56 protein-coding genes and 1 riboswitch (2 of these 57 only partly in view) are annotated in these 55,358 nt (G+C 69.5%); of the genes, 33 read left to right on the plus strand and 23 right to left on the minus strand.

The genetic code is table 11. From position 1 onward, the window contains the following. Both glpK and NCG93_RS11475 read right to left on the minus strand, forming a co-directional pair. Positions 1 to 256, minus strand: partial view of a glycerol kinase GlpK gene (gene glpK, locus NCG93_RS11470; protein WP_194414178.1) — the start only. It extends 1,283 nt beyond the left edge of the window; 256 of the gene's 1,539 nt are visible here — the first part of the coding sequence; its start codon is at positions 254 to 256; the stop codon falls past the left edge of the window. Between the two features lie 68 nt (positions 257 to 324). After that, positions 325 to 2,064, minus strand: coding sequence for a glycerol-3-phosphate dehydrogenase/oxidase (locus tag NCG93_RS11475; protein WP_241741849.1), 1,740 nt, complete (start codon positions 2,062 to 2,064; stop codon positions 325 to 327). 156 nt (positions 2,065 to 2,220) lie between these two features. Further along, positions 2,221 to 2,393, plus strand: a riboswitch (FMN riboswitch). Positions 2,394 to 2,475: 82 nt separating this feature from the next. On the opposite strand from NCG93_RS11475, the gene ribD reads away from it, so the two are divergent. The 6 genes from ribD to NCG93_RS11505 all read left to right on the plus strand — a co-directional run bounded on the left by ribD (position 2,476) and on the right by NCG93_RS11505 (position 8,181). Next, a complete protein-coding gene (gene ribD / locus NCG93_RS11480; protein ID WP_194414180.1) occupies positions 2,476 to 3,573 on the plus strand; it encodes a bifunctional diaminohydroxyphosphoribosylaminopyrimidine deaminase/5-amino-6-(5-phosphoribosylamino)uracil reductase RibD in 1,098 nt (365 codons plus the stop codon). Further along, positions 3,573 to 4,274, plus strand: coding sequence for a riboflavin synthase (locus NCG93_RS11485; RefSeq protein WP_194414181.1), 702 nt, complete (start codon positions 3,573 to 3,575; stop codon positions 4,272 to 4,274). Before ribD ends, NCG93_RS11485 begins: the two co-directional genes overlap by 1 nt. After that, positions 4,271 to 5,545, plus strand: a complete 1,275-nt coding sequence (gene ribA / locus NCG93_RS11490; RefSeq protein ID WP_194414182.1) for a GTP cyclohydrolase II — start codon at positions 4,271 to 4,273, stop codon at positions 5,543 to 5,545. Before NCG93_RS11485 ends, ribA begins: the two co-directional genes overlap by 4 nt. Then, complete coding sequence (ribH, locus tag NCG93_RS11495; protein ID WP_194414183.1) at positions 5,542 to 6,018, plus strand: 6,7-dimethyl-8-ribityllumazine synthase; 477 nt, start codon at positions 5,542 to 5,544, stop codon at positions 6,016 to 6,018. Before ribA ends, ribH begins: the two co-directional genes overlap by 4 nt. Before the next feature lie 124 nt (positions 6,019 to 6,142). Further along, entirely contained in the window at positions 6,143 to 6,496 is a 354-nt protein-coding gene (locus NCG93_RS11500; RefSeq protein WP_194414184.1) for a Fe-S protein, read from the plus strand. Positions 6,497 to 6,729: 233 nt separating this feature from the next. Next, positions 6,730 to 8,181 (plus strand): MFS transporter, encoded by a 1,452-nt coding sequence (locus tag NCG93_RS11505; RefSeq protein WP_194414185.1) that lies wholly within the window; start codon positions 6,730 to 6,732, stop codon positions 8,179 to 8,181. Positions 8,182 to 8,251: 70 nt separating this feature from the next. On the opposite strand, the gene NCG93_RS11510 is transcribed toward NCG93_RS11505, so the two are convergent. From NCG93_RS11510 to NCG93_RS11520, 3 genes are read right to left on the minus strand one after another with little or no spacing between them, the layout of a single operon-like run. Next, positions 8,252 to 9,097, minus strand: coding sequence for an ABC transporter permease (locus NCG93_RS11510; protein WP_194414186.1), 846 nt, complete (start codon positions 9,095 to 9,097; stop codon positions 8,252 to 8,254). Then, a complete protein-coding gene (locus NCG93_RS11515; protein ID WP_372495979.1) occupies positions 9,094 to 10,050 on the minus strand; it encodes an ABC transporter permease in 957 nt (318 codons plus the stop codon). Before NCG93_RS11515 ends, NCG93_RS11510 begins: the two co-directional genes overlap by 4 nt. Further along, positions 10,047 to 10,988 carry an ABC transporter ATP-binding protein gene (locus NCG93_RS11520; RefSeq protein WP_194414187.1) on the minus strand — a complete coding sequence of 314 codons (942 nt, stop codon included), beginning with the start codon at positions 10,986 to 10,988 and terminating at the stop codon, positions 10,047 to 10,049. Before NCG93_RS11520 ends, NCG93_RS11515 begins: the two co-directional genes overlap by 4 nt. Before the next feature lie 177 nt (positions 10,989 to 11,165). Here NCG93_RS11520 and NCG93_RS11525 point away from each other — a divergent pair, with 177 nt between their 5' ends. Beyond that, positions 11,166 to 11,381 (plus strand): AsnC family protein, encoded by a 216-nt coding sequence (locus tag NCG93_RS11525; protein ID WP_194414188.1) that lies wholly within the window; start codon positions 11,166 to 11,168, stop codon positions 11,379 to 11,381. Between the two features lie 27 nt (positions 11,382 to 11,408). Continuing rightward, complete coding sequence (locus tag NCG93_RS11530; RefSeq protein ID WP_194414189.1) at positions 11,409 to 13,487, plus strand: ABC transporter ATP-binding protein; 2,079 nt, start codon at positions 11,409 to 11,411, stop codon at positions 13,485 to 13,487. 27 nt (positions 13,488 to 13,514) lie between these two features. On the opposite strand, the gene NCG93_RS11535 is transcribed toward NCG93_RS11530, so the two are convergent. After that, a complete protein-coding gene (locus tag NCG93_RS11535; protein WP_252787525.1) occupies positions 13,515 to 13,787 on the minus strand; it encodes a hypothetical protein in 273 nt (90 codons plus the stop codon). A 316-nt stretch (positions 13,788 to 14,103) separates the two neighbouring features. After that, positions 14,104 to 15,996 (minus strand): phosphoenolpyruvate carboxykinase (GTP), encoded by a 1,893-nt coding sequence (locus NCG93_RS11540; protein WP_194414190.1) that lies wholly within the window; start codon positions 15,994 to 15,996, stop codon positions 14,104 to 14,106. Positions 15,997 to 16,137: 141 nt separating this feature from the next. On the opposite strand from NCG93_RS11540, the gene NCG93_RS11545 reads away from it, so the two are divergent. The 7 genes from NCG93_RS11545 to NCG93_RS11575 all read left to right on the plus strand — a co-directional run bounded on the left by NCG93_RS11545 (position 16,138) and on the right by NCG93_RS11575 (position 24,160). Further along, positions 16,138 to 17,574 carry an XRE family transcriptional regulator gene (locus NCG93_RS11545; RefSeq protein ID WP_194414191.1) on the plus strand — a complete coding sequence of 479 codons (1,437 nt, stop codon included), beginning with the start codon at positions 16,138 to 16,140 and terminating at the stop codon, positions 17,572 to 17,574. Between the two features lie 135 nt (positions 17,575 to 17,709). Beyond that, positions 17,710 to 18,801: a substrate-binding domain-containing protein gene (locus NCG93_RS11550; RefSeq protein ID WP_194414192.1), complete on the plus strand. Its 1,092-nt coding sequence runs from the start codon at positions 17,710 to 17,712 to the stop codon at positions 18,799 to 18,801. A gap of 106 nt (positions 18,802 to 18,907) precedes the next feature. Continuing rightward, positions 18,908 to 20,206: an ABC transporter substrate-binding protein gene (locus NCG93_RS11555; protein WP_194414193.1), complete on the plus strand. Its 1,299-nt coding sequence runs from the start codon at positions 18,908 to 18,910 to the stop codon at positions 20,204 to 20,206. A 67-nt stretch (positions 20,207 to 20,273) separates the two neighbouring features. Next, positions 20,274 to 21,206, plus strand: a complete 933-nt coding sequence (locus NCG93_RS11560) for a carbohydrate ABC transporter permease (RefSeq protein WP_194414194.1) — start codon at positions 20,274 to 20,276, stop codon at positions 21,204 to 21,206. After that, a complete protein-coding gene (locus tag NCG93_RS20120) occupies positions 21,203 to 22,132 on the plus strand; it encodes a carbohydrate ABC transporter permease (protein ID WP_194414195.1) in 930 nt (309 codons plus the stop codon). Before NCG93_RS11560 ends, NCG93_RS20120 begins: the two co-directional genes overlap by 4 nt. Next, positions 22,129 to 23,133: a hydroxyacid dehydrogenase gene (locus tag NCG93_RS11570; RefSeq protein ID WP_252787526.1), complete on the plus strand. Its 1,005-nt coding sequence runs from the start codon at positions 22,129 to 22,131 to the stop codon at positions 23,131 to 23,133. Before NCG93_RS20120 ends, NCG93_RS11570 begins: the two co-directional genes overlap by 4 nt. 55 nt (positions 23,134 to 23,188) lie before the next feature. After that, positions 23,189 to 24,160: an ROK family protein gene (locus NCG93_RS11575; RefSeq protein WP_194414196.1), complete on the plus strand. Its 972-nt coding sequence runs from the start codon at positions 23,189 to 23,191 to the stop codon at positions 24,158 to 24,160. 2 nt (positions 24,161 to 24,162) lie between these two features. Here NCG93_RS11575 and NCG93_RS11580 read toward each other — a convergent pair whose 3' ends face one another. The 4 genes from NCG93_RS11580 to NCG93_RS11595 all read right to left on the minus strand — a co-directional run bounded on the left by NCG93_RS11580 (position 24,163) and on the right by NCG93_RS11595 (position 30,321). After that, a complete protein-coding gene (locus NCG93_RS11580; protein ID WP_194414197.1) occupies positions 24,163 to 26,178 on the minus strand; it encodes an outer membrane protein assembly factor BamB family protein in 2,016 nt (671 codons plus the stop codon). An 81-nt stretch (positions 26,179 to 26,259) separates the two neighbouring features. Continuing rightward, entirely contained in the window at positions 26,260 to 28,566 is a 2,307-nt protein-coding gene (locus NCG93_RS11585) for an outer membrane protein assembly factor BamB family protein (protein WP_194414198.1), read from the minus strand. A 136-nt stretch (positions 28,567 to 28,702) separates the two neighbouring features. Next, a complete protein-coding gene (locus NCG93_RS11590; RefSeq protein WP_252787527.1) occupies positions 28,703 to 29,812 on the minus strand; it encodes a winged helix DNA-binding domain-containing protein in 1,110 nt (369 codons plus the stop codon). A gap of 74 nt (positions 29,813 to 29,886) precedes the next feature. After that, positions 29,887 to 30,321 (minus strand): winged helix-turn-helix transcriptional regulator, encoded by a 435-nt coding sequence (locus tag NCG93_RS11595; protein ID WP_194414200.1) that lies wholly within the window; start codon positions 30,319 to 30,321, stop codon positions 29,887 to 29,889. 113 nt (positions 30,322 to 30,434) lie between these two features. Between NCG93_RS11595 and NCG93_RS11600 the strand changes: the two genes are divergently transcribed. Then, a complete protein-coding gene (locus tag NCG93_RS11600) occupies positions 30,435 to 30,800 on the plus strand; it encodes a DoxX family protein (protein ID WP_194414201.1) in 366 nt (121 codons plus the stop codon). Positions 30,801 to 30,918: 118 nt separating this feature from the next. Here NCG93_RS11600 and NCG93_RS11605 read toward each other — a convergent pair whose 3' ends face one another. Then, complete coding sequence (locus tag NCG93_RS11605) at positions 30,919 to 31,467, minus strand: dihydrofolate reductase family protein (protein WP_194414202.1); 549 nt, start codon at positions 31,465 to 31,467, stop codon at positions 30,919 to 30,921. A 118-nt stretch (positions 31,468 to 31,585) separates the two neighbouring features. On the opposite strand from NCG93_RS11605, the gene NCG93_RS11610 reads away from it, so the two are divergent. Together NCG93_RS11610 and NCG93_RS11615 are read left to right on the plus strand one after the other, a co-directional pair. Next, complete coding sequence (locus tag NCG93_RS11610; RefSeq protein WP_241741853.1) at positions 31,586 to 31,918, plus strand: YciI family protein; 333 nt, start codon at positions 31,586 to 31,588, stop codon at positions 31,916 to 31,918. Next, positions 31,915 to 33,243, plus strand: a complete 1,329-nt coding sequence (locus tag NCG93_RS11615) for an RNA polymerase sigma factor (RefSeq protein WP_194414203.1) — start codon at positions 31,915 to 31,917, stop codon at positions 33,241 to 33,243. The genes NCG93_RS11610 and NCG93_RS11615 overlap by 4 nt, the downstream gene beginning before the upstream one ends. A gap of 42 nt (positions 33,244 to 33,285) precedes the next feature. On the opposite strand, the gene NCG93_RS11620 is transcribed toward NCG93_RS11615, so the two are convergent. After that, a complete protein-coding gene (locus NCG93_RS11620; protein ID WP_194414204.1) occupies positions 33,286 to 33,903 on the minus strand; it encodes an N-acetyltransferase in 618 nt (205 codons plus the stop codon). Between the two features lie 98 nt (positions 33,904 to 34,001). On the opposite strand from NCG93_RS11620, the gene NCG93_RS11625 reads away from it, so the two are divergent. From NCG93_RS11625 to NCG93_RS11660, 8 genes are all read left to right on the plus strand, one after another. Next, on the plus strand, positions 34,002 to 34,346 hold the full coding sequence (locus NCG93_RS11625) for an ArsR/SmtB family transcription factor (RefSeq protein ID WP_194414205.1): 345 nt from the start codon (positions 34,002 to 34,004) through the stop codon (positions 34,344 to 34,346). Beyond that, complete coding sequence (locus NCG93_RS11630) at positions 34,343 to 35,002, plus strand: dihydrofolate reductase family protein (protein ID WP_194414206.1); 660 nt, start codon at positions 34,343 to 34,345, stop codon at positions 35,000 to 35,002. The genes NCG93_RS11625 and NCG93_RS11630 overlap by 4 nt, the downstream gene beginning before the upstream one ends. Further along, complete coding sequence (locus NCG93_RS11635) at positions 34,999 to 35,475, plus strand: SRPBCC domain-containing protein (protein ID WP_194414207.1); 477 nt, start codon at positions 34,999 to 35,001, stop codon at positions 35,473 to 35,475. The genes NCG93_RS11630 and NCG93_RS11635 overlap by 4 nt, the downstream gene beginning before the upstream one ends. A gap of 166 nt (positions 35,476 to 35,641) precedes the next feature. Then, entirely contained in the window at positions 35,642 to 37,345 is a 1,704-nt protein-coding gene (locus NCG93_RS20350; protein WP_194414208.1) for a vWA domain-containing protein, read from the plus strand. 365 nt (positions 37,346 to 37,710) lie between these two features. After that, entirely contained in the window at positions 37,711 to 38,196 is a 486-nt protein-coding gene (locus NCG93_RS11645) for a MarR family winged helix-turn-helix transcriptional regulator (RefSeq protein ID WP_194414209.1), read from the plus strand. After that, entirely contained in the window at positions 38,189 to 39,067 is an 879-nt protein-coding gene (locus tag NCG93_RS11650) for a haloalkane dehalogenase (RefSeq protein WP_194414210.1), read from the plus strand. The genes NCG93_RS11645 and NCG93_RS11650 overlap by 8 nt, the downstream gene beginning before the upstream one ends. A gap of 118 nt (positions 39,068 to 39,185) precedes the next feature. Next, positions 39,186 to 39,647 carry a pyridoxamine 5'-phosphate oxidase family protein gene (locus tag NCG93_RS11655; RefSeq protein WP_194414211.1) on the plus strand — a complete coding sequence of 154 codons (462 nt, stop codon included), beginning with the start codon at positions 39,186 to 39,188 and terminating at the stop codon, positions 39,645 to 39,647. 81 nt (positions 39,648 to 39,728) lie between these two features. Continuing rightward, the gene (locus NCG93_RS11660; RefSeq protein WP_194414212.1) at positions 39,729 to 40,268 is read left to right on the plus strand and encodes a putative immunity protein; all 540 of its coding nucleotides are present in this window, start codon (positions 39,729 to 39,731) and stop codon (positions 40,266 to 40,268) included. Between the two features lie 86 nt (positions 40,269 to 40,354). On the opposite strand, the gene NCG93_RS11665 is transcribed toward NCG93_RS11660, so the two are convergent. After that, the gene (locus tag NCG93_RS11665) at positions 40,355 to 41,065 is read right to left on the minus strand and encodes a lysophospholipid acyltransferase family protein (protein ID WP_252787528.1); all 711 of its coding nucleotides are present in this window, start codon (positions 41,063 to 41,065) and stop codon (positions 40,355 to 40,357) included. 66 nt (positions 41,066 to 41,131) lie between these two features. Then, positions 41,132 to 41,734 carry a DUF998 domain-containing protein gene (locus NCG93_RS11670; RefSeq protein WP_194414213.1) on the minus strand — a complete coding sequence of 201 codons (603 nt, stop codon included), beginning with the start codon at positions 41,732 to 41,734 and terminating at the stop codon, positions 41,132 to 41,134. A 384-nt stretch (positions 41,735 to 42,118) separates the two neighbouring features. Here NCG93_RS11670 and NCG93_RS11675 point away from each other — a divergent pair, with 384 nt between their 5' ends. Both NCG93_RS11675 and NCG93_RS11680 read left to right on the plus strand, forming a co-directional pair. After that, positions 42,119 to 42,946: an NADP-dependent oxidoreductase gene (locus NCG93_RS11675; protein WP_252787529.1), complete on the plus strand. Its 828-nt coding sequence runs from the start codon at positions 42,119 to 42,121 to the stop codon at positions 42,944 to 42,946. A gap of 174 nt (positions 42,947 to 43,120) precedes the next feature. Then, entirely contained in the window at positions 43,121 to 43,828 is a 708-nt protein-coding gene (locus NCG93_RS11680) for a DUF4166 domain-containing protein (RefSeq protein ID WP_194414215.1), read from the plus strand. Between the two features lie 181 nt (positions 43,829 to 44,009). Here NCG93_RS11680 and NCG93_RS11685 read toward each other — a convergent pair whose 3' ends face one another. Beyond that, complete coding sequence (locus tag NCG93_RS11685; protein ID WP_194414216.1) at positions 44,010 to 44,378, minus strand: VOC family protein; 369 nt, start codon at positions 44,376 to 44,378, stop codon at positions 44,010 to 44,012. 226 nt (positions 44,379 to 44,604) lie between these two features. Between NCG93_RS11685 and NCG93_RS11690 the strand changes: the two genes are divergently transcribed. After that, positions 44,605 to 45,621 carry an NAD(P)-dependent alcohol dehydrogenase gene (locus tag NCG93_RS11690; RefSeq protein WP_194414217.1) on the plus strand — a complete coding sequence of 339 codons (1,017 nt, stop codon included), beginning with the start codon at positions 44,605 to 44,607 and terminating at the stop codon, positions 45,619 to 45,621. A gap of 98 nt (positions 45,622 to 45,719) precedes the next feature. Here NCG93_RS11690 and NCG93_RS11695 read toward each other — a convergent pair whose 3' ends face one another. Beyond that, positions 45,720 to 46,208 carry a hypothetical protein gene (locus NCG93_RS11695; protein WP_194414218.1) on the minus strand — a complete coding sequence of 163 codons (489 nt, stop codon included), beginning with the start codon at positions 46,206 to 46,208 and terminating at the stop codon, positions 45,720 to 45,722. A 228-nt stretch (positions 46,209 to 46,436) separates the two neighbouring features. On the opposite strand from NCG93_RS11695, the gene NCG93_RS11700 reads away from it, so the two are divergent. Further along, entirely contained in the window at positions 46,437 to 46,907 is a 471-nt protein-coding gene (locus NCG93_RS11700) for a hemerythrin domain-containing protein (protein WP_194414219.1), read from the plus strand. A gap of 81 nt (positions 46,908 to 46,988) precedes the next feature. Here NCG93_RS11700 and NCG93_RS11705 read toward each other — a convergent pair whose 3' ends face one another. From NCG93_RS11705 to NCG93_RS11715, 3 genes are all read right to left on the minus strand, one after another. Further along, positions 46,989 to 47,540: a dihydrofolate reductase family protein gene (locus NCG93_RS11705; protein ID WP_194414220.1), complete on the minus strand. Its 552-nt coding sequence runs from the start codon at positions 47,538 to 47,540 to the stop codon at positions 46,989 to 46,991. 152 nt (positions 47,541 to 47,692) lie between these two features. Next, a complete protein-coding gene (locus NCG93_RS11710; RefSeq protein ID WP_194414221.1) occupies positions 47,693 to 49,699 on the minus strand; it encodes an ATP-dependent helicase in 2,007 nt (668 codons plus the stop codon). A 109-nt stretch (positions 49,700 to 49,808) separates the two neighbouring features. After that, positions 49,809 to 50,249 carry a DUF3237 domain-containing protein gene (locus tag NCG93_RS11715; RefSeq protein ID WP_194414222.1) on the minus strand — a complete coding sequence of 147 codons (441 nt, stop codon included), beginning with the start codon at positions 50,247 to 50,249 and terminating at the stop codon, positions 49,809 to 49,811. Between the two features lie 287 nt (positions 50,250 to 50,536). Between NCG93_RS11715 and NCG93_RS11720 the strand changes: the two genes are divergently transcribed. Both NCG93_RS11720 and NCG93_RS11725 read left to right on the plus strand, forming a co-directional pair. Beyond that, positions 50,537 to 50,683 carry a hypothetical protein gene (locus NCG93_RS11720; RefSeq protein WP_194414223.1) on the plus strand — a complete coding sequence of 49 codons (147 nt, stop codon included), beginning with the start codon at positions 50,537 to 50,539 and terminating at the stop codon, positions 50,681 to 50,683. An 83-nt stretch (positions 50,684 to 50,766) separates the two neighbouring features. Then, the gene (locus tag NCG93_RS11725; protein WP_194414224.1) at positions 50,767 to 50,997 is read left to right on the plus strand and encodes a hypothetical protein; all 231 of its coding nucleotides are present in this window, start codon (positions 50,767 to 50,769) and stop codon (positions 50,995 to 50,997) included. A 48-nt stretch (positions 50,998 to 51,045) separates the two neighbouring features. Here the strand turns inward: NCG93_RS11725 and NCG93_RS11730 are convergent, their stop codons facing one another. The 3 genes from NCG93_RS11730 to NCG93_RS11740 all read right to left on the minus strand — a co-directional run bounded on the left by NCG93_RS11730 (position 51,046) and on the right by NCG93_RS11740 (position 54,967). After that, positions 51,046 to 51,219, minus strand: a complete 174-nt coding sequence (locus NCG93_RS11730) for a hypothetical protein (protein ID WP_194414225.1) — start codon at positions 51,217 to 51,219, stop codon at positions 51,046 to 51,048. Between the two features lie 155 nt (positions 51,220 to 51,374). After that, a complete protein-coding gene (locus NCG93_RS11735) occupies positions 51,375 to 52,844 on the minus strand; it encodes an NAD-dependent succinate-semialdehyde dehydrogenase (protein WP_194414942.1) in 1,470 nt (489 codons plus the stop codon). 158 nt (positions 52,845 to 53,002) lie between these two features. Continuing rightward, entirely contained in the window at positions 53,003 to 54,967 is a 1,965-nt protein-coding gene (locus NCG93_RS11740; RefSeq protein ID WP_194414226.1) for an FAD-dependent monooxygenase, read from the minus strand. A gap of 174 nt (positions 54,968 to 55,141) precedes the next feature. On the opposite strand from NCG93_RS11740, the gene NCG93_RS11745 reads away from it, so the two are divergent. After that, positions 55,142 to 55,358, plus strand: partial view of an IclR family transcriptional regulator gene (locus tag NCG93_RS11745; RefSeq protein WP_194414227.1) — the 5' portion only. It continues 494 nt past the right edge of the window; 217 of the gene's 711 nt are visible here — the first part of the coding sequence; the start codon lies at positions 55,142 to 55,144; the stop codon falls past the right edge of the window.

The following is a 55,358-nucleotide window of genomic DNA, read 5'->3' on the forward strand; positions in this document are numbered from 1 at the left end:
TCGCCGTCTCGCGCTGGTTGGTGACGCCGATGCCGGCCACGTCCGCGGCACTGATCCCCGCGCGCGACAGGCACGAGGCGATCACCCATTCGGTGTTCGTCCAGATCTCCACCGGGTCGTGCTCGACCCGTCCCGCCCGCGGGAAGATCTGTTCGTGCTCGCGCTGCGACACGGCCACGACAGCCCCTGCGGCGTCGAAGACGATCGCACGCGTCGACGTCGTGCCCTGATCGATGGACAGCACGTGGTCCGCCACGTCGTCTCCTTCCTCGGCGGGCGGCGTCGCCCGCAGTGGTCGCGCCCGGGGCGCGGCGTGCGGTCAGGCTATCGCGCCGAGGCCGGAGACCACGTCGGATCGGCGGCGTGGACCCGGTCGAGCCCGCGGATGGCCTCCGCCGCCGAACGCTCGGCATCCCAGCCGAGCACCGGCGCGATCGCGTCGGCCACCTCGGCTGCCGCCTCCGCGGTCGCCGCACCGGTGAACGCGATGCTGGTGCGCCGCAGCAGGATGTCGTCCAGATGCACCACATCCTCCGTCGCCGCGAGGTGCCGCAGCTCGCCCGAGCTGTAGCCGGCGAGCGAGCGCAGCGGCGCGTCCTCGGCATCGACGGCGATGGCGTCGACCACGGACTCCGCCACCGTGCCGTAGCGGTCCAGCAGCGTCGCGACGCGAACGGCCGGCAGATCGACGGCGTGCGTCGCGATCCACTGCTGGCGGGCGCGCTCGGTGGTGGGGTACCCGCGGCCGCCGCCGATCGGCACGCCCCTGGTAGAGCTGCGGCGAGGCAGCGCCAGCAGCGCCAGCGCGCGGTCCGCCAGGTGCTCGGCGGAGGCTCGGAACGTCGTCCACTTGCCGCCGACGAGGCTGAGCACCGTGGCACTCGCGCGGTGCGAGGAACCGGTCGCCGCGTCTGCCCCGCCGAGCGGCGCCGTCTCCGCGCGGTAGTCGCGGGAGACGAATCCCGGCGAGACATCCCCGTGTCCCGGGAGCGGCCGCACTCCGGCGAAGCGATAGACGATCTGCGAGCGGTCGACGGGGATCTCGGGGAGCACCTGATCGATGAGCTCGATGAAGTAGTCGACCTCGGCCTCGGTGCACACGATGGGGTCGGCCATGTGGTGCTCGAGATCGGTGGTGCCGACGAGGACCCGGCCCTTGAGGGGGTAGATGAGCACGATCCGGCCGTCCTCGTTCTCGAAGAACAGCTCGCGTCCGCCCGTCGCCGCGAGCAGTGCCGGGTGGTCGAGCACGACGTGCGAGCCCTTGGTGCCGCCCATGTACCGGGTCGGATCCCCCAGCGCCGAATTGGTCTGGTCGGTCCATGGGCCGCTGGCGTTGATGATGACGGATGCCGCGAATCGCGTCTTCTCGCCTGTCACGGCGTCGCGCAGCACCACGCGGCCGTCCTCGACGCCGACCGCGGCGGTGTAGTTCGCCGCGCGGGCGCGGTCGCCGCCGGCTGCGCGACCGTCGCGCAGCACGTCGATGGCGAGGCGCTCCGGGTCGTGGAGCGAGGCATCCCAGTAGGTGGCGGTGTACTTCACGTCCGGGTTCAGCGCCGGCAGCTGCGCGAGCGATCGCCGTCGTCCGTGGAAGGTGTGACGCGGCACGGTCGCGGTTCCGAAGAGACCGCCGCCGCGCGAGAACGAGTCGTAGATCACGAGCCCGATCTTGATGAGGGCCGCGCCCCGCTCCCGGTGCTTCCCGCCACCGTGACGCAGGAAGCGCAGCGGAGCGGAGAGCACTCCCGAGAACGTCGAGAAGATGGGGATCGTCGTCTGGAGCGGCCGCACGTAGTGCGGGGCGGTCTTCAGCAGCCCGTTGCGCTCGGTGACCGCCTCCTGCACGAGACGGAACTCGCCGTTCTCGAGGTAGCGGATACCGCCGTGGATCATGTGCGACGACGCGGCGGACGCGCCGCTGATGAAGTCGTCGCGCTCCACCAGGGCGACGTCGACGCCCTGCAGCGCGAGATCGCGGAAGGTCGCGAGACCGTTGATGCCACCGCCGATGATCAGCACGTCCGCGTACGGACGCGCCCTCAGCTCTTCGTATCTGCGCATCGACCCCACCGTGCTCATCCCCTCGCTGTCCCTCCCAGGCTACGTCGGCGCGAGGACATCGGACGCGCGACGCCCGGGCTCAACCCCCTCCGCGAGCTTCATGCACCGACATGGAATGTCTGGGCGGATGCCGCGTTGACTACACTCAGAGCATCAACGTGCTCCGGGGTCGGTGAGAATCCGAACCGGCGGTGACAGTCCGCGAGCCAAGGCTTCAGCATCCGACTCGGATGACGCCCTGGCCGATCCGGTGGAAATCCGGAACCGACGGTGATGCGACGAGGTTCCTTCGGGAACGTGGTCGCTAGTCCGGATGGGAGGCAGCACACAGCGACGCCGCGCGCGTCGCCGCTTCCCCTGCCCGGAGCGTCGAGACCGACGACACTCTGCGGCACAGGATCAGGGAGCGGAATGGCGAGCACAGCCGAACACGACGCGATGCGTCGGGCGCTGGCGAACGCGCTGCGCGGTCCGCGCGGAGTGAACCCGCAGGTGGGCGCCGTGCTCCTCAGCCCGGGCGGCGAGATCATCGCGGAGGGCTGGCACCGCGGAGCCGGCACGCCGCACGCCGAGGTCGACGCCCTGTCGCAGCTCGCCCCGGGCGCCGCGCGCGGTGCGACGGCGGTCGTGACTCTCGAGCCCTGCAATCACACCGGCCGCACGGGTCCCTGCTCCGAGGCGCTCATCGCCGCGGGGGTGAGCCGTGTCGTCTACGCGATCGCCGATCCCGGCGACCACTCCTCCGGCGGCGCCACGCGGCTGCGTGCGGCCGGGGTCGAGGTCGAGGCCGGCCTCCTCGCCGACGAGGCGACCGCGCTCCTCGATTCCTGGCTCACCGTCCAGCGACTGGGTCGCCCGCACGTCACCGTCAAGTGGGCACAGAGCCTCGATGGCCGCGCCGCGGCATCCGACGGCACGAGCCAGTGGATCACCGGCTCCGCTGCCCGCGCCGACGTCCACCGCCGCCGCGCGGAGGCCGACGCGATCGTCGCCGGCACGGGCACCGTCCTGGCCGACGACCCGGCGCTCACGGCGCGCGCGGACGACGGATCGCTCCTGCCGCACCAGCCGCTGCCGGTCGTCCTCGGCACGCGGCCGGTGCCCGACGAGGCGGCGCTGCGACGGCACCCGCGGGAGTTCCTCCAGTATCCAGGCAACCGCTCGGCGGGCGGCCTCGCCGCGGCATTGGACGACCTGCGTCGACGCGGCGTGCAGCGGGTGTTCGTCGAGGGCGGGCCCGCCGTCGCGGCCTCGTTCGTGCGGGAGCAGCTCGCCGACGAGCTGCTCGTGTACGTCGCACCCGTCCTGCTGGGCGGCGACCGTCTGGCGTTGGACGACATCGGCGTCACGACCATCGGCGACGCGAAGCGCCTGGCCGTGGCATCCGTCACCCCACTCGGCGACGATCTGCTGCTCGTCGCCCATCCCACGACCCCTCCCGCCGCCGTTCACGCGGCGCACCGGGCAGGCGGGCACGTGGGCCGCTCATCGTCGGAAGGAGACGAGTGATGTTCACCGGAATCATCGAAGAGGTCGGCGAGGTCACGGCTGTGGAGCCGTCGGGCGACGGCGTGCGCCTGACCGTGCGCGGACCGAAGGCCGTGTCGGATGCCGGCCACGGCGACTCCATCTCGGTCAGCGGCGTGTGCCTCACCGTCGTCGGGCAGGGGCCCGACTGGTTCACGGCCGACGTCATGAAGCAGACCCTCGACATGTCGACCCTCGAAGGCGTGGCAGCTGGCCGCGCCGTGAACCTCGAGCGCGCGACCGCCGCCCACGGTCGCCTGGGCGGACACATCGTGCAGGGCCACATCGACGGCACCGGCACGGTGCTCGAAGTGCGCCCCGGCGCCGAGTGGCAGGTGCTGCGGATCTCGCTTCCGCCGGAGCTGGCACCCCTCGTCGTCGACAAGGGCTCGATCGCGGTCGACGGCGTCTCGCTCACCGTCAGCGCGGCGAGCCCGGCCCCCGCATCCACGGTCGCTGCGGCTGCCGAAGCGTGGTTCGAGGTGTCCCTGATCCCCGAGACGCTCGCCGCCACCACGCTGGGCGCCCGGGTGCCGGGCGAGCGCGTCAACCTCGAGACCGACATCCTTGCGCGCCACGTGCAGCGCTTGCTCTCCTTCGCGGCTCCGGCCGCACCAGCGGCTCCGGTCGCACCCGAACTCCCCGCGGACGCGTCCGCATCCACGGAAGGAGGCTCGAAGTGAGCCTTGCCACCATCCCCGAGGCCCTCGCGGCGCTGCGCGCCGGCCGGCCGGTCATCGTCGCCGACGATGAGAATCGCGAGAACGAGGGCGACGTCATCCTGTCGGCTCAGCTCGCCACCCCCGAGTGGGTCGCCTGGACCGTCCGCTGGACCAGCGGGTTCCTGTGCGCGCCGATGCCCACGGACTGGGCGGACCGGCTGGATCTGCCGCCGATGGTCGAGATCAACGAAGACGCGCGGGGCACCGCCTACACGGTCAGCGTCGATGCGGCGGACAAGGTCTCCACCGGCATCAGCGCCACCGACCGCGCGCACACGCTGAACGTGCTCGCCGACCCCGAGTCGAAGCCGACGAGCGTGATCCGTCCCGGCCACATCCTGCCGCTGCGCGCCGTCGACGGTGGCGTCCGCGAGCGCGCCGGCCACACCGAGGCCGCCGTCGAGCTGATGAAGCTCGCCGAGCTGGCGCCGGTCGGAGTTATCGGCGAGGTCGTCGCCGACGACGGCAGCATGATGCGACTGCCGGCGCTCCAGGAGCTCGGTGCGGAGTATGACATCCCGGTCATCACGATCGAGCTGCTCACGGCGTACCTCGACGAGCACGACCCCTGCGACCCCGCGACCCGCAACGCCCACAAGCGCCGCGTCAGCCTGCGTGCCGAAGCCAACGTGCCGACCTCGCACGGTGCGTTCCGGTTCCTGGCGTACAAGGACCGGGTCACCGGCACCGACCACCTCGCGGTCGTGTCGGGCGAGCTCGGCGACGCGCCGCTGGTGCGCGTGCACTCGGAGTGCCTGACCGGCGAGGCCTTCGGGTCGCTGAAGTGCGAGTGCGGCCCGCAGCTGGAGGCCGCGCTGGATGCCATCGAGCAGGACGGCGGCGTGGTCATCTACATGCGCGGTCACGAGGGCCGCGGCATCGGGCTCATCAACAAGCTGCGCGCCTATTCGCTGCAGGAACGGGGCCTCGACACGGTGGACGCCAACCTGGCGCTCGGCCTGCCGGCCGATGCACGGGACTACGCGGCAGCCGCCGGCATCCTCTCGGATCTGGGCATCGAGCGGGTGCGCCTGCTCACCAACAACACCGACAAGGTCAATCAGCTGCGGGAACTCGGGCTCGACATCGTCGAGCAGGTGCCGCTGCTGGTCGGCGTCGGGCCGAACAACCACCAGTACCTGGCGACGAAGCGCGACCGCATGGGCCACCTGATCGCGGAGGCCGACCTCGCCGACGCGATCGCGAACATGCACGAAGGAGCAGAACGATGAGCGTCAAGGGCGCACCCGAGGCCACGGGCACGGTCGACGGCACGGGACTCGACGTCGTCGTGGTCGCGGGCACCTGGCACGAGACGATCACCGACGGCCTCATCGCCGGCGCCGAGCGCGCCGTCAAGGCCGCCGGGGCCTCGCACCGCATCGTGCGGGTGCCCGGGTCGTTCGAGCTGCCCGTGGTGGCAAAGGCGGCGCTGGATGCCGGGGCCGACGCGGTCGTGGCGCTGGGCGTCATCATCCGCGGCGGCACGCCGCACTTCGAGTTCGTCTCCAATGCGGCGACGGACGGGCTCACGCGCGTCGCGCTCGACACCGGGAAGCCGGTCGGGTTCGGAGTGCTGACGCTCGACGACGAAGCGCAGGGCATCGCGCGTGCGGGACTTCCGGGGTCGGTCGAAGACAAGGGCCACGAAGCCGCCGACGCCGCGATCCGCACGGCCCTCGTGCTGCGCGAACTGCGCGCCTGACGCGGGTCGGTCGTTGAGCGAGCGAAGCGAGACGAAACGCCTCGGACGTTTCGTCTCGCTCGCGCCTTGCTCGCTCAACGACGGGGGCCCTGGTGATCGGCGAACCTTCAGCTAGACTGATGGCATGGAAATCCTTCGCCACGTCGTCGTGCTCGTCCATCTCGTCGGCTTCGCCGTGCTGTTCGGCGCCTGGGTGGTGGAGGCGGTCAACGGCAAGCGACGCTTCACCCGGGTCATGGACTGGGGTCTCGCGATCGCCGCGGTCGCCGGGCTCATCCTCGCTGCGCCGTGGGGCATCGAGTACGAGTTGAACTACGTCAAGCTCGGCGTGAAGCTCGTGATCCTTCTCGCGATCGGCGCCCTGCTCGGCATCGGCCGCGGTCGCCAGCGTAAGACCGGGTCGCTCCCGCCGGCGATGTTCTGGGCTGTCGGAGTGCTGACCCTGACGAACGCGGCGATCGCCGTGATCTGGCGCTGACACACCCCGAAGAAGTGCGAACGGATGCCGCGGCCCCGGGCCGCGGCATCCGCTTTCCGCATCCGGGCCTCCGTCCGCGACCGCGGGAGTAGGCTGGTTCTTCGTGCCGGGCGACACCGTCCGCACTCACGGTGATCCAGTGCAGTGCCGCCTGACGCGTCACCCTGCGTCTCGCGGACGCCCACCGCCGCATCCCACCAGGATGCCCCGCTCCGCGCATGCCCAGGTGAAAATTGACCTCCCCCACCACCGCCGCTGATACCGCGGCCCCCGCGAATCCCCGTTCCCGCGTCATCCTCGCCAGCCTCGTCGGCACGACGATCGAGTTCTACGACTTCTACGTCTACGCGACCGCCGCCGTCCTGGTCTTCCCCCTCCTCTTCTTCCCCACCGGCAACGACACCACGTCGCTGCTGCTGTCGTTCAGCGTGTTCGGCGCCGCGATGGTCGCCCGCCCGCTGGGCGCCGTCGTGTTCGGCCACTTCGGCGACCGCTTCGGCCGCAAGGCCACCCTCGTCGCCTCGCTGCTCACGATGGGTGTCGCGACCTTCCTCATCGGCTGCCTGCCGACGTACAACGAGATCGGCGTATGGGCGGCCGTGCTGCTGCTGGTGCTGCGCCTCGCGCAGGGCTTCGCCCTCGGCGGCGAGTGGTCGGGTGCCGCGCTCGTCGCCACCGAGAACGCCCCGGCGGGCAAGCGCGCCTGGTACGGCACGTTCCCTCAGCTCGGTGCGCCGCTCGGCTTCATCATCGCCAACTCGGTGTTCCTCGCCATCAACTTCCTGCTCCCCCACCCCGACGGGGCCGCCCAGCGCTCGGAGGAGTTCTTGGCGTGGGGCTGGCGCGTGCCGTTCCTCTTCTCGGCGGTCATGGTCATCATCGGCCTGTGGGTGCGACTGCGCCTCGTCGAGTCGGAGACGTTCGTGAAGGCGGAGGAGAAGGGCGCGATCCGCAAGTTCCCGCTCGGCACCGTCATCCGTCACCACTGGTGGCACCTGATCCTCGGCACGTTCATCATGCTGGCGACCTACGTGCTGTTCTACCTGATGACGAACTTCACGCTCGCGTACGGCACCAAGGCCACCCTCGCCGGCGCAGAGGCCGCGGCCGACGCCTCCGGCACCGCGTTCGACGCCGCCACGTATGTGCCAGGGCTCGGCTTCGGGTACACCGACTTCGTGGTCATGCAGATCGTCGGCGTCGTGTTCTTCGGCATCTTCACGCTGCTGTCGGGGCCGATCGCCGACGCGATCGGGCGCCGTCGGCTGCTGCTGTGGGTGACCGGTCTCATCATCGTGTTCGGTCTCACGTTCAACGTCTTCCTGCTGCCGCAGGTCGACCCGAAGTTCACCGGCGCACTCGTGCAGGCGTTCCTCGTGTTCGGCTTCATGCTGATGGGGTCCACCTTCGGCCCGATGGGTGCCGTGCTGCCGGAGCTCTTCCCGACGAACGTGCGGTACTCCGGCTCGGCGATCTCGTACAACGTCTCGTCGATCCTGGGCGCGGCGCTCGCGCCGATCGTCGCGGTGTGGCTGTGGGCCTCCGCCGGCGGCAGCCCCGTGCTGGTCGGGCTCTACCTCTCGGCGATGAGCGTGCTCACGTTCATCGCACTGCTCCTCGCGCCCGAGACGAAGGACATCGACTACGACGCCGACCTCGGCGTCGGGGCGACCGGCTCGCTCTGACCCCGGTCCTCACGACGACGGATGCCGCAGCCCACCCGGGTTGCGGCATCCGTCGTTTCGTGCCCGTGCCTCAGTCGAGGAACAGCGCGCGCAGGCGCTTCGTCGTGAACACGAGGCCGATCGCGATCATGACGACGTAGTACAGCACGTGCCACCACATCTCCGGGGTGAGGATGCCGGTCGTCAGACCGCGCACCAGCTCGACGCCGTGCCACAGCGGGAACGCCATGATGATGTGCTGCACCCACTCGGGGTAGATCGTGATCGGGTAGAGCGTCGCCGAGAACAGGAACATCGGCAGCAGCACGAAGTTGATCCAGTCCATCTGCTGGAAGGTCTTCATGTAGCTGGTGACGGCCATGCCGAGGCTCGCGAACCCGAAGGCGATGAGGAGCACCGCCGGCAGGGCGAGGATCGCGGTCCACGCGAGATTCAGGCCGAGGATCTGCATGATGATCATGAAGCCGGTGGCGTAGAGGAGGCCCCGCAGCAGCGCGTAGAGGATCTCGCCCAGCGCCACGTCGAGGGGCCCGAGCGACGTCGCCAGCATGCCCTCGTAGAGCTTGCCGTAGTTGAGCTTGAAGAAGACGTTCCAGGTGGAGTCGTAGATCGCGCCGTTCATCGCCGAGACGGCGAGCAGGGCCGGAGCGATGAACGCCGCGTACGGCACCTCGATGCCGCTGGAGGTCTGCACGTCGCCGATCAGCGAGCCGAGGCCGATCCCCATCGAGGCGAGGTAGAACACCGGCTCGAAGAAGCCCGACAGCACCACTGCCCAGCTCGAGGAGCGCGCGGCGACCAGCCCGCGCTGCACCACGGACTGCGGGTTGCCCGCCCACAGCGCCCGCACGCCGCCGGTGCGCGTGACCGCGGTCTCGGTTCCTCCCGGTCCCTGAGCCTGTCGAAGGGAGCTCATGCGCCGAGCCTCCTCTGGAAGACGCGTCGGCCGATCATGTACCCGCCGACCGACAGCACGAGCAGGTACCCGACGTGGATCACGATCGCGAACGGATCGGCGGGCATGCCGTAGGTGGCGATGCGGCCGAGCTCGGTGGCGTGCCAGAGCGGCGAGACCCATCCGATCCACTGCAGCCACAGCGGCAGGGTGGCCAGCGGGTAGAACGTGCCCGAGAACAGGAACATCGGCATGAAGATGAAGCGCTGCACGAGCGCGACCTGCCCCTTGTCGTCGGTGATCGACGCGGAATACGCCATGTACGGGATGCCGAACGCGAGGCCCGCGAGCAGTCCGATCGGAATCGTGAGCCAGCCTGTCGCCGGGTCGGGCACCGCCTGGAAGAGCCAGAGGAACAGGTAGTACGCCAGCACGACGACCACGATGCGCGCGGACGCGCCGGTCACGACGCCGCCCGCGATCTGCCCCGGCGAGAGTCCTGTCGCGCTGAAGCCGTAGAAGTAGCGGCGCCACTTGAAGCCCGCGATGACGGGGTACGAGAACTCCTCGGATGCCACCGAGATCGCCGCGGTCATGAGCAGCGCCGGCGCGACGAAGACGAGGTACGACACCTCGACGCCGTTCTGGCTGATCGGCGCGTCGATGAGCGCGGCGAGGCCGACCGCAAGGCCCAGCAGGTAGAGGATCGGCTGCCCGAGAGCGCCGACGACGATGGTCCAGCCGTACGCGCGCATGGCTCGCACCATGTGCTCGGTCACGTACCAGGTGCCGAACGCGCGCGGCTTGCGTCCCCACTGCATCGCCTCGGCGCGCAGCTCGTCGAGCGAGAGCTGCGTGACGGTCGCCGACACGGGCCGGCCGGACGCGCCGGCATCGCCGGACGCGCCGGGTGGCGGCATCCGCGACTCTGCCGGCTCGCCCGACGCGTGGGCGTCTTCGGGAGCCGCGTTCATTCGATCAGCGACCTTCCGGTGAGACGGAGGAAGACGTCTTCGAGGCTGGAGCGGCGTACGAGCGAAGTGATCGGAGTGAGTCCGCGCTGGGTCACGGCCTCGAGCGCCGCCTCGCCGTCCTGGGTGTAGACCAGGATCCGGTCGGGCAGCACCTCGACGCGCTCGCCGATGCCCTCGAGCTGCGGCGCGACCTGCTGGTTGCGATCCGACCCGAAGCGCACCTCGAGCACCTCGCGGCTGGAGTGCTCGCGGATCAGCGAGGCCGGCGTGCCCTCGGCCATGATGCGGCCCTTGTCGACGACGATGAGCCGGTCGCAGAGCTGCTCGGCCTCGTCCATGTAGTGGGTGGTCAGCACGAGCGTCGTGCCGCGCTCCTTGAGGCGGAACAGGCGGTCCCACAGCACGTGGCGCGCCTGCGGGTCGAGGCCCGTGGTCGGCTCGTCGAGGAGCAGGATGCGCGGATCGTTGATCAGGCCCCGCGCGATCGTCAGGCGGCGCTTCATGCCGCCCGAGAGCTGCTCGACCTTGCTCTTCGCCTTGTCTTCGAGCTGCGCGAACGCCAGCAGCTCGTCGGCCTTCTGATGACACACCTTGCCCGGCAGACCGAAGTAGCGACCGTAGATGTAGAGGTTCTCGCGGGCGTTGAGCTCGCCGTCGAGGTTGTCCTGCTGCGGCACCACGCCGAGCCGCGAGCGGATCTCGGGTCCGTACCTGTCGGGGTCGAGACCGAGGATCGACAGCTCACCGCTGCTGCGGGTCGAGACCGCGCCGACCATCTTCATCGTCGTGGACTTGCCGGCACCGTTGGGACCCAGCAGCCCGAACGATTCGCCGGGCGCGACCTCGAACGACAGCCCGTCGACGGCGAGGAAGTCGGGCTTGCCCTTGACCTTGTAGGCCTTGACGAGGTTCTCAGCGGTGATCACGGGGGCAGGCACCGCACCACCCTAACTCCCCGCTCCGACACCGCACAGCGCCCCGGCAGCGCACGGATGTCAATGCGAGTTGACACTGCATCGGGTGTCAACTACGGTTGACGAACGGATGCCGCGGCCCGCGGCATCCGTGATCGTCAGCTCATCTCGGATGGGCGGTCCCGCACGAAAGGCGACGCGATGAGCGGAGACGACCTGCGCACCCTGATCGGCGCATCGGACGCACGCGAGCCGCTGGCCGAGCTGCACCGCCTCGCCGAGGTGCGCGTGGAACTCGCGCGCGCCGAAGAGGTGCAGGTGCGCCGGGCGCGCAACCTCGGATTCTCGTGGCAGGCGATCGCGAGCGCCCTGGGCGTGAGCAGACAGGCCGTCCACAAGAAGTACGGTCGAAGGTAAGCCCCCTTTCACGAACGAGGTACACCCATGCCCTCCGCCGAACTCGACGAAGCCCCCGCCACAGCCGCAGCCGCGGCCGCAGCACCCCGCCCGCCGCGCGGACGCGCGCGCCGCGGCAAGCCCGAGGAGGGCCCGCGCGCGAGCTTCGGCCAGCTGCTCCCCTACCTCTTCGAGCACAAGCGCACGCTCGCCGTGGTGGTGGTGCTCAGCATCCTGAGCGCCGGCGCGTCGCTGGTCCAGCCGCTCCTCGTGGGCGAGGTCATCACGCGTGTTCAGGAGAACCTCGACCTCGGCGTCCTGATCTGGGCGCTCGTCGGCTTCGTGCTGCTCTCGTCGCTTATCTCCGGCTGGCAGCACTATCTGCTGCAGCGCACCGGCACCGCCGTCGTGTACTCCAGCCGGCGCCGGCTCATCGCCCGCATCCTGCACCTGCCGATCAGCGAGTTCGACGCGCGGCGCACCGGCGACATCGTCTCGCGCGTCGGCAGCGACACCACGCTCCTGTATGCGGCGCTCACCCAGGGCCTGGCCGACTCCATCGGCAACGCACTGCTGTTCGCCGGCGCGCTGATCGCGATGGCCGTCATCGACCCGGTGCTGCTCGCCATCATCGTCGTGGTGATCGGCGTCTCAGTGCTGGGCGTGGTGGCCCTGAGCGGCCGCATCCGCACCGCCTCGACCGAGCAGCAGGAGAAGGTGGGCGCGCTCGCGTCGGGCGTCGAACGCGCCGTGGGCTCGATCCGCACGGTGCGTGCATCCGGCGCGACGACGCGCGAGGTCGACGCGGTCACCGCTCAGGCGACGGATGCCTATACCGTCGGCATCCGCATCGCGAAGGTGTCGGCGCTGGTCGTGCCGATCGCGGGCATCGCTCTGCAGGTGTCGCTGCTCGTCGTCATCGGCCTCGGCGGCTTCCGCGTCGCCACCGGCGCGCTGTCGATCGCGAGCCTGGTGACCTTCATCATGTTCCTCTTCATGCTCATCGCGCCGCTCGGCTCGTTCTTCGGCGCGATCACCTCGGTGAACCAGGCGCTCGGCGCCCTGGGCCGCATCCAGGAGGTGCTGGACCTGCCGACCGAGTCGCAGGACGACGCCGCCATCGCCGCGGCCCTTCGACAGGCTCAGGGACCGGAGTCGGTCGCCGGGCAGAACCCGGTCGCCCGGCAGAACCCGGTCGCCGGGCAGAGCCCGGTCGCTGAGCAGAACCCGGTCGCTGAGCTTGTCGAAGCGCCGGCGATCGAGTTCCGCGACGTGCGGTTCCACTACCCCGAGAACGTCGTCGAGGCGCGTCGGAAGGCCGAATCCGAGGCGCGCGCCGTGCTCGAGAACGCCCACGTCGACACGTCCGCGATCGCACTCGGCGACGAGCCGGCCGCTGCGCAGACGGAGGCACGGACGGATGCCGCGGCATCCGTCTCCGCAGCCGCCGATGTGCTGCGCGGTGTGTCGTTCTCGGTGCCACGCGGCGCGCGCGTCGCGCTGGTCGGTCCGTCGGGTGCCGGCAAGAGCACGACCCTCGCCCTCATCGAGCGCTTCTACGACCCGACCGGCGGCGCGATCCTGCTGGACGGCACCGACGTGCGCGCGCTCGACCGCGACGCGCTGCGCGCACAGCTCGGCTACGTCGAGCAGGACGCCCCGACGCTGGCCGGGACGATCGGCGACAATCTGCGGCTGGCCTCGCCCGAGGCATCCGATGCGGAGTGCGAAGCCGTGCTGCGCGCGGTGAACCTCGGCGAGGTGCTGGACCGCAACCCCCTCGGCGTCGACGCCCCCGTCGGCGAGTCGGGTGTCATGCTCTCGGGCGGCGAGCGGCAGCGCCTCGCGATCGCCCGGGCGCTGCTGGCCGCTCCCCCGATCCTGCTGCTCGACGAGTCGACCTCGTCGCTCGACGGCCTGAACGAGCAGCGCATGCGCGAGGCGATCGACGCTGTCGCAGCCGGCCGCACGCTCATCGTGATCGCCCACCGCCTGTCGACCGTCGTCGACAGCGACCACATCGTCGTGATGGACCACGGCCAGGTCGTCGGCCAGGGCACGCACTCCGAGCTGGTGCAGACCACGCCGCTGTACCGCGATCTCGCGAAGCACCAGCTCCTCGTCTGAGCGCGTTCGGCCGGCCAGGCGCGGGCGTCAGCGCAAGGCGACGGGGAAGAGCTCCGTGCGGGCGATGACGCGGTCGCGCTCGGCGGCGTTCGCGGTGCGGCGAGGGTCGGCCAGGTACGCGTCGAGGGCCGCCTGGTTCGGGATGCGGTACACCTGCGTCTCGAGGGGCCGGCCCTGCGCGCCGTCCCCGATGGCGCGCAGCTCGAGCTCGATGCCCTGGTCGGGCAGCAGGGCGAGCACGCCGTCCTCGTAGGCGACGAGCGCCTCCTCGGTGCCGGGGTGGGCCCACGCAGGCAGCACAGGGTGATCTCGGAATCGGCCATACGCGTCATCCTCCCACCGCCGTCGCGTTCGCCCGAACTGCGATCCGCGGCTCCACGGGAACTTGCCGTTCGACTGCCCGAACTATCGCGCGGGCGGACACGCGGCGAGCGGTGAGCAGGCGGGGATCCCCAGAGGCAGAGGGATGAAGGATGCCCCGGCCCGCCGCACAGGTGGGGCCGGGGCATCCGCTACGCCCGGTCGGCCCGAAGAGCCGCGGGTCGTGCAGGCGCCCGCCCTTTCTGCCAAGAAGAGCGGCGGGCGCCGGTCTGGGGTCAGCCGCGCGAGCGGGAGCTCACGCCCGCTGCAAGCGGTAGCGCAGCGCGGCCAGCTCGGCCCAGAGCGGAGCCGGCACGCGGCCCTCGAAGGTCCGGTAGAACTCCTCGGTGAGCTCGGCCTCCTGCAGCCACAGCTGCGGGTCGACGGCGAACAGCTCGTCGAGGTCTTCCTGCGTGACGTCCAGGCCCTCGAGGTCGAGGTCCTCGGCACGTGGAAGGCGGCCGATCGGGCTCTCGACGGCGCCGACCTCGCCCTCGATACGACGGATGATCCAGTCGATCACGCGCGAGTTGTCACCGAAGCCCGGCCACAGGAAGCGCCCGTCCGTGCCCTTGCGGAACCAGTTGACCTGGAACACGCGCGGCGCGCGGTCGAACCGCAGCTTCTGACCGACCTTGAGCCAGTGGGCGAAGTAGTCGGCCATGTTGTAGCCGCAGAACGGCAGCATCGCGAACGGGTCGCGGCGAAGCTCGCCGACCTCACCCTCGGCCGCCGCGGTGCGCTCCGACGAGACGTTCGAGCCTATGAACACGCCGTGCGTCCAGTCCGTCGCCTCGACGACCAGCGGCACGTTGGTGGCGCGGCGCCCGCCGAACAGGATGGCGTCCAGCGGCACGCCCTGCGGCGCATCCCAGTCGTCGGCGATCTGCGGGCACTGGGCTGCGGCGACGGTGAAGCGCGAGTTCGGGTGGGCGGCGGGACGACCGGATGCCGGGGTCCAGGGGTTGCCCTCCCAGTCAGTGAGCTCCGCCGGCGGCTGGTCGGTCAGGCCCTCCCACCAGACGTCGCCGTCGGGACGCAGCGCGACGTTGGTGAAGATCGTGTTGCCCCACAGGGTCTCCACGGCGGTCACGTTGGTGGAGGCGCCGGTGCCCGGCGCGACGCCGAAGAACCCGGCCTCGGGGTTGATCGCCCAGAGGCGCCCGTCCTCACCCGGCCGCAGCCACGCGATGTCGTCGCCGAGCGTCTCGACGCGCCAGCCGGGGATGGTGGGCCGGAGCATCGCGAGATTCGTCTTCCCACAGGCCGAGGGGAAGGCGGCAGCCAGGTGGTACGCGCGTCCGGCGGGGTCGATCACACGGATGAGGAGCATGTGCTCGGCGAGCCAGCCCTCGTTCCGGCCGATCACCGAGGCGATGCGAAGGGCGAAGCACTTCTTCGCGAGGATCGCGTTGCCGCCGTAGCCCGACCCGTACGACCACACTTCGAGGGTGTCGGGGAAGTGCACGATGTACTTCTCGTCATTGCACGGCCAGGCGACGTCCTGCTCCCCCGGCTGGAGCGGCGCGCCGACGGAGTGCACGGTCTTGACCCACGGCGCACCGGCGGCGATCTCGCGCAGCACGTCGGTGCCGACGCGCGTCATGATGCCGATCGAGGTGACGGCGTAGGCGCTGTCGGTCACCTGCACGCCGATGTGCGACAGCGGACCGCCGACCGGGCCCATCGAGAACGGCACGACGTACATCGTGCGGCCGGCCATCGATCCCTCGAACAGCGGCGTGATGGTGGCGCGGATCTCGTCGGGTGCCGCCCAGTTGTTCGTCGGGCCCGCGTCCTCCTCGCGCTCGGAGGCGATGAACGTGCGCGCCTCGGTGCGGGCCACGTCGCTCGGGTGCGAGCGGGCGAGGTAGGAGCCCGGGCGCCACTCGGGGTTGAGCTTGATGAGCTTTCCCTCGTCGACCATCTCACGCAGCAGCGCGTCGTTCTCGGCGCGGGAGCCCTCGACCCAGTGCACGCGGGCGGGCCGGGTGAGAGCGGCGATCTCGTCGACCCAGGCGCGCAACGCGACCATGCCCTCCCCCTGGACGGTCGGCAGTTCGCCATACGTCCGCGCGCTCGTCGAAGCGGCAGCGGGACGCGTGGGGGCGGAGCCTTCGGTCCGGGTGAAGATGTCGGCAAGGGCCATGGTGTCGCTCCTCGTTGATTCGACCGTCAGACGGTTCAGACGATGCAGATTCGTGCTCTTCCTCTACTTTCGACTGTGATGGATGCCTCTTCCCACGAAATCACGTGTCAAAAGTCGCGATTCTTTCGCTAGCATCAAGGAATGCCGCCGACCTCGCTGGAACTGTCCACCCTGGGCCACCGCATCCGTCATCAGCGCCTCGCACACGGCTACACGCTGGACGAGCTGGGGGCCGTGGTCGGCGTCGCGGGCAGCCAGCTGAGCCTCATCGAGAACGGCAAGCGCGAGCCGAAGCTGTCGCTGCTGCAGGCGATCGCGACGGCGACGGGCGTCGACGTGGGCGACCTGCTGTCGACCGAGCCGCCGAATCGGCGGGCGGCGCTCGAGATCGAGCTCGAGCGCGCGCAGACCAGTTCGGTCTTCCGTCAGCTGGGCGTCCCGCCGATCAAGGTCTCCAAGGGCATGAGCGACGACACGATCGAGTCCATCCTCGGCCTCCACCGTGAGCTGCAGCGTCGCGAGCGCGAGGCGATCGCCACCCCGGAGGAGGCGCGACGGGCCAACACCGAGCTGCGGCTCATGATGCGCGAGCGCGACAACTACCTGCCCGACATCGAGAAGCTCGCCGAGAAGCAGCTGAAGTCGGCCGGGCACGTGTCGGGCGCTCTCACCCACCGCACCGTGAGCATCATGGCCGAGAAGCTCGGCTTCGAGCTGCTCTACGTCAACGATCTGCCGCACTCGACCCGTTCGGTGACCGACCTCGAGCACGGCCGGATCTATCTGCCTCCGGCATCCATCCCCGGCGGTCACGGCCTGCGGTCGATGGCGCTGCAGGCGATGGCGCACCGCCTCCTCGGCCACAAGCGGCCGACGGACTACGCCGACTTCCTGCAGCAGCGCCTCGAGATCAACTACTACGCCGCATGCTGCCTCATGCCGGAGACCGCGTCCGTGGCGTTCCTGCAGCAGGCCAAGAAGGACCGCAACCTCGCCGTCGAGGACTTCCGCGATGCGTTCGGCGTGACGCACGAGGCGGCGGGCATGCGCCTGACCAACCTGGCCACCGAGCATCTCGGCATCCGCCTTCACTTCCTCCGGGTCGATGGGTCGGGCGCCATCACCCGGGTGTACGAGAACGACGACCTGCCCCTGCCGATGGACGTGACCGGCGCGGTCGATGGACAGATCGCGTGCCGCAAGTTCTCCGCACGCGCCGCCTTCTCGGAGCAGAACCGCACCACCGAGCACTACCAGTACACCGACACCCCCGCCGGCACGTTCTGGTGCTCTACCCAGACCGGCACGACCTCGGCCGGCGAGTTCTCGATCACCGTCGGAGTGCCGTTCGACGACGCACGCTGGTTCCGTGGACGCGAGACGCAGAAGCGCGCCACGTCGACCTGTCCCGATGAGTCGTGCTGCCGCCGCGTCGCGTCCGACGTCTCGGAGCGGTGGTCGGGCAAGGCCTGGCCGAGCGCGCGCGTGCACATGCAGATGTTCTCGCCGCTCCCGCGCGGCGCGTTCCCCGGCGTCGACGACAACGAGGTCTACGACTTCCTCGACCGCCACGCGTGACCGGCGGCGGGCTGACCGTCAGCCCCGAGCGCCCGGACGTGTGTGGGACCATTCGCGCGCATGCCGCGCTCTGCTACGTTCGGACTTGTGCGTTCGTTCGTTCGCACTGCACACACAGAGGGGCCGACGACGAGCATGGTCGCAGCCGCACGACACGATGCCATCCTGCGCGAACTCGAGCTGCGCGGGTCGCTGCAGAACGCCGCGTTCGCCCAGCGCCTGGGCGTCTCCGCGATGACGCTCCGTCGGGACCTGCTGGAGCTCGAGGCGCGCGGACTCGTCGTGCGCGTGCACGGCGGGGCGACGTCCCCCGCGGTGGCGGCGCAGCAGGAGCGCGCGGGAGCCGACCGCGGACCGGTCGTCTCGCGCCCCGTCGCCACGATCGGGATGATCGTGCCGACGGCGAACTACTACTTCCCCGAGGTCATCCGAGGCGCCAGCCAGGCGGCGCGCGAGCTCAACTGCCGTCTGGTGGTGGGCGCGACCAACTACTCGCCGGACGAGGAGCTGCGTCAGGCCGAACGGCTGATCGCGGGGGGCGTCGATGCACTGATGATCACGCCGCACGATGCGATCCGGGACGAGGTGTCGCCCCTGCGCGACCTGCTCGAGTCCGCGCGGATCCCGGTCGTCCTCGTCGAACGCTCCGTCGAGGAGAGCACAGCGGGAAGGTTCGAGTGGGTGCGATCCGACCACGTCTACGGCGCCGAGATGGCGGTGCGCCACCTCATGGATCAGGGGCACCGCCGGATCGCGCTCGCCGCGAGGCCCGCCGCGACGGTCGCGAGTCTGCAGGAGGGGTTCGACCGTGCGATGCGCCGGCTCAACGGCGACGGCTACGCACTGCGCCGCGACCTGACGACCCCCCGCATCGGCGAGAACGTCACGATCGCCGAGCTGAACTGCCTGCTCGACGACTGCCAGGAACAGCAGGTCACCGCCGCCGTGATCCTGGGCGACGCGGACTCGATGGCGTTCACCGACCTGGTCATCGAGCGAGGGCTGCGCATTCCCGACGATTTCGCCGTCGTCGCCTACGACGATGAGATCTCGGCGCTGGCCGCCGTGCCGCTGACCGCTGTCGCGCCGCCGAAGCACGAGCTCGGCCACGCCGCGGTGCGGCTGTGCGTCGACCGCCTCCGCCAGCCGGAGGGGTCCCCGCACACGATCGTGCGGATGACCCTTCTGCCGAGCCTGGTCGTGCGGGAGTCCACCGTCCGCACATGATCCACGTGTGCGCTTTTGTGCGTTTGAGCGCATTCGGCTAGGCGACGAGGCCGAGGCAGAGGAGGATCGGCTCGCACGGTTTGAAGATTCGAAGGAGAACCCGATCATGTCCCTGCGTCGAACCACACTCACCGCCGTCGCGCTGCTGAGCGCGGGGGTGCTCATCGCCGGCTGCTCGTCCGCCGACCCCGAGCCCGCAGCATCCACGCCTTCGGGCCCCGTCACCGGCGACATCACCTTCTGGTCCTCGCTGAGCGGCATGGCCGACGTCGCGGCCGCATTCAACGCCAGCCAGGACGACATCACCGTGACATTCGAGGAGATCCCCAACGGCGCGAACGGCGGGTACACCAAGCTCTCCGCCGCGATCGAGTCGGGCACCGGCCCCGACGTCGCCGGCATCGAATACGACCGGCTCCCTGGCTTCGTAGCCTCGGATCAGCTCGTCGCCGTCGACGACCTGGTCGCCGATGACGTACTCGAGGCCTACGACCCGCAGGTGCGTGATCTGGTCAGCTTCGCGGAGTCGTCCTACGCGCTCCCCTACGACGCACCGCCGCTGGTGATGTGGTACCGCCAGGACGTCCTGGAGGCTGCCGGCGTCGAGGTGCCGACGACCTGGGACGAGTTCGAAGATGCCGCGCGCGCGGTCAAGACCGCGAATCCCGCCGCGTACCTCACGAGCTTCTTCACCAACGAGCCGCAGCTGGCACCGCTGTCGTGGCAGGCCGGCGCCCAGTGGTTCAGCGTGGACGACGACCAGTGGAAGGTCGACATCGACGGAAAGCAGTCCGTGAAGGTCGCCGACTACTGGCAGCGGCTGATCGACGAGGACCTCGTGAAGCCTCAGCTCGGCTTCAGCGACGAGTGGACCGCCGACCTCGCCGGCGGCGTCGTCAACGGCTGGGTCGGCGGCTCATGGAGCGCCTCCGGGCTGAAGACCCGCACCGAAGGCGCCGGCCAGGCCGGCAAGTGGATCGCGGCGGTACCGCCGACGTGGGATGGCAAGCCCAGCGGCGCCCTGAGCGGCGGCACGAGCTTCGCCATCACCGAGAACACCGACAACGCGGCGGCCGCCGCAGTCTTCCTGCAGTGGCTGACCACGACACCCGAGGCCGTCGAGGCGCGCGGCGCCGTGGGGACCGCCTACCTCGCGTATCCGGGTCTGAACGACGCCGCGGCATCCGTCGCTCCGGTCGACTACTACGCGAACGACATCTACGCGGTCTTCGACGACGCGTCCGAGAACCTCGGCCCGTGGGCATGGGGTCCGAGCTACGACATCACCAGCACCGCGCTGAAGGATGCCGTGGCCACCAGCCCGACGCTCGGCGACGCGCTCGAGCAGACCCAGACCGCGACCGTCGACGGTCTCGAGGCGCTCGGCCTCGAGATCTCCGAGTAATCCCGCAGGACCCCGGCCGGGCGGGCGCGCCCGCCCGGCCGGGGTCCCCTCTCGAAGGGTTCCGCTCATGGCGCTCCAGACTCGCTCCGGCCGCTCCGCGACCCGCCGGCGGAGCATCCCGGGAACGGGTGGCCGATCCGCGGCGATCTTCCTGATCCCGTTCTTCACGCTCTTCGCGATCACGATGATCGCCCCCGTCGTCTACGCGATCGGGCTGAGCCTGTTCGCCGAGAAGCGCAGCGGCCTCGGCTTCGGCGACGCGAGGGTCGACTTCGTCGGCGTCGGCAACTACCTCGATGTCCTGTCGAACCGCACGTTCCTCGAAGGCTTCGGACGCCTCGCGATCTACTGCGTCCTGTATGTGCCGACGCTGCTGATCACCGCGCTGGTGCTCGCGCTGCTGCTCGACGCCGCCGTCACCTATGCCCGGCGGGCGTTCCAGCTGCTGCTCTTCCTGCCCCACGCGGTCCCCGGTGTGATCGCCGCGCTCATCTGGGCGTACCTCTACACGCCCGGGGTGAGCCCGATCGTCAAGGCACTGGCCTCAGGCGGGATCGAGATCGACTTCCTCTCGGTGGAGCTGGTGCTTCCCTCGATGGTGAACATCGCCGTGTGGGAGTGGGCGGGCTACAACGTCATCATCCTGTTCACCGCCCTGCAGACCGTGCCCCGCGAGATCCTGGAGGCTGCCCGTGTCGACGGCGCCGGAGAGATCCGCACCGCCTTCTCGATCAAGACGCCGCTGGTGTGGCCGGCGCTGGGCGTCGCGCTGCTGTTCACCGTCATCGGCTCGCTGCAGCTGTTCACCGAGCCCAAGATCCTCTCGTCGGCGACGACCGCCGTCACCAGCACCTGGGTCCCGAACATGTGGGCCTACGACGCCGCCTTCAACCGCAACAACCTCCCCCAGGCCGCGGCCGCCTCCATCATCCTCGCGCTCCTCGCGGGTGTGCTGTCGTGGGCCGTCACCCGATTCACTTCGAAGGAGCGCACGCGATGAGCGCCGTCCTCGCCACGCCGCCGACGCCTCAGGTCGCGGCATCCGCTCCTCTGCGCTCGCCGGCGCAGCCGCCGCGGACCCGCAGGAAGATCCTCCGCCGCCTCCCCGCGATCGCGGGCGTGAACGGGCTGCTGCTCGTCGGCTGCGCCTACATGATCCTGCCGCTGCTGTGGCTCGTGTTCGCGGCGACGAAGGACGCGACCGGCCTCTACTCGGGCGACGTCTTCGTGTTCGGCGGCGCGTTCCTGGCCAACATGGAGCAGCTGTTCACGCAGGACGGCGGCATCTTCGTACGCTGGCTCGTCAACAGCATCCTGTACGCCGGCATCGGCGCCGTGGTCGGCGGGTTCATCGCTCTGATGGCCGGGTATGCGTTCGACAAGTTCGAATTCCGCGGCAAAGGCACCTGGTACGGCGCGGTGCTGGTGGGCGTGCTCATCCCGAACACCGCCACGGTCATCCCGCTGTACCTGCTCGCGGCCTCCGTCGGCCTCACCAACACGATCTGGGCCGTGGTGATCCCGACCCTCTGCAACCCGTTCAGCGTCTACCTCGCCCGCGTGTTCAGCGCCGGCTACATCCCGGACGAGACCCTCGAAGCAGCGCGCGTCGACGGCGCGGGGACCGTGCGCACGTTCCTGCGGATCGGGCTTCCGATGCTGACGCCCGGATTCGTCACGATCGCCCTCTTCCAGTTCGTGGGCATCTGGAACAACTTCATGCTGCCGCTGATCATGCTGCAGAACCGCGACCTCTTCCCCTCGAGCGTCGGCATCGCGCTGTGGCAGAGCCAGGTGCAGCAGAACCCCGAGTTCTCGACGCTGGTGATCGCCGGGTCGTTCATCTCGATCCTGCCGCTCGTCATCGCGTTCGTGATGCTGCAGCGCTTCTGGCGGTCGGGGCTGTCGGCGGGAAGCGTCAAGTGAGCGGCCGCAAGCGGATCGCCTTCGCCATGGCCGAGTCGGTGCGGGCACGCATGTACCCGCCGGCGCGCGTGGCCGAGTTCGCGGAGGTCGCGGACGTCGCGGGCTTCCTGCACGAGTTCCGATCGGATGCCGCGCGAGACGTGCTGGCAGACGTCGAGGTGCTCGTCACCGGCTGGGGTGCGCCTGAGATCGATGCCGACGCCCTGCAGGCCGCGCCGAAGCTGGCGGCCATCCTGCACTCCGCGGGCTCGGTCAAGCCCTATCTCACCGAGGACGTGCTGGCACGGGGCATCCGTGTCAGTTCCGCGGCTGCGGCCAACGCGATCCCGGTCGCTGAGTACACCGTTGCGATGATCGTCCTGGCGGGCAAGGCCGTGCTGCCGATCGCCGCCCGCTATCGCGAGCTGCAGGACGACGTGCAGCCGGACGCCGATTTTCCCGACATGGGCAACTTCCGCAAGCGAGTCGGCATCGTCGGAGCCTCGACCATCGGCCGCCGGGTCATCGAGCTCCTGCGCTCGTACTCCTTCGAGGTCGTCGCGTACGACCCGTTCCTGTCGGTGACGGATGCTGCAGCCCTCGGCGTGACGCCCCTCGAGCTGGACGAGCTCCTCGCCACCTCGGATGTCGTCTCAGTGCACGCCCCCTCGCTGCCCGAGACGGACAACATGATCGACGCACGGCGCATCGCGCTGCTGCGCGACGGCGCGACCCTCATCAACACGGCGCGTGGCGAGATCATCGATCAGGATGCTTTGACCGCACGGGTCGTGGACGGCGAACTGTACGCCGTGCTCGACGTCACCGTTCCCGAAGTGCTTCCGCCCGGTCATCCGCTGTACACGTCGGACCGCGTGCTGCTCACACCCCACATCGCGGGGTCGCTGGGCACCGAACTCGGCCGGCTGGCCGCCTCGGTCCTGGAAGAACTGCGACGCCTGACCACGGGCCGACCGCTCGCTCACGAGCTCGCCCCCGAGCGCTACGCCATCACCGCCTGACCACGTGGCGCCACGTGCGGCGCCGGTCCGCAGCATCCCGAACGAAGGAATCCGCATGTCGCGCACCCTCCGGCCGCCCGTGCGGCTCCTCGGTGGCGGCGACGCCGTGCTCGCACTGGACATCGGCGGCACGCAGATCAAGTCGGCGGCAGTGGATGCCGACGGTCGCATCGACGCCGTCCGACGCACTCCGACGCCGTGGGGTCCTGAGGCGGTGGTCGCCGCGATCGCCGACCTGGCACGGGCCCACGCCAGGAGGAACGAGGTCGACCTGCGGCCGCGATCCGTCGGGGTCTGCGTTCCCGGTCTCGTGGACGAGTCACGCGGGGTGGTCCGATATGCGTCGAATCTGGGCTGGCAGGACGTCTCCTTGCGCCGGATGCTGGAACGGGAGCTCGGCCTCCCGGTCTCGGTGCAGCACGATGTGAGAGCCGCCGCGCTCGCCGAGAGCCGCATCGGCGCGGCCTACGGCTACCCGTCGGCGCTCGTCGTCGCGATCGGCACGGGGATCTGCGGCGCGCTCGTCATCGACGGGACGCCCTATTCCGGTGGTGGGTACGCCGGCGAGATCGGGCACGCGGTCGCCGATCCGCAGGGCGAGCGCTGCCCATGCGGCGCGGTCGGCTGCCTGGAGACCATCGCCTCGGCGTCAGCGATCGCGCGGCGCTACACAGCCGCTTCCGGAATCGCCGTCGGTGGAGCACGCGAGGTGTTCGACGCCGCGCAACGTGGCGACCGACACGCCGCGGCGGTCTGGGCGGATGCGGTGACCGCGCTGGCGCAGGGCATCGCGAGGCTGGTGGCGGCCTTCGCCCCGCACGCCGTCGTGGTCGGTGGAGGTCTCGCTCAGGCCGGCGAAGCCCTCGTCGGTCCGCTGCGGGCCGAACTCGATCAGATGCTCTCGTTCCATCGACGACCGTTCGTCCTCTCCGCCCGGTGCGGCGAGGATGCCGGTGTCGTCGGCGCGGCGATCACCGCCCGCGACCTGGCGTCCGCGCTTCGTGCAGGCGCGGGCGGTCGGGTGTGACGTCACCGAGGTGAGGGGCGTCCGCGGCGGGCACCGTCTTCGACCGCGACCAGGTTCAGACCCCGCATCGTGTACACGACGCCGTTCTCGTCGATGTCGAGATGCGGGCCGCTGTACCAGCCGCCGTCGATGTCACCGACGACCGTCGACAGGCGATGGCTGGTCGCGTCGACGCGGAACAGCGTCGTGTCGGACACCCCGTAGACCGTGCCCTGGAAGCAGTTGAGGGCGCCGAAATCGGTGGCGACGCCGCTGACGTCCACAACGCGCACGACGGACCTGCTCTCGAGGTCGACGACCACCAGTCCGCTTGCACGCCTCCCGAGGGCGAACAGGCGACGGCCGTCGGTCGCGAGGGCCGCGATGCCCGCGGGCAGCCCCGCATCCACGCGCCACAGCTCCGTGCCCGCGACGGGATCCCACGCCACGACGGTGCTCCGCGGCCCCTCGGCGTAGAGGTTGTCGCCGCCGAGGAAGGCGATGCCGCCGGCTGTCGCAACCGCCCGCACCATCTGCCGGGCGTCGATCGGGTTCACCGCGGTCGTGTGGGCTCCGTTGGCGGGGTCGTACGTGGTGAACGAGCCACCGCCGCCCGTGTCGTTCTGCGCACCGAGAAGCACCAGCCCGTTCACCGGGTCCCAGCACACGTCCAGTGGCCGGTTCTGGCCCGCCGCGGGTGCGACGACCTGCGCGGGCGGCTGGCCGGAACCCGGGTCGTACCGCCAGATCCCCTGCGAGTTGTACTGCCCGGTGTAGAGGACGCCGTCGACGATGACGCCGTCCTTCGCCTCGCCCCCCATCCGTATGCGCGTGACGGTGCCGGTCGCGAGGTCGAGCCGGCTGATCGCGCCAGTCCCGCCGACGTACACCGACCCGGCACCGGCGGCGATCCCCATCACTGCCTGCGGGTCGGCCGGTGCCCCGGCATCCAGCAGCTCTGTGACCGTGCTGGTACGGGCCGCCGGGTCGATCTCAGCGACGAACCCGTATTCGGATGCCCCGACCAGGCGATCGCCGGCGATGTCCAAACCCCAGAGCAGGGCCAGGTCGCGGTTCTGGAGGTTGGTGATCTTCTTGGTGGCACGGGAGTAGGCCATGACGCTCGGCGCCTTCACGTAGTAGATATCTTCGCCCCGTCGGCGCAGCTGTACGCCGGTCTGCGGGATGACCTCGTACGTGGACGGGGCCGCGAGACTCATGAGCAGCGACTTTCCCGGGCCCTTCAGCCCCACGCCGAGCAGATCGTCGAGCACCGAGAGCGATGTGACCGACACCGCGGCCGCCACCTCGCTCGGCAGGATGTTCTCGAATGCCCGCGTGCCGCGGTCGAAGGCGAAGAGCTTCCCGGCGCTGCCGGCGCCACCCGCCAGCGTGGACCCGGTTCCGAAGTACACGGTCGAGGCTGTCGCCGCGACGGCCTGGGCTATGGTCGCCCCCGGGTCCGGTGTGCCCCAGTCCGCGACCGCGCCGGTCGCGGGGTCGACCTCCCAGAGCGATGGCGGCTTCGGCGGCTCGCCGCCACCGGCGACGTAGATCCTGCCGTCCGGCGCGACGGCGAGGGCGCGCACATCACGGTCACCGGTCGACGCCAGCGGTGTGGCGGGCACCGAGAGGGTGGTCAGGTCCCACCGGTGCACGCTCGCACCGGTGTCGTCGTCCTTGCGGAGTGTGCCGATGTACAGCGCCGTCCCGTCGGGTGAGACCGCCATGGCCTGCACGGCGTACCCCGAACTCAGATCGGTGCGGCTGGTCACGCGGCGGGTGGTCAGATCGAATCCGATCACGCGGGCGGGCTGGAGGTTGCGCGACCCGATGTAGAGCGTGTTCCCCACGACGAGGCTGCTCATCAGGGGGAACTGCACCACGCCCGGCCCGAGGTCCCGGATGCGCACCTTCCCCCAGCCGAGCCCGGTCTCGAGCTGCGCCCCTGCCGCGTCGCCGGGTCGCATCGTCACTGCGAGGGCGACCGTGCCGGCTGTGCCGACGAGCATCTGCCGTCGAGTGAGTCCGTTCGTCATGATGTGCTCTCTCCGTCGGCGCGCCGCAACGATGCGGCGCTGTCCTGGTCTCGCAGTGGAACTGCTCGAACAGCGTCAGGGTCAGCGGCAGGCAGCCCCGTCGAAGACCGCCGGGTTGGATGTCTGCATCCCGTCCGAGCCGCGGGCCGCCTGAACGGTCACCGCGCCAGACGGCACGGTCGCCGTCCGGATGTTGAACGTCGCTGTGGCGTTCTTTCCGGGCGCCACCGACGCGACCGCCTTCTCTCCGTACGGGGTCGTGATCGCGAGGGAGATCGGCTCGTCCCCGTCGTTCCTCGCCTTCACCATGAGCTGGGTCTTCGATCCGAGGCACCGGGCCTCAGCCACGATGCTGACCGGGATCGGCCGATCGTCGATGCGCACCAGATCGCGTCCCTGCAGGGTGTAGAGATTGCCGAGCTCGTCGTTGGTGATGTGGGCACCGCTGTACCAGGCCCCGTCGATGTCGGGAACCACCTCGGTGAGCTGGAACGTCGTCGGGTGGAACCGGAACACGTCGGTGTCGGACACGCCGTAGACGACGCCGCGGTTGGTCACGAGCGCGGCGAAGCCGGTGCTGACCGAGCTGACGTCCGCCGTGTGAACGACGGTGCGCTGCGCGAGGTCGACGACGAAGAACCCGCCCTTGCGAGTCAGCCCGTACAGGTTTTCTCCCTGCACCGCCAGTGCGGAGATGCCTGCTCCGGGCATCGGCGCCATGCGCCAGAGCTCCGTGCCGCTCACCGGATCGACGGCGACGACGGTGCCAGGACCGTCGGCGTTCTGCAGGCCGCCGCCGAGGTAGGCGACGCCGTCATGGGTGGCGACGGCGCGGACGTACTGCTTCGCGTCGATGGGGTTGACGAACATGCCCGACTGACCGGTGGCCGGGTCGTACGTCCACAGCGAGCCGCCCCCGACGGTGTCGGACTGCACGCCGACGAGCGCGAGCCGATTCACGTCGTCCCACTGGACGTCCTGCGGCCGGTTCTGCTCGCCCGGGAACGCCGCCACCTGACTGAGCGGGCGGCCGTCGCTCGGGTCGTACCTCCAGATGCCCTGCGAGCTGTACTGGCCGGTCACGAGCACGCCGTCGACCACGATGGCATCCTTGGCTTCTCCCGGGGCACGCAGATACTCGACGGTTCCATCGGTGAGATCGTGCTTGGCGACGGCGCCGGTGCCGCCGACATAGACCGATCCGCGGCCGGCCGCCAACCCCATGGCTGCCTGTGGCGATGCCGGCGCCCCTGCCGTCACGAGGTCGGTGACGACGGATGTCCGCGCCGCGGGGTCGATCTCGGCGACGAATCCGAACGCCGAGGTGACGACCAGCTTGCCCGCCCTCACGCCGATCCCCCAGATCTCGCCCAGGAAGGGGCCGTCGAACGAGACCTCTTCGATCGCGCCCGACGCGGGCGAGTACGACAGCACGCCGCCCTCGTTGGCGAAGTAGACGGTGTCCCCGATCATCGCGAACTTCTTGGCCGTCTTGCCGATCGACGTGGCCACCGAGTAGCTGCCGAGATCCGCGAGGTCCATCGCGGCGACCTTCGACTGCGCGGTGGACGCGGCCGATCCCACCAGGAGCCTGTCGCCGAAGACCGCGAGTTCGCGGATACTCGGATCGCCCTGCATCTCGGTGGGAGTGACGTTGCGGGAGACGCCGGTCGCCCGATCGTAGGCGTAGAGCCCGGCCCGGGCGGCGCCGCCCCCGAAGAGCGTTCCTCCACCGAAGAACACCGTCGTGGCGGTGGCCGCGACCGCGCGAGCGCCGGTCGCGGACGGATCGGGAGCGCCGAGGTTGGTCACCTGACCCGTCCCGGGATCGAACTCCCACAGCGGGGGCGGCGTGGCTCCCCCGTCGCCGACCGCGAACACGTGACCGTCGGGAGCGACCGTGATGGCTCGCACGTTGCGGTCTCCGATGCGACCGATCGCGACGGCGGGCTCGTCAGGTGTCGCGAGGTCCCACCGATAGAGGTTGGGCTGCGTTCCGGCGGCGTCCTGCAGCACGCCCGCATACAGGTACCGCCCGGCGGGATCGACGGCCATCGCCTGCAGGGAGTGGCCCGTGCCCAGGTAGGTGACCGCGGTGACCTCGCCGGTCGGGATGTCGAGTGCGACGATCCGCGCCGGCGAGACGTTGCGGGATCCGACGTACACGGTGTCGCCGACGGTCACGGAGCTCATCAGCGAGAACTGGACGACAGCCGGCCCGAGATCGTCGATCTGGGGCGGTGGAGGTGCCGACGCGGAGACCGCGGCCGGTGACGACACCGACGCCGACGTTGCTGCCGAGGCCGGTGCGCCGCTCAGCACAGCTGCGAGTGCGATGACTCCGCCGACCAGCAGGGCGGTGGTTCGGGTGATCTGTGGCTGCTCCATGAGAACGCCTCTCCGTTGAACGCGTGGGTGCTGCGACAAGTGAAGGAGAGACAGCGCGACGACGCAATGAAAGAGGGAACAAACAAACAATTCCGCACATTTCTGACGCCGCGCAGTGCAGCGCGGCAAGCCGCGGTCAGCCGGTGATGAAGGCGCGGTAGCGGGCGAGGGCGGCCGAGATCTCGGCATCCGTCGCGGCACCCGGAGCGAACAGCTCGGGGATCGGGTCGTCGGCGTGACGGCCCACCGCGACCGAATGCGTCCAGACGCCGACGATCTCGCCGCGAGCAACGAGGATCGGGCGCACGATGCCGTTCATGCTCGGGCCGACCGCCGTGAGGAACTCCGGGGCGCACGGCACGGTGCGGTCGACGTACGACAGGTAGTACTCCTCGAAAGGCGGCAGCGCGACCACGTCGGCGGCGGTGGGATCCCGCCGCGGCCGAGCGCCGGCCAGGACGTACTGGGGCTCGGGTTCGTCGCCGACCACGACCAGTCGAGCGGATGCCGCCTCTGCCGCTGCGCGCGCCATCCCCAGCGGCAGCCCGGTCCACCAGGAGAAGTCCCGCGCCCCCGCAGGACCGTGGGACTGGATGAAGCGGGCGAAGAACTCCGCGAGCGGGTCGGCCGGGGCGGCCGACCCGCGGATCCACTCGTCGGCCAGCACGATGTACTGCTCGCGCGTCGGCCCGCCGACCCTCGGCACGACCGGACCTTGGCACACGATGCCGCGCAGCGACAGCGCGACGAGCAGGTGGTAGCCGCGCTGCTTCATGGTCGATACACCGGCGAGCTCGAGCACCTCGAAGAGTTCTTTGCGCGTGAGCCGATTGCCGCCGCCGAGCGCGGCGCGCGCGGCGCTCTCGGCACGCTCGAGCTCCGGCCCGTCGATGCCCTCGGCGCGGTGCACCGCCGCCGCCTGACGTCGCTGGCGCTCCGCCGTGATCGACAGCACCCACGCCAGGTCTTCGGCGGGGATGAGGTGGATGGTGCCGCGCATCGTCCACGACCGGACGATCTCGCCGCGGTCGAATGCCGAATCCACATCGCTCACCGTCATCGCTCCGCGCGTGCGTGCGGCGACCGCCCAGCGACCGCCCCAGAACTCCTGCGCCTGAGTCGCGAGCATGTGCCGCGCGGCCTCGGCGATGGTGCGCGCGGGGGCGCTCAGTCGGTGCGATCGGAGCCGCTCGGAGCGCACAGCCGTCGCACGTGCGCCGAGGGGGGAACGAGACGAAGCGTCCACTCGCCCATCATGGCGCGGAGTGCCGACATGACGGAGCATTTCGGCGACCGCGTGGGCATCGGCGAGCGGCGCCGTCAGCGGGCGGGGTGCACGGCGTCGTACGCGGCGCGGGAGTCCTCGATGCGCGGGTGGTTCTCGATCGCCCAGTCGGCGAGCGCCATGGCCAGCTCGATGAGGGTGCCGCCGAGCTCGGTCAGCTCGTACTCGACCCGAGGTGGCACTTCGGCGTGCACGGTGCGGGTGATGAGGCCGTCCCGCTCGAGCTGGCGGACCGTCAGGGTCAGCATGCGCTGCGAGATGCCCGGGATGTGGCGCTGCAGCTCGGTGAAGCGCAGGCGCTGATCGCGCAGCGTCGCGACGACCAGCAGCGACCATTTGTCACCGACGCGATCCAGCACGTCGCGGATCGCACGCCCGTGGTCGGTGCCGGACGCATCCCCTTCGCACGAGCGCTCGTATCCGGTGGCGGCGGGATCGCCCGCGATCGCCACGGTCAGTGTCTTCGCCATCCGATGTCACCCACTTACATCCGTGTGCCTTTTGTACGCGTCTCGGGAGTGACGCATCATGGGGTTGCTTACAAACAGTAACAGACCCCACGATCTCTCCCCTGGAGTACCGCATGACCATCGCCCTCTGGATCCTCAACGGCCTGCTCGCGCTCGCGTTCATCGCTGCCGGCTCGATGAAGCTCTTCCGCCCGAAGTCCGCGCTCGTCGCGAGCGGCATGGCCTGGGCCGACGACTTCGCCGATCCGACCGTCAAGCTCATCGGCGCCGCCGAGCTCATCGGCGGCATCGGCCTGATCCTCCCCCTGCTCAGCGGCATCGCCCCCATCCTCACCCCGATCGCCGCGACCGCTCTCACCATCGTCATGATCGGCGCCGTCGTGGTCCACATCCGGCGCAAAGAGAACGCCACGCCGTCCGTCGTTCTGGGTGTGCTGTCTGCGGCGAGCGCGGTGCTCGGCTTCCTGGTCGTGCTCTGACCCGCGGTCGGCCCTGAGTCGAGCCCGCTCGGGCGACGGAGCAAGGGCTGAGCGGATGCCGCTGCCCGCGGCATCCGCTCATCTCTGTTCTCTCCCGGTCCGGCGGTGGCGCATCCGTTCAGTTCGCGGACACCGGCCGGTACACCGCGTGGACGACGCCGTTCGGGAGGGCAGCCGATTCGCCCAGCGTGAAGCTGAGCGGATTGTCCTGCTCGAAGAGACGCCGACCCTCGCCGACGACGACGGGGTGGATCAGCAGATGCAGCTCGTCGACCAGGCCCGCGCGCAGGAGCGATTGGACGAGAGTGGTGCTGCCGGTCGTCAGGATGTCGCCGCCGGGCGTGGCTTTGAGCGCCGCGATGCCCTCCTCGAGCTCGCCTTCGAGGACCGTCGAGTTCGCCCAGTCGAGGTCACGCAGCGTGCGGCTCACGACGACCCGTGCGTTCTTGTTCATCTTCGCGGCCACGGGATTGTCGGCGGGGGCGTCGGCGAAAGCAGCCGCGAATCCTTCATAGGTGACGCGGCCGAGCAGCGTCGTGTCGCACGCGTCGCTCAGACCCCACATGACGTTGAACATCTCGGGGCTGGCATACGTCATGTGCCACTGCTCGGGAGCCTCGACGACGCCGTCGAGCGAGATGAATTCTCCCACGATGATCTTGCGCATTTTCTTGTCCTCATCTGCTGCGGACGATCCCTTCGATCGCCCTCCTACACAGGCACCGATCGGGGCGGCCCGATTTCGACACGGGTCTGGTCGAATATTCGTCGGCGGTGGGATGCTGATGCCCATGCGCTATCTCATGACGACGAACGGGGGCGGTCCGGCGCCCGATGCGGCGCTCTTCGCCGAGATGGGCGAGCTCATCCACGAGATGGCGAGCGCCGGCGTGCTGCTGGCGACCGGCGGACTCGGCCAGGGGTTGCACATCTCGTCGCGGGGCGGTGAGCTCTCGATCACCGACGGTCCCTATGCCGAGGCGAAGGAGACCGTCGTGAGCTTCGCACTCATCGAGGTGCGTTCCGAGGAGGAGGCGCTGGTGATGGCGCGTCGCTTCTGGTCGGTCGTAGGCGACGGCGAAGGCGATGTGCGACCCGTGTTCGGGCCGCCGGAGTGACCTCGACCCGCGATGCACGCAGCACCATCGATGCGGTCTACCGCCTCGAAGGCGGCCGGATCATCGCGGGTCTGGCGCACACCGTGCGCGACGTCGGCCTGGCCGAGGACAGCCTGCAGGACGCGATCGTCGCGGCGATCGAGAAGTGGCCGGTCACCGGGGTGCCGGCGAACCCGGGCGCATGGCTGACGCTGGAGGCCAAGCACCGTGCGATCGACCGTATCCGCCGGGCGGCGAATCTGGGCGGCAAACTCGGAGCCGTCGCGGACGACGAGCGACAACGGACCCGGGTCGACATCGACGAGGGTGGTCACGATTTCGATCTCATCGTCGAGCACGAGGGCATCGCCGACGACGTGCTCCGCCTGCTCTTCGCCACGTGCCATCCCGTTTTGACGCGTGAGTCCCAGGTCGCGCTCACCCTCAGACTGCTCGGCGGCTTGACCACGCGGGAGATCGCCCGCGCGTACCTCGTGCCCGAGAAGACGATCGGTCAGCGCATCGTGCGCGGTCGACGACGGCTGGCTGAGCAGGGTTTCGATGCGACGGTCCCCGCCGAGTCCGAGAGGCGTACTCGGCTCGGCGCCGTCCACGAGGTGATCTACCTGATCTTCACCGAGGGGCACGCGGCCACGATCGGCGACGACTGGGTGCGCCCCGATCTCTGTCTCGAAGCGCTGCGACTCGCGCGCACACTCGCAGAACTGGTGCCAGACGACGCTGAGACGCATGCTCTTGCAGCGCTCCTCGAGCTGCAGGCGTCGCGCCTGCCGGCCCGCACGGATGCCGACGGTGCGCCGGTGCGGCTCGCCGACCAGGACCGCGGCCGCTGGGACCAGCTGCTCATCGCGCGAGGCTTCCGTTCGCTGCTGCGCGCCCGGGAACTCAGCGCGGCCCCCGGCCCCTATGCGATCCAGGCCGCGATCGCCGCCGCACACGCCCGCGCCCGGACGGCGTCCAACACGGAGTGGGCGACGATCGCCGAGCTGTACGGTCTGCTGTCACTCGTGGCGCCGTCACCGGTCGTCACGATGAACCGCGCGGTCGCCGTCGCCCGCGCGGGCGACGCGGCGGAAGGGCTGCGGATGCTCGACGGCCTTTCCGGGGCCCCCGAGCTGGCGGAGCACCATCTGCTCGCTGCCGTGCGTGCCGAGCTGCTGCTGGACATCGGGGATGCCTGGGCCGCCGCCGTCGAGCTGCGGCGCGCGGCAGACCTCGCTCCGAACCCGCGCGAGCAGCAGTTTCTTCGCATGCGCGCCGACGCAGCGGCCACCGAAGCGGCGGGGCTGGGCGGCACGGGCGCAGACGACTACCTGTCCGGCTGAGGCCCGCGGTGCGGGATCGCACCACCGCCCTCGGGCAGGGTGTCAGCCGCGGGCCGGAATCGTCTTGCGCATGACTGTCTTGCTCTTGCCGATGTGACGCTCGAACGTGAATCCGGCCTTCTCGAACATCGCCCTCGTGCCGTTGTGGAGGAACGATGATGACGTGCGCTTGCCGGGGGCCAGCTCGTTGGGGAACGAGACGACCTCGCCTCCGCCGGCCTGCGCAATGAGATCGAGCGCGCCATCCAGCGCTTCCCTCGCGACTCCCGAACGCCGGTGGTCACGATCGACGAAGAAGCAGGTGATGCGCCAGGGCGCCGGGTTCGTCTCGCCGGCGTCGTACTGCTTGCGGTGGTAGATGTTCGGCAGTTCGAGCGGGCTGCCGTACTCGCACCATGCGATCGCATCGTCGCCGTCGAAGACCAGGGCCGCGTGCGCGACCCCCTCCGCCACGAGACGCTGCTTGAACGTCGGCCCGTGGTAGTCGCTCTTGACGGTGTGCTCCGTGTCGCCGTGGAAGTAGTGGCAGTAGCACCCGCCCCACACCCCGTTGTGCTTCTCGGCCAGCGCCAGCCACGCCGGGAAGGTCTCCGGAGTGAGCGGCTTGATGACGTGGGAAGTCCCCGTGCCCGCCTCGGTCGCAACATCCTCATCGGCCATGACGGGCTCCTTGCGTCGGTGCTGACAGTCTGCGACGAGCCCAGGCTCTCGGCAAGGTTTGTTTGACACTGCGCATCGTAGGCGGGATAGTTAGGCACATGCCTAACTATTCCTCCGAGCTGGACGCGGTGCTTCGTGCCCTCGCGGATCCGACTCGGCGGATGGTCGTCGAACGGCTCGCGAAGTCCCCGGCGGTGGTGTCGGACCTCCTGGCCCTGTTCTCGATGACGCTGCCGTCGCTGCTTCAGCACCTCCGCATCCTCGAGGACGCGGAGGTGGTCACTTCCCACAAGCAGGGTCGCGTGAGGACGGTCAGCCTGCGACCGGGAGCGCTCGACGTCCTTCATCTCTGGCTCGGCGAACAGCGAACGTCCGCCGAACGGCAGGCCGACCGGCTCGGCATCCATCTGACCCGCAGCATCACCAAGGAGATCTCGCCATGACCCGCGTCCGCATCGACCTGTTCTCATCGCTCGACGGATACACCGCCGCTCCCGATCCGGCGGCAGACAACCCGATGGGCGAGGATTGGGGCCCGCTCACCGCGGCGTACGCCGCCACCCGGACGTTCCGCCAGAAGGTCTTCGGCGACACCAGTGGCGCCGGAACGACCGGCGTCGACGAGTCCTATGCCGCCGCATTCTTCACCGGAGTGGGCGCCGAGATCATGGGCGCAGCCATGTTCGGCCTGCACGCGAATCCCGAAGACCCGGACTGGAAGGGCTGGTGGGGCGACGAGCCGCCATTCGGCGGCCCGGTCTACGTGCTGACCCACTCCGCGCCGCGGCCGTCGATCCCGATGGCCGGTGGCACGACCTTCCATTTCCGTACCGGCGCGATCGAGGACGTGCTGGCGGAGGCGACCGCAGCGGCAGGCGGACTCGACATCCGCGTCGGCGGCGGCGTCCGCACCGCGCAGGAGTTCCTGCACGCCGGCCTCGTGGACGAGCTGCACGTCGCGATCGCCCCCATCGTGCTTGCCCGCGGCAACCGGGTGTGGGACGACCTGCGGGGCCTCGAGCACACCCACGAGGTGAAGACAGAAGTCGCCGAGAGCGGCACCATCCACGTCACCTTCACCCGAGAGGGGCGGCGATGACGATCGAGCATCGACTCGCCCACGCCGGGTTCACGCTGACGCGCGACTACCCCGTACACGTCGAGGATGTCTGGCGCGCGTTCGCCGAGGAGGAGCAGAAGCGGAGCTGGTTCGGCGGCACGGAAGCGTTCGAGCCGCGGGAGTGGGCGTTCGACTTCCGAGTCGGCGGGCGCGACATCGACGAGGCCAAGTTCCACGACGGACCACTGACCCGGTATGAGGCCGTGTACACCGACATCGTCGAACACGTCCGCATCGTCACGACCTACGACATGTGGCTCGACGGCGTCCACATGTCGACCTCGGTCGCGGCGTACGAATTCGAGCAGACACCGGAGGGCACCCGGCTGACGCACGCCGAGCACGGCGTCTTCTTCGATCGGTTCTGGGCGGACGGGCCGAACCGCGAAGAGGGCACGCGAGGCCTCCTCGAGGCCCTGGCTCGCCATCTCGGCGAGGGTCGGCGGTTGTAGGGACCTGTCCCCGCGACCGCCCGCACCTCCGACCGTGACTCGCGCGGTCGGACGGTCCCCACCTATACTCCACTGAAGTATCCCCCCACGTACGATGCCGTATTCCCCCCAGATACGACGCCGTATCCCGCCAGCGGGCCCCCGCCCGCCGTCCATCGGAGTGCATGTGGTCCGAGTGCAGCCGAACACGCCCGCGAGCAGCAACGCCCCCACCCGGGCGGCCGCGCGCGCGGCACAGCAGCGGAGGCGCTCGCTGATCCTCCTGGGTGTCGTCATCGTCCTCGTCGTCGCACTCGTTGTCGCGCTCGGCGTGTTCTTCGCACGGGGAGCGGCCGACGAACCCGAGCAGCAGCCGGCAGCAGCGGCGGACTGCCCGGTGTCAGGACTTCGCATCACCGCGGACCCGGTGGTTTCGGAAGCGCTCGAGGCCATCGTCGCCGACCTGACGGCGTCCGGCGCCGACTGCGCGGACGTGGCGATCCGTGCGGAGGACAGCTCGGTCACGGCCGGTGCGCTGGCGACCGGCGCGGCGCCGGACTTCGATGTCTGGGTGCCCGACTCCGCGATGTGGCCCGCACGCGTCACCGGTCAGGCGGAACTCACCGGGGTGGATGCCGCGGACCTGGTCCTCGGCGACACCATCGCCAGCACCCCCGTCGTCTTCGCGGCGACCGAGCCCACCGCGACGGCCCTGAAGACCGACAGCGCCGGTTTCTCGAGCCTGGCGGGGCGCACCGTCGCCGCTGTTCTACCCGACCCGTCGGCGGTCGCCGCGAGCTCCGCCGCGCTGCTCGCGCTGCAGACCGCGGTCGGCGGCGACGCGCGCACCTTCACCGCGCTCTCGCTCGCACTCGACACCGGCGTCGTGCCGACAGCCGCCGACGCACTTGCCGCGGCCGCGGCCGCGACGTCGCCGACGATCGCCGTGACCACCGAGCAGGCGGTGCGGCAGTACGCCGACGAAGCGACGACGCCCCTCGTGCCCGTGTACCCCGCCGACGTGAAGCCCTCGGTCAGCATCCCTCTTGTCACGCTCGGCGACGCGTCGGGCGACACGCTCATGGCCGTGGATGCCCTCGCCGCGGCCGTCACGGACGCCGCCGACCGGCTTGCCGAGTACGGCCTCCGCGACGCGGCGGGCACGACCACTGACGGCGCCGGCGATGACGCCCAGGCCGTAGCAGCGGCATCCGACGCCGCCGACAGTGCGAACCAGGCCGAGGTGCTGCGCACGTGGCAGGTGCTCACGGCGCCGTCACGGATGCTGTCGCTCAACGACGTCTCGGGTTCGATGCTGCAGCCGGCGACCGCCGACATGCGACGCATCGACCTCTTCGAACAGGCCGCCGTCCGCGCCGTCAACTCGCTCTCGGCGGACTCGTCGCTCGCCACGTGGGTGTTCTCGAGCCGGCGGATCGGCGGACAGGACTGGCAGGAGATCGTCCCCTTCGGCCCACTGGGCGATCCGGCGCACAAGCAGCTCACGATCGACACGGCCAACAACCTCGACAGCCTCGTCGGCGGCGGAACAGGGCTCTACGACAGCGTGCTCGCGGCCGTGCAGTACATGCGCGAGACGTACGTCCCCGGTCAGATCAATCTCGTGCTGCTCAACACCGACGGGTACAACGAGGACGACGACGGCCTCGACCTGCCGGGACTCCTCGCACAGCTCGAGGCGCTGCGGGATCCGGCGAAGCCCGTCGCCGTCATCGCCATCGGCTACGGGCCCGACACCGACCAGGCAGCGCTCGAGCAGATCGCCGCCGCCACCGACGGTGCGGCCTATCAGGCGCTGCAGCCGACCGACATCGGCACGGTGCTGGTCGACGCCGTCACTCAGCGCGGCTGCCGCCCGAACTGCGGCTGATCCGAGAGAGCTTGGCCACGACGCCCCACGGCGTGGTTCGCGTCCATGGCTGACGGAGTGACGGATGCTGCGGATCCGAGGTCCTGCCCGACCGGCGGCATCCCCTGAGCTTCGAGATCCTTGACGACGAGCGCTTTCTCGTCGCGTGGTCGCGCGTGAACTGCGGACTCATCCGCGCCACCGAGCCGGCCTCGCACCGGCTGCCGCCGTCGCCAACCGCTGCCGCTCACTGCCCTTTCGGGCGGGCCCGGCATGCCTGGGACGCGAATCCATCACGAACGGTGAGTGCCCCGAACGTCCGGCTGATTCAGCGTCTGCGAGAGCATTTTGTAAACATGTCTATTATCGTCATGTATGTTGTTTGCATGCTCAATCAACCCGGCGGCGCGACCGGCGCCCTTGTCTGGCAGCTCGCCAACCGGTGGCGCACTGCCGTCGACCGCGCAGTGAGTGTCCATGGCCTCACGCACGCCACCTACGTGGTGCTCACCACGCTCTATTCGCTGCGAGCGACCGCCCACCCTGACGCCGAAACCGGTCCACCCAGCCAGCGTGCTATCGCCGATGCGTCCGGCATGGAGCCCATGTACGTTTCGCGACTGGTCCGCTCGCTGGAGTCCGACGGACTCGTCGTCCGCACGCGAGACGAACGGGATACCCGCGTCGTCCGCCTGGAGCTCACCGATGACGGCCTCGAGGTCGCACGCCCTGCGATGCGCACCGTCCAGGCGCTTCTCGATGAGCTGCTGGCACCACTGGGCGGCCGCAGCAGCGACCGCACCCGCCAGTTCGTCGACACCCTCGCCGAACTGCTCGACACACCGCTCGATCCTGGAGCCACCGATGCCTGAAGTGGCCGTTCTCGACTCGACCATGCACTTCACCGAGGTGCGCTCCGCGGCGATCCGCTCGGGGGGCGGTGGCAGCACGCCGGTGGTGTTCCTGCACGGCAACCCGTCGTCATCGCACTGCTGGCGCAACGTGCTCCCGGCCGTCGGGCCAGGGACCCTCCTTGCGCCGGACCTCATCGGCATGGGCGGCTCCGGCAAGCCGGACGTGGCCTACACCTTCGCGGACCACGCCCGATACCTCGACAGCTGGTTCGATGCCGTACTGGGCGACGAACCGGCCGTGCTCGTCGGACACGACTGGGGCGGCGCCCTGGCGATCGACCGAGCGGCCCGGTTCCCCGAGAGGGTCCGGGGCGCGGCGCTGTTCGAGGCCGTGCTTCGGCCGGTTCGGCCAGAGCACCTGTCGCCGCAAGCCCGCGCCCGGAGCGAGCTCATCGCCTCGCCACAGGGCGAGGTGATGTTCCTCGACGAGGACACCGCGATCCGGCAGGCGTACTCCTTCGGCGTGATGAACCCCCTGGCCGATGGAGACCTCCTGCCGTATCTGGCACCGTACCCCTCCCGCCAGAGCCGCCGGCCGCTGCTGGCGTGGGCGCGTCAGCTCGCCCAACCACCGACAGAGCTGGTCGAGCGGCTCGAGCGCGCGGGCTCTTGGCTGGCGGCATCCGTCGACGTGCCCAAGCTGCTGCTCACGTTCGAGGACTCCCCGACCCTGCTGATCGACGAGAGAGCGATCACCTGGGCGCGCGAGCATCTGGCCTCCGTCGAGGTCGAGAACCTCGGGCCCGCGGGCCATCACGCGACCGAAGACCGACCCACCGAGATCGGCCGCGCGATCGGCTCCTGGCTGGACCGGCACACGCTGCGCTGACTCGCGGCAGCCGCCGCCGATCATGCCGTCGAGGATCGCGGCACCAGGCAGGCGCTGTTGCGCTGTCCCGGATACTCCCGCCCTTTTCAGGCGGCGCCCCTGTCTGGTAGTCATGAGGATGGCTTCCACGATCGACGAGTCGCCGGCGGTGGCCGCGCGCCGCATCCTCGACGAGAACTCCTACGCGACCCTCGCCACAGCCGACGCCGACGGGCGCCCGTGGGCGACACCGGTCTGGTTCGCGGAGCGCGACCTGCGGGAGTACGTCTGGGTGTCCCGGACCACACGGCGGCACTCGCAGAACGTCGCGCAGCGCGCCCAGATCGCGCTCGTCGTCTTCGACTCGACCGTCCCGGTCGGTTCGGCGAGCGCGGTGTACGTCGAGGCGGACGCAGCGGAGGTGCGGGACCACGAGCTCACGGCCGCACTTGCAGTGTTCAACGCGAAATGCGAGGCATCCGGGATCCCGACGTGGGACGCCTCGAAAGTCTCAGGGGACGCTGTGCACCGGCTCTACTTGGCGAGGGCGTCGCAGGCGTGGGTGCTCGACGAGCATGAGAACCGGGTGCCATTGCTGTAGCGGGGAGCCTCCCGCGCATCGCGCGTGCGCCGCATCCTCTCGCCGAACGCGCTCTGCGGCAACGTGTGCGAGAGTGCTGGGATGTCGTCACCGCAGGCGCTCAGCGAGTCCGATCGGCGTGTGGTCGCGGCATGGGCGGCCGACTGCGCCGAGCGCGTGCTGACGGTGTTCGAGTCTGAGGCGCCCGACGACGAACGGCCGCGCGATGCGGTCGAGCGAGCGAGGGCCTTCTCTCGCGGCGATCTCACCGCGGCGGGTGAGATCGCGCGGCGTTTCGTCGCGGGTCGGGCGGCGCAGTCGGCAATCTCACCGGCCGCGGTCGCGGCCGCGCGGGCCGCGGCTCAGGCCGCCGGGGTTGCGCACATGGGAGCGCACGCGCTGGGTGCTGCTGCGTACGCCGCCCGGGCAGCCGGTCTGGCGGCCGGCGACCCTGATGCCGTCGCCGCAGAGCTGGATTGGCAACTCGAGCAGATGAGCCGTGAGGTCGCGCATGCGCTTCGGCGACTCCCCCTCCTCGGCGAAGACGCGGCCGGCCCGCTCGGGCCTGGGCTCCTCGCCTCGGGAGATCTGGGCAAGAACATCACACGGATTCAACAGCGCCTGCACGCCGCCGACCGGTGAGGACTCTTCGCGCATGGTCGCGAGGGGCGCCCGTCGGGGCATGGGCGGCTGGGACTCGTGCGCCGGGGCGTTACTCCCGCGGTGGCTCAGTCGCGCGACGTCGCGTTCACGCTGCCGGAGCGTTCCTGCCCGCTCAGCCGCGCGATGGCGGCCATCATGCGCTCGGTGATCTCGCGACGCGCCTTCCCGTCGGGCACGCCCTCGAGATCGGCGAGGTCGAGCGGCTCGCCGAAGTGGACCTCGAGTCGCGGCCGGCCCGGCAGCAGATGGCTCAGCGGCTTGGCCGTGCCGGTTCCGATCAGCCCGACAGGCACCACAGCGGCGCCCGTCTCGCGCGCCATCCACGCGGCGCCGCCGTGACCCTCGTGCAGCTTGCCGTCGCGCGACCGGGTTCCCTCCGGGAACACCGCGAAGACGCTCCCCGCGCGCAGGATGCTGCTGCCCGCGTCGAGCGCGGCGCGTGCGTCGCGACCGGTCGCGCGGTACACCGGGACGCCGCCGATCGATCGGAAGAACCAGCGCTTGACGCGGCCCAGGACTCCGGAGCCCGTGAAGTACGACGACTTGATGAGGAACTGCACCGGACGGGCCGCGGATGTCGGGATGATGACCGTGTCGAGCGACGCGAGGTGGTTGCTCGCCAGCAGCACCGGCCCACGCTCGGGCACGTTCCCTCGGCCGACGATGCGCGGGCGGTACATCAGCCAGAACAACGGCCGCAGGACGACTCGCCCGAGGAAGTAGATGGCGCCGGGCCGCGGTACGGGGTCGAGGCTCGGCGGAGCAGGCGCTGTCACCTCGCCACCCTATCCGCCATCGCCCGCTCCGCCGGGTTCAGCAGCTGCAGCTCAGGCGCTCCGGCATCACGCCACGGACAGGACGGCGACAGCGGCGAGCACCACCCATGCCAGGTAGGCGAGCAGGCAGAATCTGTCGGGCCATCCGATCCGGATCTCGGGCGAGCCGCCCTGCCCGCGGGCGGGGGCGGCAGCGCGAAGGAACCACACCAGGCCGGCCAACGGAACTACGGCGGCGATCGCCAGCACCCACCCGAGCGAGGTCGCCACCCCCACCCCCGCGAACAGCGCAGCAGGGGGAAAGCCGGCGAGCAACACCGCGCCCAGCACCGTATGCGCCCTGCCCACGCGCGTGGCCTCAGCGCGGCGAGTCATGATCGGATCGGCGTCGATGAATGCGGCGCCGAGCGCGCCCAGGGCGACAGCCGCAAGGCCGATGGTCCACGCCCCGCCGAACGGCCACAAGGCGACGCACGTCGCGGCAGGGCTGATGGCCATCGTGACGAAGGCAAGCCGCATGACCCACCCGTATCGCCCGACGGAGTATTCGCTGATCATCCGCCAGGACGGGTCGTACTCGGGCTCGAGGACATGCAAGATCGCGACCAGCCCGACCGTGATGCCGCCGGCGACGATCGCCGTCACGGCGGCGATGGCAGCGACGCTCAATATCCGACAGCCATACCTGCAGCGATCACGGGCATCCTCCTGAGCGGCACTCTATCCCGGCGATAGCCGCACTCTCCGGCTGAAGCCGTATGGCCTCCGCGTTACGGCAGGTGGTCACCGCTTCCGCATCCCACAGGGCTGGCCGTCACCGCGTGTCCCGGTGGGCACACGCGCGGCGGGTTCTGACTCGCCACGTTCTCGAGTCTTCGCGGAACACGTCTCGCCATTGAACGGTTGACTTGACGATGTGGGCTGTCTGGCCCGCTGCATCGCGCGACAACTCGGAGGCCTCCCATGAAAGCGATCGTCGCGACCGACCCCTCCGCTGACGCGGCCGGCATCACGCTGACGGACGTGCCGGAGCCGACACCGGCGATCAACGACGTGATCGTCGAGGTGCACGCTTCCGGATTCGTGCCCGCGGAGTGGGAATGGCCCTCCACCTGGGCCGATCGGTCAGGCCACGAACGGATCCGACCCGTCATCGGTCACGAGTTCGCTGGGGTGGTCACCGCGCTCGGCTATGGAACCACCGGCCTCTCGGTGGGGCAGCGGGTTTTCGGAATCACTGACTGGCATCGGGATGGCACGCTTGCCGAGGCCGTGGCCGTGGAATCCCGCAACTTGGCGCCACTGCCCGGCGACGTCCCATTCACCATCGGCGCCAGCCTGCCGATCTCGGGGCTCACGGCGTGGCAGGGTCTGTTCGACCACGGACGATTGCAGTCGGGACAGACGGTACTCGCCCACGGCGCCGCCGGCGCCGTGGGATCGGTGGTGACACAGCTGGCGCACGAGTTCGGCGCCTACATCATCGGCACGGGGCGGGCCAAAGACCGGCAAGCCGTGCTCGACTATGGCGCGAACGAGTTTCTCGACCTCGACAACGAGAGCGTCGCCGACATCGGCGGCGTCGACCTCGTGTTCGACGTCATCGGCGGCGCCATCCAGAAAGAGTCCGCCGGCATCATCCGCCCCGGCGGCGCGCTGGTATCGGTCGTCGGCCCCGTGCAGACACGCCCGCTCGACGGCCGGGCCGTCGACTTCGTCGTCGAATCCATCCCCGAGCAGCTGGTCCAGGTCGCGCAACGCGCACGCGACGGCCGCATCCGCCCACACATCGGCACTATCGCCGCCCTTGACGAGGCCATCGCAGCACTCAACCCCACCACACGTCGCACGGGCAAGACCGTCATCCAAGTGCGGACGTAGAGCACGCGAACCGGTGCGTGTGGTCGGCGCTCGAGTGCAGTGGAGCTGCTGAGGCACCGTCCGCGAGCGCTCAAGTCAGGCCTGGCAGAAGGCAAGGCTGGGATCCTCCTGAGCGGGCGGATGTCGCGCGTTGATCGGTCGTCCACCGACACAGCGTGCTGGAGACTGATTCACATGGGCTTGATGACGCCGGGTGCTAGCGACGTGCCCGATGCGGCGAGGTCCGTGTACCAGCGCGCCCTCGGTGAGGATTTCGCGTCGCTCGATGCGCATCTGCAGGTCTATTTCGGCCCCATCCCCAGCGGCCGCGTAGGTGGCGGACGCGGTACCTACGACATTGCCGGGTCGCGACTTCTCTTCCTGCGACCGATCTTCGCGCTGTTCGCACGCAGGCACGTCTTGTTCCCGGAGCTCGGTCGCGATGTGCCCTTCACCATCACGAACACCCCCGAGCTCGACGGCAGTCTCAGCGCCATCCGGACATTCGAGTTTCCCCAGCAGACCAGGATCATGGAAGACACGATGACCGCCGAGAACGGGCAACTCGTGGACCGCGTCGGTAAGCGAAGAGGTCTCGAGATCGCTCTCCGCCTCAGCGTCGTCCGCGGCTCTTTGCACATGACCTCCACCCGTCTAGCTGTCCGAGCCGGGCGCATGCGCATCGCTCTACCGCCACTGGCCACCATGCATCTCGTTGAACGCACCGATCCTGCCGATCCATCGCGCCAACGTGTGGACGTACGAATCACCGCTCCCGTCCTCGGCGAGGTGTTTCGCTACAGCGGAAGCTTCACCTACGGGATCCGTCCCGCGGCATCTGGCGAATCGCCGGGGCGCCTACCCGCGCGTCGGCCCTCCAGCACGCAGCGAAAAGCGCGGTGACCTCCAGCGTCAGCTGAAGCCGCACCCGTCGCCCAAGATCGGCGCGCGGATGGTGGTCGGGCGCCCCAGAATGGCCAGGCTCACGCCCGGAGTGGGAGCGTCTCGGCGTGAACTGCGTCACGCCGATACATCACGGCGTGCTCGGCGAAGTCTGGGTGGTCGTATCTTGAGGCGGTCCCGCCTAATTGTCGTGGTGCACGATGTTGAAGATGTTGCCGTCGGGAGCACGCACGAAGAATCGATACACGCCCCAGGGTTCGTGGGTCAGCGGGTAGACGATCTCGTATCCGCGCTGCTCAGCCTCGTCGTGGGCTGCGGTGACGTCCGGCGTCAAGATCGATGCGACGGGATCCAGCGGGGCCGACGCGTCCCGTGTGACGAGTTGGATACGGACGGTCTGATCGTAGGTACTGGGCTCGGGGGCGGAGAACCGCGCGACCCAGCCGAGATTGAAGTCCTCTGCGCTGAGTCCGAGAAACTCCGTGTAGAAGGCGCGCGCGGCAGGGATGTCAGCGACATGCAGATCGGCGAGAACGCGAATGACTTCCATGCGGGCCATGCTCGTCTCCGGCGGGCTGGCTGTCGAGTCCGAGCCGGATGCTACCGGGCTGGCAAGCTCCGACTGATCCGGCGCCTGAACAGGTAGCGTCTGAGTTCATGGATCGGCGTGAGAACCGGCCGGTCTCGATCCTGCCCGTCATGGCGCTTTACGTGCTGCTGCAGCGCTTCATCATCGGCGGTTTCGCCGGCGGGCTGAAAGGTTAGGAATCGCCACCATGTCGAACTACGCCGCGATCATGCCGGCACTCGAACGCATTGAGATCCAGGATGCCGGTGAGCCCGTCGCGGGTCCACGTGATGCGATCGTGCAGATCGAGGCGGTCGGCGTCTGCGGTTCCGACACCGCGTACTTCACCGTCGGCCGCATCGGCGACTGGGTCGTCGACGGACCGATCATTCTGGGGCACGAGTGCGCCGGGCAGGTCATCGCCATCGGAGCCGAGGTCACCGGGGTGTCCGTGGGCGACCGGGTCGCGATCGAGCCCGGCAAGCCGTGTCGGGACTGCCGCGAGTGTATGGCCGGCCGCTACCACCTGTGCCCCGACCTCGTCTTCTTCGCAACACCTCCCCACGGAGGATCCCTCGTGCAGCGCATGGCGATCGACGAGCGTCAGCTGTTCCCGATCCCCGCCCACATGTCCTACGAGGAAGGTGCGCTCTGCGAGCCGCTCTCGGTCGGGATCTGGGCGTGCCATCGGGCGCATCTCGAAGCCGGCGACCGGGTGCTCGTCACCGGGGCCGGGCCGGTCGGCCTCCTCGCGGCGCAAGCTGCACGGGCCTTCGGCGCCGGCGAAGTTACCGTCACCGACGTCGCCGACTTCCGCCTCGGTCTGGCCCGCGATCTCGGCTTCGCAGTCGAAAAGGCCGGCGAAGGCACCAGCCGCGACTTCGACGTGCTCCTGGAGTGCTCCGGCGCACCGAACGCGCTCGCCGACGGTCTCTGGCGATTGCGCGCGAACGGCCGCGCCGCGATGGTCGGGATGCCGAAACAGGACGTATCCCTCGCCCTGTCACGCCTGAACGTCAACGAACTCACGATCAGTCTCGTGAACCGCTACTCGCACACCTGGCCGATGGCGATCGAGCTCGTCGCGAGCGGCAGGGTGGACGTCGCCTCGCTCGTCACCCACCGCTTCCCGCTGGACCAGGCCGCCGACGCCATCCTGCTCGCAAAGCATGTCCCCGATTCCGTGAAGGCGATCATCAGCCCACAGCGACTCAGCGGCGCCTGAAGCCTGCGGCGCCGCGCTGCGCGGGGAGGATCGGCCCGGGATCGCCCGCTCACGCCTGGCATGTCATGGCGGGTCCGATGAGTCCGCAGACAGCTCGTTCACTGAATCAGGCGTCGCGCTTCCATGTGCTGTTCGTGCCACCACGTCTCGCCGTGGTCGTTGGAGCACCAGCCGTCCCAGCTGAACGCGTCTGTCGCGATGGAGCTGAACCTCCATCGCACGCGCCGACCGTCGGCCTGCACGCCCCTGAGCTCGATCTGGTCGCCTTGATCTTCCGCGGTCAGCACGACATGTTCTGCGGCGCGAGGGCAGAACCACACAACTCGCCAGCCGGCCCGCTCATCCCAGGTTCGCACGGTGGTGCCGAGCGCTGTTCCCGTCTCATCGACGAGGACGTCCTGGATACCTCGGCCGGAGATGATCCAGTCGAACGTCCACACCAGTTCGCTCTGGGACCATGTGCCGGCCGACTCGTCATACAACGAGTTGCGAACATGCCAGTCGCCCACGAAGCGCCCGAACACAGCAAGCTCGGACGCCACCTCCACCGCTGGACCATCCGCCACGAGACTCCGGGTCAGATTCACGTCGACAAGCTACCGCCGATCTCCGACAGCGCCCGGAGTCGATGCTTCAGCGAGCGTGGCCCGACCGCAGCGCGTCCGCGAGGTGGTTCCCACGCCGGGCGCGGCGCGCGAGTCAGGTTGGGTACGCTGGCCAGACCCGCGTCGCATGCCGGTGGCAGCCGATGCCACTGTATGGAGGCGTCGAATCGGAGGAGCTGATGTGTGGTCGTCGGCCGATGTGGTTCTCCCGTGACTGAGCACGAGACGACCAGGATCGTTGCCTGGACGGTCGAACTACGTCGCGTTCACTCGTCTCTTCGAGAAGCGGTGCGCGTCACCCGCGAAGCTCTCGAGGAAGACCCGCGGGATCCGAGCAGCGCGCGCGACCTGCAGCTGTACTGTCGCGGTTTCTGCGTGGCACTCGGCGAACATCATCGGGCCGAGGATCGCACACTGTTCCCGGCGATCGAGGCTGCGCATCCGGAACTCGCTCCCGTATTGCGCAACCTCATGCAGGACCACTCGATGATCGACCACCTGCTGACGTCGCTGTCTGCAGCAGCCGAGTCGTCGGCGCCGCGCGAGGAGCTGGAACGGCACCTGGACGGCGTGACCGCGATCATGGAAAGCCACTTCGCGTACGAGGAGCGCCAGCTCCTCGCCGTGTTGGACACGCTCGGCCTCGATCAAGACCCCCAGGTCGTGCTCGGCGCGATGTGACGCTCGAGCACGAGCGGATGCCGGTGAACCCGCTACCTCGGGCACTCCCGGGCCCGCTTCGACGCGGCCTGCGCGGGTGCGTCAGTGCTGCACGTCGTACCTGACGTGGGTGATTCCTTTGGACTGGATCACACGCGTGGGCTGGAGCCGGATTGGTGCATGCGCAAGCTGGTCGAACAGCTTGACGCCCGAACCGAGGAGGACCCCCGTGATCGCGAGCTCCACTGCGTCGACCAGATCAGCGGAGAGCAGCTGTTGTGCCACGTTGGCGCTGCCCATGATGTAGACGTCGCGTTCACCCGCCGCCTGCAGTGCACGGTCGAGTGCATCCTCCGCGGAGTCGACGAACGTGAAGAGCGTTCCATTCCTGGTGACGGGCTCGCGCGCCTCGTGCGTGGGGATGAATACCGGCATCGGGAAAATGTCCTCGTCACCCCACGCCCTGTCCCCTGCGCGCAGTGTGCGGGCACCGAAGATCACCGCGCCGGCGTTGAAGAATTCTCTGTTGACCAGCGGATGCATCTCCATCGTCGGGTCTCCGAACGCCCACCCGTGCAGCACCGACAGGTCGTCGTTCGGGCCGGTGGCGAAACCGTCGAGCGACATCGATGCGTACAGCACGACCTGGGTCATGACGACAATGTATACGCTGTGAACATTAGCGTCTAGTGCACTCCACCGTCCGCGTCGACGGCGGCGACGCCGTGTCGCGGAACAGCACCCCGCGCCGCTGCTTCCGGTGTGATCCGGCTGGGCCCGCTCGCGGCGAGAACAGACGATGCGAATCACGCGAAGAGTTCGTCGAACGCGTCAATGCGCACACGCGGCGCCGCTGCGGCGCGCTTCATCGCGGGCTCGGGAGTGACGGCGGCGGTGCTGACTGGCTCCATGAGAGCGCGTGCGGAGTCGGTCAAGAACCTGCTGGGCTTCGCGGCGACGTGCTTGGCCAGGAACGCCGTGGGATGCGTGGGCAGTTGCGAGGGCACATACACGTCGAGGGTGTCGCGTGCGCGGGTGAGCGCGACGTAGAACAGGCGCTCCTCCTCGGCGAGCCCGGTGCGCGAGGTGAGTGCCATGTCCGAGGGCATCGCGCCGTCGTTCGTGCGAAGCAGGTGCACGGTGTCCCACTCCAGGCCCTTGGCGGAATGGATCGTGGACAGCGTCAGCCAGTCCTCATCGAGATGTGGCTGCTTCGCCCAGTCGCCGGCGACGTTGACCGGGTCGATCGCCTGCTCGCTCACGAACGTGCGGAGATCGCTCTGCCCAGCGGCGGCCTGCGCGATGCCGTCGACTTCGGTCACACGACGGTGCCAGTCCGGATAGTGCGCGCGCAGCAGGGGATCCACCGCGCCTCGGCATGCCTCGACGAGCTCAGGCACGGCGGTCGTGGAGTCGACGGCACCGAGCAGCGACAGCGTCGACGCGAGCCCGGTGCGCGCCTTCGGCGGTGCCGCCGCGACGGCGTCGGCCGTGCGGCCGACGCCCCCCTCGGCGAGGATCCGGGCGAGTACGCGCGCATTCGCTTTGCCGATCGCACGATGCCGAGTGAGCAGGCGATACCAGGACACCTCATCTGCCGGATTGAGCACCACCCGGAAGCTCGCCAGCAGGTCGCGCACATGTGACGTCTCCAGGTAGCCGATCCCGCCGAACTTGTGGAACGGGATCCCCCGCACCTTGAGCTCGACCTCGAGCTGCGCGCTGTGGGATCCGGTGCGCATCAGCACGGCCTGCGACCGGAGGGGCGTGCCATCGACGTGCGCGACGAGGATGCGGTCCGCGATCGTGCGGGCCTCGTCGTCGGCATTGCGGCAGGTGACCAGCGTCGGCCTTGCGCCCGGCTGCGGACGGTCGGCGACGAGCCGCAGCCTCAGTTCGCCCGGGCGCACCTGGTTGGCAAGATCGAGGATCGGCTGCGTGGAACGGAAGTTGCGTTCGAGGCGCACGAGTGTGGCGTCGGGGTACGCCTCGATGAGATCGAGCAGGTGCCCGGCGCTCGCCCCCCGGAACGCGTAGATCGCCTGTGCGTCGTCGCCGACGACCGTAAGCCCGTGGCCGTCGGGACTGAGCCCGCGCACGATGTCGACCTGAAGCTGGTTGACGTCCTGGTACTCGTCGACCAGCACCCAGTCCCAGCGCTCCCGTAGTCGTGCTCCGACATCGGGATCAACGACCAGCGCCCGCCAGGCGATGAGCAGATCATCCAGGTCAAGCAAGCCGCGCTCGCGTTTGCGGTCGCGGTAATGGCGCAACAGGCCGGTGATCGCGTCCGCGTGCTCGAGGGCCCAGGGAAACTGTTCTTCGATGACCGCCCGGGCGGGGGTTGCGGTATTGATGGCGCGGGAGGCGATGTCCGCGATGGCCCGTGTCGTGGGCAGTCGCACCTCGGTGCCGTCGAGCCCGTGCTCGGCGCGCAGCAGGTCAATCAGGTCGATGACGTCATCGGGATCGATGATCGTCACGTCCTCCAGTCCCAGATGCTGTGCGTGCTCGGCGACGATGCGGTGCGCCACGGCATGGAACGTGCCGCCGGCGATGCGCTGCGCAGCCTGCGCGTCGCCGCACATCGCTGCAGCGCGAGAGAGCATCGCGGATGCCGCGCGCCGGGTGAACGTCAGCAGCAGGATCCGTTCAGGCATGACCCCCGCCTCGAGCAGCCGCGCGACCCGTGCGGTGAGCACGCGCGTCTTCCCCGTGCCCGCCCCCGCCGCGACCACAAGCGGCCGATCGCCGTGCTCGACGGCCTCCAGTTGTGCGGGATCCAGCCCGGCAAGCGCATCACTTACTGCCACGGAGGTGACGGTAACGGGGCCCCCCGACATTCAGCCATCACTCCCGTTGCCCCTGACATCCAGCGCCAGGAGATGTCACAGCGACGGCAAGAATGCACAAAGACTCGATCTACTCGCTGATCGGCTCCCAGATGAGTTCGGCCACGTCGAGCACGAGCCCGACGGGATCTTGCGGGTCAACGCCGGCGCGAACCTCACCCACGCATACGCAGACGACGTCGTTCAGTCGCCGATAGCGCGGGTCGTCGCTCAGGTGCAACACGGTCCCGACGATCTGGCGCTTCCCGATCGGGTGTGCGCGACCGTACCCGTGGCTCTCGAACATGACGGTGGCGTCATCGTCAGTTTCGATGACCCCCCGCATGTCGGGTTGGAACGGACCGTCGGCGGTGCGACGAAGGGGATAGTTCGACGCATGGAATCGGCCGGTGAGCGTTCCCTCGCACGTTCCCTCGGCGCGGTAGTAGTGCTGTTGCCATCCACCTTCCAGTTGCACGTCCCATCCCTCGGGGTAAGTGAAGCGGAGTCGGTACAGCGACTGGAGTCGCATCCCTGTGTCCTTCCTCGGCGGCGAGCTCAGCCCAGGGCGGCGCGCATCGCCCCAGTCCATCGGAACTCGCCACCGCCCACAACCGTTCCGTCCCCCGCCGGGCAATCGGTGCGCCAGCGGGCGGATGCCGCTCCATCAGCGCGCGCATCTGGCGGCTGACCTCCGCCACCACCCGCGTGAACTGCCACCGAATTCAGTGACGGCGTTGCACGATGCGGCATCCGGCGAATGGTCGTTGTCTCGGGCCGTCTGTGTACCGCGATGCGCGGAGAATTATGCTCGCGATCATGACCTTCAGCAGTCTCCCCCTGATCTTGCTCGTGTACGTCGTGCCGATTGCGATCGCATTCCTGGTCTTGTACGCCGTCGTGCGGGCAGCGGTACTCAGCGCCCTGCGGGCGCATGAGCGAGAGCGTCAGGCGGGCCGCTCCTGAGGTCTCCCGCCGCCGGGCCCTGAACACGAGATTCCCCGAGAGGCGGCCTTCCGCCCCGTCTGAGCGCCTGCGAAACTGACCGCATGACGTCGAGGGGAGCCCGCGTGGGGGCGGCAGCGCGATATCTCGCCTGCTTCGGATTGGTCGCAGGCGGCGTGCTCTTCGTCGCCGGCATCGTCGCGGACTCCGCTGTCGCCAGAGCCAACGGGGTTCTGCTCATCGTGAGCGTGATGCTTCTGATCGGCGCCACGTACTCGGCGGTATTCGCGCGGGAAGCTCAAGTGGCCCGGCGTGAGATGTCGCGCCGGCAGTAGACCGCCCCAGGCGATCCGCACATGCTCGCTCAGGCGCCTACGACGCGCTCAGGGCCGGTAGTCCTCTCGGCGAGACGGGAACGGCTCGGGCGGGAGCATCGTCTGCGCGTTCATCTGCTCCGACGGTTTGAGCACTGAGAGGAAGAAGCCGACCGCCTTCACCAGCGTGAGACCGATCACCGCGACAACGCGGCGAGCCCGGAACTGGTCGCGATCGGTCATCTCCCCAGCCTCCTTCATCAGGGCTGCACCCGTCTAGGCTCACGTCACTCGAACGGGCCCGGAGACCACTCCCCCCACCCCACAGAGACGGAGAGGAGCGGATGCCCGCTCCCCGCGGCATCCGCTCCTCTCATGTCATCGATTCAGGCGCGGACTCAGAAGGGGTTCGGGGTGAGCGTGTACTTGGTCTGCAGGTATTCGTGGATGCCCTCGGCGCCGCCCTCGCGGCCGAGGCCCGACATCTTCCAGCCGCCGAACGGAGCGGCCGCGTTCGAGACGACGCCCATGTTGAGGCCCATCATGCCGGTCTCGAGGCGCTCGATCATGCGCTGGCCGCGGGCCAGGCTCTCGGTGAAGACGTAAGAGACGAGGCCGTACTCGGTGTCGTTGGCGAGGCGCACGGCGTCGTCCTCGGTGTCGAACGGGATGATCGCGAGAACCGGTCCGAAGATCTCCTCGCGAAGGATGTCGGAGCCCGGCTGCACGTCGGTGACGACCGTCGGCTCGTAGAAGGTGCCGGGGCCGTCGATCTCGTTTCCGCCGGTGGCGACCTTCGCGCCGCGGTTCACGGCATCCTGCACCAGCTGGGACGCCTTGGCGACCGCGCGATCGTCGATGAGCGGGCCGATGGTCACGCCGTCCTCGGTGCCGCGGCCGATGGTGAAGCCGTTGACGCGCTCCGTGACGCGGCGGGCGAACTCGTCGGCGACCGAGCGGTGCACGATGAACCGGTTCGCGGCCGTGCACGCCTGACCGATGTTGCGGAACTTCGCGAGCATCGCGCCGTCGACCGCCTTGTCGAGGTCGGCGTCGTCGAACACGACGAAGGGCGCGTTGCCGCCGAGTTCCATCGACGTGCGCAGCACGCCCTGCGACGCCTGCTCGAGCAGGCGCTGGCCGACCTGCGTCGATCCGGTGAACGACAGCTTGCGCAGGCGCGGGTCGCGGATGATCGGCTCCGACACGGCGCCGGACGTCGACGTGGTGAACACGTTGACGACGCCCTTCGGCAGGCCGGCGTCTTCGAGCAGCTTCGCGAAGAACAGCGTCGTCAGCGGCGTCAGCTCTGCGGGCTTGATCACCACGGTGCAGCCGGCGGCGAGCGCCGGTGCGATCTTGCGGGTCGCCATCGCCAGCGGGAAGTTCCACGGGGTGATGAGGAAGCACGGACCGACGGGGTGCTGCGACACGATCATGCGGCCGGTGCCCTCGGGGTTGGCGCCGTAGCGGCCCTGCACGCGCGCGGTCTCTTCGCTGAACCAGCGCAGGAACTCCCCGCCGTACGCGACCTCGCCCCGCGCCTCTGCGAGCGGCTTGCCCATCTCGATCGTCATCAGCAGCGCGAAGTCCTCCTTGCGCTCCTGCAGCAGGTCGAACGCGCGACGCAGGATCTCGGCACGCTCGCGGGCCGGGGTCGCCGCCCACGCGGGAAACGCCTCGACCGCAGCATCCAGCGCCGCCTTGCCGTCCTCGGGCGACGCGTTCGCGATCTCCTTCACGACCTCGCCGTTGGACGGGTCGTACACCTTCAGCGTCTTGTCGCCCGCTGCTGCGCGCCACTGCCCGCCGATGAACAGCCCGTCGGGCACGGACGCCAGCAGCTCGGACTCACGGGTTTCGGTGATCGTCGTGCTCACGGGGACTCCCTTGTCGTTTCACGGATGCCGCGGCCCGCGGCATCCGTTCTGTCGATGTCTACCGGGCCAATTCTGCCCGTCGCCGCCGGAGCGGCCGATATACGCGATGTACAGCTCTGTGTGCGGTTTCGCCGCTGCGGACCCACTCAGCCCGCGATGCTCGCCGACTCGTGCTGGGGAAGGAACACCTGGGCGAAGAAGGCGGCGAGTTCGTCGTGCGCGGTCAGCGGCAGGACAGCGGCGACGTACTGATCCGGACGGACGACGACGACCACGCCGTCGTGCGACAGCCCGCGCTCCTCGAAGATGTCGTCGGTGGTCCAGGCGCTCGGGGCTGCCGCGTAGACCTTCTCCCAGTCGATGAGTCCGAGCGGCCCCGTGCGGGGCAGGAACAGCTCGGGCACCCGGGTGATCTCGATCTCGTCGAAGGGCTGCTGGTAGACGACCTTCACGTCGAAGACGGCGTCGACGTCGGCATCCTCCGGCGTGTAGCGGCGCACGGGCGACTGCGGCGACGTCATGAACGCCGCCCAGTCGGCGAGGGCGGATGCCTCCCCCACCGCCGGCGAGTCGGGTGCGGCAGCAGCACCAGCCACGGTGTCGGCGAAGGCATAGACCCGCCAGCGCCCGTCGGCTCGGGCGTGGTGACCGAGGTGCACAGCGTTCCCGTCACACACCCGGACCACCTCGACGGACTTGAAGCGCTTGCCCAGCGGGAAGCCCTCGGCGAGCTGCTGGTGCGCGGCATCCATCACCGTCATCGACGGACCGTACTGCGTCATGAATCCGGACGGGAACTCGGCGGTGCCGAGGTAGAAGGTGGCGAGTTCCTGCGGGTCGGAGATCTCCTCGGGCTTGCGCGCCATGAGCGCCGACCACTCGCGATCGAAATCGATGAGCTGCTGGGCGACGGGCTGGCGCTCGGCCGAGTAGGTCGAGAGGAGCGCCGAGGGGCTGAGGCCGGTGAGCACGTGGCCCAGCTTCCAGCCGAGGTTGAAACCGTCCTGCATCGAGACGTTCATGCCCTGGCCGGCCTTGGCACTGTGCGTGTGGCACGCATCACCGGCGAGGAAGACGCGGGGGTCGTGGCCCTGATCGACGTCGACGTCGTCGAACTTGTCGGTGACCCGGTGCCCGACCTCGTACACGCTGTGCCAGGCGACCTGCTTCACGTCGATCGAGTACGGATGGAGGATCTCGTTGGCGCGGCGGATGACCTCCTCGATCGGTGTGCGGCGCACACGGTGCTCGTCGTCGTCGGCGACCTCGCCGAGGTCGATGTACATGCGGCTGAGGTAGCCGCCCTCGCGCGGGATGTGAAGGATGTTGCCGGCCTCCGAGTTGATCGCGCACTTGGTGCGCCAGTCCGGGAAGTCGGTGTTGACGAGCACGTCCATGACGCCCCACGCGTGGGCCGAGAACGCACCGACGTGCTGGCGGCCGATCGCCTCGCGCACGCCGCTGCGGGCGCCGTCGCACCCGGCGACGTACTTGGCTCGGACGACGCGCACCTCCCCCGTGCGCTCCCCCGCCGTGTACCGCAGGCGCACCTCCACCGGATACTCGCCGCCTGAGGCGTCGGCTTCGGCGCCTTCGTGCACGGTGAGGCCGACGAACTCGATGCCGTAGTCGGGGACGATGCGGCCGGGGCCGTGGGCGGCCGCCTCCGCGAAGTAGTCGAGCACGCGCGCCTGGTTCACGATCAGGTGCGGGAACTCGCTGATCTTGAAGGCGTAGTCCTCCGTGCGCGCGGTGCGGATGATGTTGCGCGGGTTCTCGGGATCGGGTCCCCAGAAGTTCATGTAGGCGATGTTGTACGCCTCGGCGACGATGCGCTCGGCGAAGCCGAACGCCTGGAACGTCTCGACACTGCGCGGCTGGATGCCGTCGGCCTGGCCCAGCACGAGGCGCCCCTCGCGGCGCTCGACGAGGCGGGTGACGACACCGGGGAACTGCGACATCTGAGCGGCCAGCAGCATGCCGGCCGGACCGGATCCGACGATCAGCACGTCCACCTCGTCGGGCAGGTCCGCGGGACGATCGACACCTGTGCCGGCGGCATCCTGCACCCGGGGATCGGCGGAGACGTAGCCGTGATGGTGGAACTGCATCGGTGTCCTCCTCGGACGACGGTGTCGAGGCCCAGCCGCCGAAATCCTGCGGCTGGGAGCTTGTATGGGAGCTCGGTTTGTTCTATATTCGAACACACCGTTCTACTATTGAACAGATCGTATACGACCCGCGTCGAAGCGGCAAGAGCGCCGCGCGACGAGACAGCGAGCCTCGTGTCCCCTGCTCCCTCCACCGCTCCCGCTTCGCAGACGCTGAGTCGCGGCATCCGGATCCTCGAGGTGCTCGCCGAAGCACGCGGTCCGCTGTCGATCGATGAGATCGCACGACGCCTCGAACTGCACCGGTCGGTCGCCTATCGACTGCTGCGCACGCTCGAGGACCACGGCCTCGTGGAACGCGACGCGGCCGGCCGCATCGAACTGGGTGCGC

It is taken from the genome of Microbacterium yannicii (assembly GCF_024055635.1).
GTDB classification, from domain to species: Bacteria; Actinomycetota; Actinomycetes; order Actinomycetales; family Microbacteriaceae; genus Microbacterium; species Microbacterium yannicii.

What these genes read in the sequence shown, in the direction of transcription:
- NCG93_RS11475 (WP_241741849.1), bottom strand. Translation starts at nt 2,064, where the DNA reads ATGCGCAGATACGAAGAGCTGAGGGCGCGTCCGTACGCGGACGTGCTG.
- ribD (WP_194414180.1), top strand. Translation starts at nt 2,476, where the DNA reads ATGGCGAGCACAGCCGAACACGACGCGATGCGTCGGGCGCTGGCGAAC.
- NCG93_RS11485 (WP_194414181.1), top strand. Translation starts at nt 3,573, where the DNA reads ATGTTCACCGGAATCATCGAAGAGGTCGGCGAGGTCACGGCTGTGGAG.
- ribH (WP_194414183.1), top strand. Translation starts at nt 5,542, where the DNA reads ATGAGCGTCAAGGGCGCACCCGAGGCCACGGGCACGGTCGACGGCACG.
- NCG93_RS11500 (WP_194414184.1), top strand. Translation starts at nt 6,143, where the DNA reads ATGGAAATCCTTCGCCACGTCGTCGTGCTCGTCCATCTCGTCGGCTTC.
- NCG93_RS11510 (WP_194414186.1), bottom strand. Translation starts at nt 9,097, where the DNA reads ATGAGCTCCCTTCGACAGGCTCAGGGACCGGGAGGAACCGAGACCGCG.
- NCG93_RS11515 (WP_372495979.1), bottom strand. Translation starts at nt 10,050, where the DNA reads ATGAACGCGGCTCCCGAAGACGCCCACGCGTCGGGCGAGCCGGCAGAG.
- NCG93_RS11525 (WP_194414188.1), top strand. Translation starts at nt 11,166, where the DNA reads ATGAGCGGAGACGACCTGCGCACCCTGATCGGCGCATCGGACGCACGC.
- NCG93_RS11530 (WP_194414189.1), top strand. Translation starts at nt 11,409, where the DNA reads ATGCCCTCCGCCGAACTCGACGAAGCCCCCGCCACAGCCGCAGCCGCG.
- NCG93_RS11540 (WP_194414190.1), bottom strand. Translation starts at nt 15,996, where the DNA reads ATGGCCCTTGCCGACATCTTCACCCGGACCGAAGGCTCCGCCCCCACG.
- NCG93_RS11545 (WP_194414191.1), top strand. Translation starts at nt 16,138, where the DNA reads ATGCCGCCGACCTCGCTGGAACTGTCCACCCTGGGCCACCGCATCCGT.
- NCG93_RS11550 (WP_194414192.1), top strand. Translation starts at nt 17,710, where the DNA reads ATGGTCGCAGCCGCACGACACGATGCCATCCTGCGCGAACTCGAGCTG.
- NCG93_RS11555 (WP_194414193.1), top strand. Translation starts at nt 18,908, where the DNA reads ATGTCCCTGCGTCGAACCACACTCACCGCCGTCGCGCTGCTGAGCGCG.
- NCG93_RS11560 (WP_194414194.1), top strand. Translation starts at nt 20,274, where the DNA reads ATGGCGCTCCAGACTCGCTCCGGCCGCTCCGCGACCCGCCGGCGGAGC.
- NCG93_RS20120 (WP_194414195.1), top strand. Translation starts at nt 21,203, where the DNA reads ATGAGCGCCGTCCTCGCCACGCCGCCGACGCCTCAGGTCGCGGCATCC.
- NCG93_RS11575 (WP_194414196.1), top strand. Translation starts at nt 23,189, where the DNA reads ATGTCGCGCACCCTCCGGCCGCCCGTGCGGCTCCTCGGTGGCGGCGAC.
- NCG93_RS11580 (WP_194414197.1), bottom strand. Translation starts at nt 26,178, where the DNA reads ATGACGAACGGACTCACTCGACGGCAGATGCTCGTCGGCACAGCCGGC.
- NCG93_RS11585 (WP_194414198.1), bottom strand. Translation starts at nt 28,566, where the DNA reads ATGGAGCAGCCACAGATCACCCGAACCACCGCCCTGCTGGTCGGCGGA.
- NCG93_RS11595 (WP_194414200.1), bottom strand. Translation starts at nt 30,321, where the DNA reads ATGGCGAAGACACTGACCGTGGCGATCGCGGGCGATCCCGCCGCCACC.
- NCG93_RS11600 (WP_194414201.1), top strand. Translation starts at nt 30,435, where the DNA reads ATGACCATCGCCCTCTGGATCCTCAACGGCCTGCTCGCGCTCGCGTTC.
- NCG93_RS11605 (WP_194414202.1), bottom strand. Translation starts at nt 31,467, where the DNA reads ATGCGCAAGATCATCGTGGGAGAATTCATCTCGCTCGACGGCGTCGTC.
- NCG93_RS11610 (WP_241741853.1), top strand. Translation starts at nt 31,586, where the DNA reads ATGCCCATGCGCTATCTCATGACGACGAACGGGGGCGGTCCGGCGCCC.
- NCG93_RS11620 (WP_194414204.1), bottom strand. Translation starts at nt 33,903, where the DNA reads ATGGCCGATGAGGATGTTGCGACCGAGGCGGGCACGGGGACTTCCCAC.
- NCG93_RS11625 (WP_194414205.1), top strand. Translation starts at nt 34,002, where the DNA reads ATGCCTAACTATTCCTCCGAGCTGGACGCGGTGCTTCGTGCCCTCGCG.
- NCG93_RS11630 (WP_194414206.1), top strand. Translation starts at nt 34,343, where the DNA reads ATGACCCGCGTCCGCATCGACCTGTTCTCATCGCTCGACGGATACACC.
- NCG93_RS11635 (WP_194414207.1), top strand. Translation starts at nt 34,999, where the DNA reads ATGACGATCGAGCATCGACTCGCCCACGCCGGGTTCACGCTGACGCGC.
- NCG93_RS11645 (WP_194414209.1), top strand. Translation starts at nt 37,711, where the DNA reads ATGCTCAATCAACCCGGCGGCGCGACCGGCGCCCTTGTCTGGCAGCTC.
- NCG93_RS11650 (WP_194414210.1), top strand. Translation starts at nt 38,189, where the DNA reads ATGCCTGAAGTGGCCGTTCTCGACTCGACCATGCACTTCACCGAGGTG.
- NCG93_RS11655 (WP_194414211.1), top strand. Translation starts at nt 39,186, where the DNA reads ATGGCTTCCACGATCGACGAGTCGCCGGCGGTGGCCGCGCGCCGCATC.
- NCG93_RS11660 (WP_194414212.1), top strand. Translation starts at nt 39,729, where the DNA reads ATGTCGTCACCGCAGGCGCTCAGCGAGTCCGATCGGCGTGTGGTCGCG.
- NCG93_RS11680 (WP_194414215.1), top strand. Translation starts at nt 43,121, where the DNA reads ATGGGCTTGATGACGCCGGGTGCTAGCGACGTGCCCGATGCGGCGAGG.
- NCG93_RS11685 (WP_194414216.1), bottom strand. Translation starts at nt 44,378, where the DNA reads ATGGAAGTCATTCGCGTTCTCGCCGATCTGCATGTCGCTGACATCCCT.
- NCG93_RS11690 (WP_194414217.1), top strand. Translation starts at nt 44,605, where the DNA reads ATGTCGAACTACGCCGCGATCATGCCGGCACTCGAACGCATTGAGATC.
- NCG93_RS11705 (WP_194414220.1), bottom strand. Translation starts at nt 47,540, where the DNA reads ATGACCCAGGTCGTGCTGTACGCATCGATGTCGCTCGACGGTTTCGCC.
- NCG93_RS11715 (WP_194414222.1), bottom strand. Translation starts at nt 50,249, where the DNA reads ATGCGACTCCAGTCGCTGTACCGACTCCGCTTCACTTACCCCGAGGGA.
- NCG93_RS11720 (WP_194414223.1), top strand. Translation starts at nt 50,537, where the DNA reads ATGACCTTCAGCAGTCTCCCCCTGATCTTGCTCGTGTACGTCGTGCCG.
- NCG93_RS11725 (WP_194414224.1), top strand. Translation starts at nt 50,767, where the DNA reads ATGACGTCGAGGGGAGCCCGCGTGGGGGCGGCAGCGCGATATCTCGCC.
- NCG93_RS11730 (WP_194414225.1), bottom strand. Translation starts at nt 51,219, where the DNA reads ATGACCGATCGCGACCAGTTCCGGGCTCGCCGCGTTGTCGCGGTGATC.
- NCG93_RS11740 (WP_194414226.1), bottom strand. Translation starts at nt 54,967, where the DNA reads ATGCAGTTCCACCATCACGGCTACGTCTCCGCCGATCCCCGGGTGCAG.